This is a genomic window from Propioniciclava sp. MC1683 (assembly GCF_014164675.1).
Taxonomy (GTDB): Bacteria; Actinomycetota; Actinomycetes; order Propionibacteriales; family Propionibacteriaceae; genus Propioniciclava.
The window spans coordinates 1-41,584 of record NZ_JACJFX010000025.1; the positions used below are offsets into that span (position 1 = coordinate 1).

Annotated in this window: 50 protein-coding genes; 27 read left to right on the plus strand and 23 right to left on the minus strand. The window is 70.7% G+C overall.

The genetic code is table 11. The features are described from left to right. Nucleotides 1-92: 92 nt before the first annotated feature. From H5397_RS13045 to H5397_RS13060, 4 genes are all read right to left on the minus strand, one after another. A complete protein-coding gene (locus H5397_RS13045; protein ID WP_182817954.1) occupies nucleotides 93-614 on the minus strand; it encodes a hypothetical protein in 522 nt (173 codons plus the stop codon). Nucleotides 615-681: 67 nt separating this feature from the next. Further along, nucleotides 682-1,287, minus strand: a complete 606-nt coding sequence (locus H5397_RS13050) for an ATP-binding cassette domain-containing protein (protein WP_182817956.1) — start codon at nucleotides 1,285-1,287, stop codon at nucleotides 682-684. Continuing rightward, nucleotides 1,284-2,159 carry a hypothetical protein gene (locus H5397_RS13055; protein WP_182817958.1) on the minus strand — a complete coding sequence of 292 codons (876 nt, stop codon included), beginning with the start codon at nucleotides 2,157-2,159 and terminating at the stop codon, nucleotides 1,284-1,286. Before H5397_RS13055 ends, H5397_RS13050 begins: the two co-directional genes overlap by 4 nt. Before the next feature lie 17 nt (nucleotides 2,160-2,176). Further along, nucleotides 2,177-2,353 carry a hypothetical protein gene (locus tag H5397_RS13060; protein WP_220492270.1) on the minus strand — a complete coding sequence of 59 codons (177 nt, stop codon included), beginning with the start codon at nucleotides 2,351-2,353 and terminating at the stop codon, nucleotides 2,177-2,179. Nucleotides 2,354-2,852: 499 nt separating this feature from the next. On the opposite strand from H5397_RS13060, the gene H5397_RS13065 reads away from it, so the two are divergent. After that, nucleotides 2,853-3,686: a substrate-binding domain-containing protein gene (locus tag H5397_RS13065; RefSeq protein ID WP_182817960.1), complete on the plus strand. Its 834-nt coding sequence runs from the start codon at nucleotides 2,853-2,855 to the stop codon at nucleotides 3,684-3,686. 48 nt (nucleotides 3,687-3,734) lie between these two features. Here H5397_RS13065 and H5397_RS13070 read toward each other — a convergent pair whose 3' ends face one another. Both H5397_RS13070 and H5397_RS13075 read right to left on the minus strand, forming a co-directional pair. Beyond that, nucleotides 3,735-4,541 (minus strand): deoxyribonuclease IV, encoded by an 807-nt coding sequence (locus H5397_RS13070; protein WP_182817961.1) that lies wholly within the window; start codon nucleotides 4,539-4,541, stop codon nucleotides 3,735-3,737. After that, nucleotides 4,538-4,921 (minus strand): ACT domain-containing protein, encoded by a 384-nt coding sequence (locus H5397_RS13075; RefSeq protein WP_182817962.1) that lies wholly within the window; start codon nucleotides 4,919-4,921, stop codon nucleotides 4,538-4,540. The genes H5397_RS13070 and H5397_RS13075 overlap by 4 nt, the downstream gene beginning before the upstream one ends. Before the next feature lie 111 nt (nucleotides 4,922-5,032). Here H5397_RS13075 and H5397_RS13080 point away from each other — a divergent pair, with 111 nt between their 5' ends. From H5397_RS13080 to H5397_RS13090, 3 genes are all read left to right on the plus strand, one after another. After that, complete coding sequence (locus tag H5397_RS13080) at nucleotides 5,033-6,844, plus strand: long-chain fatty acid--CoA ligase (RefSeq protein WP_182817963.1); 1,812 nt, start codon at nucleotides 5,033-5,035, stop codon at nucleotides 6,842-6,844. 65 nt (nucleotides 6,845-6,909) lie between these two features. Beyond that, nucleotides 6,910-7,416: a sigma-70 family RNA polymerase sigma factor gene (locus H5397_RS13085; RefSeq protein WP_309224368.1), complete on the plus strand. Its 507-nt coding sequence runs from the start codon at nucleotides 6,910-6,912 to the stop codon at nucleotides 7,414-7,416. Next, complete coding sequence (locus tag H5397_RS13090) at nucleotides 7,413-8,582, plus strand: hypothetical protein (protein ID WP_182817964.1); 1,170 nt, start codon at nucleotides 7,413-7,415, stop codon at nucleotides 8,580-8,582. Before H5397_RS13085 ends, H5397_RS13090 begins: the two co-directional genes overlap by 4 nt. A 3-nt stretch (nucleotides 8,583-8,585) precedes the next feature. Here the strand turns inward: H5397_RS13090 and H5397_RS13095 are convergent, their stop codons facing one another. Together H5397_RS13095 and H5397_RS13100 are read right to left on the minus strand one after the other, a co-directional pair. Next, entirely contained in the window at nucleotides 8,586-8,984 is a 399-nt protein-coding gene (locus H5397_RS13095) for a globin (RefSeq protein WP_220492271.1), read from the minus strand. 9 nt (nucleotides 8,985-8,993) lie between these two features. After that, the gene (locus H5397_RS13100; RefSeq protein ID WP_182817965.1) at nucleotides 8,994-10,205 is read right to left on the minus strand and encodes an amidohydrolase; all 1,212 of its coding nucleotides are present in this window, start codon (nucleotides 10,203-10,205) and stop codon (nucleotides 8,994-8,996) included. Nucleotides 10,206-10,339: 134 nt separating this feature from the next. Between H5397_RS13100 and rpsF the strand changes: the two genes are divergently transcribed. The 5 genes from rpsF to H5397_RS13125 all read left to right on the plus strand — a co-directional run bounded on the left by rpsF (nucleotide 10,340) and on the right by H5397_RS13125 (nucleotide 13,095). Next, a complete protein-coding gene (rpsF, locus tag H5397_RS13105) occupies nucleotides 10,340-10,633 on the plus strand; it encodes a 30S ribosomal protein S6 (protein WP_182817966.1) in 294 nt (97 codons plus the stop codon). Between the two features lie 100 nt (nucleotides 10,634-10,733). Next, the gene (locus H5397_RS13110) at nucleotides 10,734-11,276 is read left to right on the plus strand and encodes a single-stranded DNA-binding protein (protein ID WP_182817968.1); all 543 of its coding nucleotides are present in this window, start codon (nucleotides 10,734-10,736) and stop codon (nucleotides 11,274-11,276) included. A 61-nt stretch (nucleotides 11,277-11,337) separates the two neighbouring features. Beyond that, entirely contained in the window at nucleotides 11,338-11,574 is a 237-nt protein-coding gene (rpsR, locus tag H5397_RS13115) for a 30S ribosomal protein S18 (protein ID WP_182817969.1), read from the plus strand. A gap of 17 nt (nucleotides 11,575-11,591) precedes the next feature. Next, nucleotides 11,592-12,038 (plus strand): 50S ribosomal protein L9, encoded by a 447-nt coding sequence (gene rplI, locus H5397_RS13120; RefSeq protein ID WP_182817971.1) that lies wholly within the window; start codon nucleotides 11,592-11,594, stop codon nucleotides 12,036-12,038. A gap of 118 nt (nucleotides 12,039-12,156) precedes the next feature. Next, nucleotides 12,157-13,095 (plus strand): DUF4349 domain-containing protein, encoded by a 939-nt coding sequence (locus H5397_RS13125; protein ID WP_182817972.1) that lies wholly within the window; start codon nucleotides 12,157-12,159, stop codon nucleotides 13,093-13,095. A 37-nt stretch (nucleotides 13,096-13,132) separates the two neighbouring features. On the opposite strand, the gene H5397_RS13130 is transcribed toward H5397_RS13125, so the two are convergent. The 5 genes from H5397_RS13130 to H5397_RS13150 all read right to left on the minus strand — a co-directional run bounded on the left by H5397_RS13130 (nucleotide 13,133) and on the right by H5397_RS13150 (nucleotide 16,753). Beyond that, nucleotides 13,133-13,471 carry a type II toxin-antitoxin system PemK/MazF family toxin gene (locus tag H5397_RS13130; protein WP_182817974.1) on the minus strand — a complete coding sequence of 113 codons (339 nt, stop codon included), beginning with the start codon at nucleotides 13,469-13,471 and terminating at the stop codon, nucleotides 13,133-13,135. Next, on the minus strand, nucleotides 13,455-13,652 hold the full coding sequence (locus H5397_RS13135; protein WP_182817975.1) for a hypothetical protein: 198 nt from the start codon (nucleotides 13,650-13,652) through the stop codon (nucleotides 13,455-13,457). Before H5397_RS13135 ends, H5397_RS13130 begins: the two co-directional genes overlap by 17 nt. 63 nt (nucleotides 13,653-13,715) lie before the next feature. Beyond that, nucleotides 13,716-15,152, minus strand: coding sequence for a sodium:proton antiporter (locus H5397_RS13140; protein WP_182817976.1), 1,437 nt, complete (start codon nucleotides 15,150-15,152; stop codon nucleotides 13,716-13,718). 12 nt (nucleotides 15,153-15,164) lie between these two features. Continuing rightward, nucleotides 15,165-15,395 carry a hypothetical protein gene (locus H5397_RS13145; protein WP_182817978.1) on the minus strand — a complete coding sequence of 77 codons (231 nt, stop codon included), beginning with the start codon at nucleotides 15,393-15,395 and terminating at the stop codon, nucleotides 15,165-15,167. A 35-nt stretch (nucleotides 15,396-15,430) separates the two neighbouring features. Beyond that, on the minus strand, nucleotides 15,431-16,753 hold the full coding sequence (locus H5397_RS13150) for a M23 family metallopeptidase (protein ID WP_182817979.1): 1,323 nt from the start codon (nucleotides 16,751-16,753) through the stop codon (nucleotides 15,431-15,433). Nucleotides 16,754-17,110: 357 nt separating this feature from the next. Here H5397_RS13150 and H5397_RS13155 point away from each other — a divergent pair, with 357 nt between their 5' ends. Next, on the plus strand, nucleotides 17,111-17,314 hold the full coding sequence (locus H5397_RS13155; protein ID WP_182817980.1) for a cold-shock protein: 204 nt from the start codon (nucleotides 17,111-17,113) through the stop codon (nucleotides 17,312-17,314). A gap of 76 nt (nucleotides 17,315-17,390) precedes the next feature. After that, a complete protein-coding gene (locus H5397_RS13160) occupies nucleotides 17,391-17,873 on the plus strand; it encodes a 2'-5' RNA ligase family protein (RefSeq protein WP_309224369.1) in 483 nt (160 codons plus the stop codon). Between the two features lie 430 nt (nucleotides 17,874-18,303). Here H5397_RS13160 and H5397_RS18425 read toward each other — a convergent pair whose 3' ends face one another. Next, nucleotides 18,304-18,435: a hypothetical protein gene (locus H5397_RS18425; RefSeq protein ID WP_255438911.1), complete on the minus strand. Its 132-nt coding sequence runs from the start codon at nucleotides 18,433-18,435 to the stop codon at nucleotides 18,304-18,306. 58 nt (nucleotides 18,436-18,493) lie between these two features. On the opposite strand from H5397_RS18425, the gene H5397_RS13165 reads away from it, so the two are divergent. After that, a complete protein-coding gene (locus H5397_RS13165) occupies nucleotides 18,494-19,060 on the plus strand; it encodes a hypothetical protein (RefSeq protein ID WP_182817982.1) in 567 nt (188 codons plus the stop codon). A gap of 159 nt (nucleotides 19,061-19,219) precedes the next feature. Here the strand turns inward: H5397_RS13165 and H5397_RS13170 are convergent, their stop codons facing one another. Genes H5397_RS13170 through H5397_RS13185 form a run of 4 tightly spaced genes read right to left on the minus strand, consistent with a single transcriptional unit; the run spans nucleotide 19,220 to nucleotide 22,223 of the window. Then, nucleotides 19,220-20,668 (minus strand): HAMP domain-containing sensor histidine kinase, encoded by a 1,449-nt coding sequence (locus tag H5397_RS13170; protein WP_309224370.1) that lies wholly within the window; start codon nucleotides 20,666-20,668, stop codon nucleotides 19,220-19,222. Beyond that, nucleotides 20,665-21,363: a response regulator transcription factor gene (locus H5397_RS13175; protein ID WP_182817983.1), complete on the minus strand. Its 699-nt coding sequence runs from the start codon at nucleotides 21,361-21,363 to the stop codon at nucleotides 20,665-20,667. Before H5397_RS13175 ends, H5397_RS13170 begins: the two co-directional genes overlap by 4 nt. Before the next feature lie 9 nt (nucleotides 21,364-21,372). Continuing rightward, entirely contained in the window at nucleotides 21,373-21,840 is a 468-nt protein-coding gene (locus H5397_RS13180; RefSeq protein ID WP_182817985.1) for a low molecular weight protein-tyrosine-phosphatase, read from the minus strand. Next, a complete protein-coding gene (locus H5397_RS13185) occupies nucleotides 21,840-22,223 on the minus strand; it encodes a phage holin family protein (protein ID WP_309224371.1) in 384 nt (127 codons plus the stop codon). The genes H5397_RS13180 and H5397_RS13185 overlap by 1 nt, the downstream gene beginning before the upstream one ends. 89 nt (nucleotides 22,224-22,312) lie before the next feature. Here H5397_RS13185 and argF point away from each other — a divergent pair, with 89 nt between their 5' ends. Next, complete coding sequence (gene argF, locus H5397_RS13190) at nucleotides 22,313-23,302, plus strand: ornithine carbamoyltransferase (protein WP_208091064.1); 990 nt, start codon at nucleotides 22,313-22,315, stop codon at nucleotides 23,300-23,302. Nucleotides 23,303-23,483: 181 nt separating this feature from the next. Here argF and H5397_RS13195 read toward each other — a convergent pair whose 3' ends face one another. Beyond that, on the minus strand, nucleotides 23,484-24,398 hold the full coding sequence (locus tag H5397_RS13195) for a hypothetical protein (RefSeq protein ID WP_182817988.1): 915 nt from the start codon (nucleotides 24,396-24,398) through the stop codon (nucleotides 23,484-23,486). A gap of 188 nt (nucleotides 24,399-24,586) precedes the next feature. Between H5397_RS13195 and H5397_RS13200 the strand changes: the two genes are divergently transcribed. Then, nucleotides 24,587-24,733, plus strand: a complete 147-nt coding sequence (locus H5397_RS13200) for a hypothetical protein (RefSeq protein ID WP_182817989.1) — start codon at nucleotides 24,587-24,589, stop codon at nucleotides 24,731-24,733. 163 nt (nucleotides 24,734-24,896) lie between these two features. Here the strand turns inward: H5397_RS13200 and H5397_RS13205 are convergent, their stop codons facing one another. Together H5397_RS13205 and H5397_RS13210 are read right to left on the minus strand one after the other, a co-directional pair. Then, nucleotides 24,897-25,505 carry an HAD-IA family hydrolase gene (locus H5397_RS13205; RefSeq protein WP_182817990.1) on the minus strand — a complete coding sequence of 203 codons (609 nt, stop codon included), beginning with the start codon at nucleotides 25,503-25,505 and terminating at the stop codon, nucleotides 24,897-24,899. Continuing rightward, a complete protein-coding gene (locus tag H5397_RS13210; protein WP_309224372.1) occupies nucleotides 25,502-26,884 on the minus strand; it encodes an MFS transporter in 1,383 nt (460 codons plus the stop codon). The genes H5397_RS13205 and H5397_RS13210 overlap by 4 nt, the downstream gene beginning before the upstream one ends. A 107-nt stretch (nucleotides 26,885-26,991) precedes the next feature. On the opposite strand from H5397_RS13210, the gene pdhA reads away from it, so the two are divergent. From pdhA to H5397_RS13250, 8 genes are all read left to right on the plus strand, one after another. Continuing rightward, a complete protein-coding gene (pdhA, locus tag H5397_RS13215; protein WP_220492272.1) occupies nucleotides 26,992-28,155 on the plus strand; it encodes a pyruvate dehydrogenase (acetyl-transferring) E1 component subunit alpha in 1,164 nt (387 codons plus the stop codon). Then, nucleotides 28,152-29,129, plus strand: a complete 978-nt coding sequence (locus H5397_RS13220; protein ID WP_182817993.1) for an alpha-ketoacid dehydrogenase subunit beta — start codon at nucleotides 28,152-28,154, stop codon at nucleotides 29,127-29,129. Before pdhA ends, H5397_RS13220 begins: the two co-directional genes overlap by 4 nt. A 7-nt stretch (nucleotides 29,130-29,136) precedes the next feature. Next, entirely contained in the window at nucleotides 29,137-30,588 is a 1,452-nt protein-coding gene (locus H5397_RS13225) for a dihydrolipoamide acetyltransferase family protein (RefSeq protein WP_182817994.1), read from the plus strand. Between the two features lie 253 nt (nucleotides 30,589-30,841). Then, complete coding sequence (locus tag H5397_RS13230; RefSeq protein ID WP_182817995.1) at nucleotides 30,842-31,573, plus strand: DUF4282 domain-containing protein; 732 nt, start codon at nucleotides 30,842-30,844, stop codon at nucleotides 31,571-31,573. Nucleotides 31,574-31,598: 25 nt separating this feature from the next. Then, nucleotides 31,599-32,717, plus strand: a complete 1,119-nt coding sequence (gene alr / locus H5397_RS13235) for an alanine racemase (RefSeq protein WP_182817996.1) — start codon at nucleotides 31,599-31,601, stop codon at nucleotides 32,715-32,717. Nucleotides 32,718-32,851: 134 nt separating this feature from the next. Continuing rightward, nucleotides 32,852-33,328, plus strand: a complete 477-nt coding sequence (locus H5397_RS13240; RefSeq protein WP_182817997.1) for a hypothetical protein — start codon at nucleotides 32,852-32,854, stop codon at nucleotides 33,326-33,328. 38 nt (nucleotides 33,329-33,366) lie between these two features. Further along, nucleotides 33,367-34,002, plus strand: a complete 636-nt coding sequence (locus H5397_RS13245) for a metalloregulator ArsR/SmtB family transcription factor (protein WP_220492273.1) — start codon at nucleotides 33,367-33,369, stop codon at nucleotides 34,000-34,002. Further along, the gene (locus tag H5397_RS13250; protein ID WP_182817998.1) at nucleotides 34,002-34,613 is read left to right on the plus strand and encodes a flavin reductase family protein; all 612 of its coding nucleotides are present in this window, start codon (nucleotides 34,002-34,004) and stop codon (nucleotides 34,611-34,613) included. Before H5397_RS13245 ends, H5397_RS13250 begins: the two co-directional genes overlap by 1 nt. On the opposite strand, the gene H5397_RS13255 is transcribed toward H5397_RS13250, so the two are convergent. Continuing rightward, nucleotides 34,614-35,291, minus strand: coding sequence for an EcsC family protein (locus tag H5397_RS13255; protein ID WP_182818000.1), 678 nt, complete (start codon nucleotides 35,289-35,291; stop codon nucleotides 34,614-34,616). A 105-nt stretch (nucleotides 35,292-35,396) separates the two neighbouring features. Between H5397_RS13255 and aat the strand changes: the two genes are divergently transcribed. Next, nucleotides 35,397-36,080, plus strand: coding sequence for a leucyl/phenylalanyl-tRNA--protein transferase (aat, locus tag H5397_RS13260; RefSeq protein ID WP_182818001.1), 684 nt, complete (start codon nucleotides 35,397-35,399; stop codon nucleotides 36,078-36,080). A gap of 7 nt (nucleotides 36,081-36,087) precedes the next feature. Here the strand turns inward: aat and H5397_RS13265 are convergent, their stop codons facing one another. Then, complete coding sequence (locus H5397_RS13265) at nucleotides 36,088-36,699, minus strand: DUF1707 domain-containing protein (RefSeq protein WP_182818002.1); 612 nt, start codon at nucleotides 36,697-36,699, stop codon at nucleotides 36,088-36,090. A 22-nt stretch (nucleotides 36,700-36,721) separates the two neighbouring features. Here H5397_RS13265 and H5397_RS13270 point away from each other — a divergent pair, with 22 nt between their 5' ends. The 4 genes from H5397_RS13270 to pheA all read left to right on the plus strand — a co-directional run bounded on the left by H5397_RS13270 (nucleotide 36,722) and on the right by pheA (nucleotide 41,303). Continuing rightward, nucleotides 36,722-37,594, plus strand: coding sequence for an Fpg/Nei family DNA glycosylase (locus H5397_RS13270; protein WP_182818004.1), 873 nt, complete (start codon nucleotides 36,722-36,724; stop codon nucleotides 37,592-37,594). A gap of 141 nt (nucleotides 37,595-37,735) precedes the next feature. Continuing rightward, nucleotides 37,736-38,617 (plus strand): DUF559 domain-containing protein, encoded by an 882-nt coding sequence (locus tag H5397_RS13275; RefSeq protein ID WP_182818005.1) that lies wholly within the window; start codon nucleotides 37,736-37,738, stop codon nucleotides 38,615-38,617. Nucleotides 38,618-38,695: 78 nt separating this feature from the next. Beyond that, a complete protein-coding gene (locus H5397_RS13280) occupies nucleotides 38,696-40,366 on the plus strand; it encodes a hypothetical protein (protein WP_182818006.1) in 1,671 nt (556 codons plus the stop codon). Between the two features lie 10 nt (nucleotides 40,367-40,376). Further along, nucleotides 40,377-41,303, plus strand: coding sequence for a prephenate dehydratase (gene pheA / locus H5397_RS13285; protein WP_182818008.1), 927 nt, complete (start codon nucleotides 40,377-40,379; stop codon nucleotides 41,301-41,303). Nucleotides 41,304-41,584 lie beyond the last annotated feature (281 nt).

The window sequence follows — 41,584 nt, forward strand, 5'->3', positions numbered from 1 at the left end:
GTGTGGCAGACTCGCACTACGAGTGCTCCTGTCAAGCAGCTGGAACGGAACCTAAGCAGTCCTATCCTTGCTTGTCACAGGAGCATTCGCCATCAGACCCGCCCTACAGCATCGGCGGATCGAGGCTCAGTGTGTCCGCCCAGAAGGTAGGTTGCCGCATCTGGGTTGGGGACGGCCTCCAAAGTGAGCCCGATGGTGCGGGAGTCGTGAGCCGTGTAGCCATCGTCGCCCACCTCCACCACGGGGATGCGCAGAGAGGTTGCCCCCGTGGAGCCGTCAAGGGCGAAGGCGACCGTGGCCGGGGTGTCCGGGAGGCCGAAGAGGCGTGAGCCATCGTCGTCGACTCCCAGCACGTGGCGGACCCGGCCGCGCTCGTCCTCCACGCCTCCACCCAGTTCGAACTGGACGGCCGTGAACCCGGGAACCTGGGTTCCAACGGCAGCAACTGTCTCAATGGACTGCACGGCGGCGCGGTTGAGGGGCTGCAATCCATCAGTCCCGAAGGACTGTGTCACCGTCATCACGCGGGCCAGAATGTTGTCAGTGAAGTCCGACCGAACTCGCTGGAGGCTGTGTTGGGCCACTGAGAGAACAGATACCAAGGTGATGGTCACGCCGACCAGGAGAAGGGTCGCGGTCGTGAGGTAGCGACGCGAGCGAGTCACCGCGATTGTCAAAGGGCTACGAGACACGGAGACGTCCATCCTCGAGATCCAGTCGCGTCCAATCAGGGGAGGGCCACGGGATCTCGGCATCGTGGGTGGCCACCACCAGGATTCGGCCCGGGTGCATGTTCCAGAGACCTTCGTACACGCGGCGCCGGTTGTCCACGTCCAAGTTCGCAGTGGGTTCATCCACCAGGATGAGTTCGGGTTCGGAGAGGCGGAGCGCGGCCAGTTCCACGCGTCGTCGTTCACCGCCGGACAGGGTCGCGACCTTCGTGTCGACGAGCGAACCCACGTGGAGTTCATCGAGGTGGGCCAGGCCCTGTGACCGTGTCAACACCTGGTTCAACTTCGCCCACGCGATGATGGCCAAGTTCTCGAAGGCTGTCAGCTCGCTGAAGAGAAGGTCTTCCTGGATGAGGTAGGCACGTGAGGCGGGTGCGGTCACTTTCCCGGAGTTGACGGGCACGTAGCCGGCTAGAACGTTGAGGAGGGTGGTCTTGCCGGCTCCGGAGGGGCCGCGCAGGACATACGGTCTCCCCGGAGTGAACTCCTGGTTGAGGTCCTGCAGAACGTTGCGCCCTCCAAAAGTAACGCTGACTCCTTCAAGACGTGCAGTCACCCTTCGACCTCTTTCGTGGAGCCGTCGAGGTAGACGGTGGTGGTTGTGTCGTCCCACGTGAAGTCGATGATTGATCCCCGCGCAAGCTCGCGCGACGCACTCGTCGAGGGGTTGACGCTGGTCAGGGTCAGATCGCCTTGGGAGTTGGGAGCCAACGCGAGGACATCCCCCCGGTCTTCGCGGAACGTGCAGTGGTAGTCACAAGGCAAGGGCGCGGCGCTTCCGGGGACGGTGTCCTCGACCACGAGACTCCCGCGCCAGGTGGCCAACCGCGGAGTCTGGAGACCGCGCTGCTCGACGGCTAGATCCCCCCCGCCGAGCGAGGTGCTGGCCAGAAGGTAGCTGCTGTCGTCCACGGGGTCAGGCATGGTGACGAAGATTCGGTCACCCAGAATGGCCCCTCTGACCGCGCTGGCGGGTAGCTCGGTCAGCGTCGTCAACTGTGTGCCGCTCCATGACATCAGTACGGCGCTGGTCGGGGCTCCACGTTCATCGTGGCCGACCCGCTGAAAAATGTGATTCACGTCGGACGAGACGACGGGAAACAATGCTTCACGGGGTCCGAGTTCCAACAGGGTCGTCAATGACTCATTGGTTCGATCGATCAGCTTGAACCCGAATTTCTCACTGTCACCGCTGGTCAGAAGTCGGCCGCCGTTTGGGAACTGATACTGAAAGGTCTGGGGTGGTTGGTCCCCGTTTTTCACTTCAGTGCCATCCCCCATGTTGTAGAGAATGACGCGGTTGGTTGAGTGCCTGAACAGAAAAACATGGTGGGCGGGCGCTTGACCTGGAAGCCCCTGAATCGGAGCAGCCGGTGCCGAAGTGCATGCGGTCAGCAGCGTGGTGGTCACCATCATGGCGACCACCACGCGACGGAAGTTGATCACTAGGCTGAAGCGATGATCTGCCAGTTCCGCGCGTCCCCGCGGAACTTCACGTACGCAGTGTTCTGGATCCAAACGGTGTTGGACCGGTAGTCCTGCTGCGGAGCCACCACCATGTTCGAGCGGTAGGAGGCGCTCCGTGCGCCATTGGTGTTGAACCAGTACTTGGTCTGGGTCACCGACTGCCAAGAAGAGCTGGCGCTGGCGCCCACGGAGGAACCGACAGTGAGGCTCAGCGATGCGGAGTTTCGCAGGGATGCCCCTGCGGTCCAGGCTCATGTGGTTGAGTCTCCTGTATCCATAATTGGGGGCTCCTAGACGGTAGAGGATGGCATCGCGCACTGGCATCCGTCGAAGGTGTCAAGTTGAAGCATCAATCTAGTACTTAAGGACGACACGATCGACGCCTCGGGGTCGGGTCTTTCCTCGACGCCTGCCATGCATGCACCTCGGGCATTGACCCGTCGGGGGTCGTCGGCAAGGTCAAGGGCACCATCGGCCGCCGGGTGGACCCCGAGTCCCGGTCGAGGTCATTGGGCCTGTGGTCCCAGGCCTGGGTGGAGGTATCCCTCCGACGCCGAAGATCCCGAAGTCGTTCACGCCGTGTTTGCGCAACTTGCCCCCTGACGTCACCCGTCATGCCCATACTGAGTGTGAACGCGCTTTCATTTAGACGGGGTGTCCGGGCTGCTGCTGCGCGACCCGCGCAACCCCACCTACGGGCTCCTGCACAGCCGCCTGCAGCAGGAGACGACCGACGCCGAACTGCAACTGGTGACCGTCGTGCCGTCGGTGGCCCAGCGCGCCGAGTTCGAAGCCAGCAGCCTGCAACGCCTGCTCGGGCTGCGCGTGGGAGGCCTGTTCGTGGCCACCGGTGTGCTGCAGTCCGACCTGCTCACGCCGTTCCTGTCCGCGGTGCCCGTCGTGTCGGTCGGACGCGTGGAACTGGACCCGCGCATCCACGCCGTCTCCTACGACGAGGACGCCCACGGCGCCCTGCTCGCCGACCGGGTGGTGGCCCACGGCCATCGGCGCGTGGCCGTGCTCGTGACCGGCCCCGAGGTGTCGACGGCCGAGAACCGACGCTCGCTCGCGATCGTCACGCGGTTGCAGGAACGGGGCGCCGAGGTGCTGGAGTTCGAGGCCCACCAGTTCGGCGTCTCGGGCGAGCGCGACGACGAGATCATCCGGGTGGCCCGGGAAGGTGGCGTCACCGCCGCCATGTTCCCGAGCGACTGGCGGGCCATCCACTTCCTCGAGATCGCGGTGAAGGCTGGCGTCCGCGTGCCCGACGACCTGTCGGTCACCGGCTGTGACGGCATCGCGCCCGGCCTGCCGTTGTTGGGGTTGGCGACGATTCGCGTGCCCGTCGAGACGGTGGCCCGCCGCGGCGTCGAGGTCATGCGTCAACTCATGGACGCCCCCGAGCCGGTCCGGGCCCGCCACGAGTTGCACCGCGGTTACCTCATCGACGGGACGACCCTGTCGGTGCCGCCGCTGGCCGGCGCCTGAAAGGTGACGGACGGCTTGGTGAGCGCCGACCGACAGAAATCGCCTGCCTCAGAGGAGCTCGCGCAACCACTCCACCTGGGCGGCATGGGAGGCCGCGTCACCGGGGGTCTCCAGGATCGTCGCGGTGTTCGCCTCGCGCACGACCTCGACGAGGAACTCCGGGTCGACCTGGCCCAGCCCCAGCACCTCGTGGCGGTCGGCACCTGAGCCCGCGGCGTCCCGGGAGTCGTTGAGGTGCACCAGGTCGATGCGCCCGGTGATGCCCTTGATCGTGTCGACCAGCCCCGACGGGTCGAGCCCGCCGGCGTGCGCGTGGCAGGTGTCGAGGCAGAAACCGACGTTCTCGAAGCCCTCGGCGCCGGAGATGGCGTCCCACAGCTGGGCGATGCGGTCGAGGTGGCGGGCCATCGCGTTGGCCCCGCCGGCGGTGTTCTCGATGAGGATCGGCACCTCGAGGTCGAGCCCCTCGATCGCCTTGCGCCAGTTGTCGAAGCCGACCGCGGGGTCGTCGTTGGCCGACACGTGCCCGCCGTGCACGATGACGCCGCGGGCGCCGACCTCGGCGGCCAGCTTCACCTGGCGGGCCAGGATCTGGCGGCTCGGGATGCGGATGCGGTTGTTCGTGGTCGCCACGTTGATCACGTAGGGCGCGTGGATGTAGAGGCCCACGCCGGCCGTGGCGGCGTCCTGCTTGAGGCCCTCGGCGCCGCCCGGGTGGTCGACCGCGTGGCCCTTCCAGGCCTGCGGGTCGCCGATGAAGGTCTGCATGATCGAGAAGCCGCCGGCGGCGGCGTGGGCGAGCGGGTCGGCGTCCGCGTGGGCGCCGACGTGGAAGCCCTGCTGGGTGGGGGTCACGACTCGAGACCGCCCAGCACGTCGATGGCCTCGTCGACCGACTCGGCCGGCACGAGGAGGTGGTCGTGGTAGTAGCCGGCGAGCACGTTGCAGGAGATGCCGACCCGCGCCAGCGCCGTCGAGACCGCCGCGGTGATGCCCACCGAGGTCAGCGACGTGTGCACCTGCAGCGTGATCCACGCGAAGACGCCCTCGTACTCCCAGCCGTGCTCGTCGGCGGTGGACTGGTCGACGACGAGCGTGATGCCCTCGTCCTCGACGATGCGGGCGTACGCCTCCACCTCCGGCGGCGTGGGCAGCGTGACGTAGACGAAGGAGCCCTGGCGCACGCTCGGGCGCAGCGCGCCGAGGATCTCGTGCAGGTTGGTGAGTCCGGCCATGGCAGCAGTGTAGGGAGGTGGGAGTCGCCGCGAGTGGCCCCTGATCCGTGCGCCGGACGCCGTGGGCGTGGGAGGGTGGACCCACTCCACGATGACAAGGACGTACTCGCCATGCACACCTCGCACCTCGCCGTTCGTTTCGCCGAGACCGCGCGCACGCACGCGTCGCGCCCGGCCACCCGCATCAAGTCCGGCGACGGGTGGCGGGTGCAGAGCTACCGCGAGCTGGCGATCCGGGTGAACGCGCTGGCCGCACACCTGGTGGCCCAGGGCGTCGAGGCGGGCGACCGGGTGCTGCTGCTGAGCAACAACCGCCCCGAGTGGAGCATCGCCGACCTGGCGCTGCTGACGATCCGGGCGGTGCCGGTGCCGATCTACTCGACGAGCACCCCCGAGCAGGTGCGGCACATCGCCGGCGACTCCGGGGCCGTCTTCGGCTTCGTCGAGACCGCCGCGCTGCTGGGCCGCCTCACCGAGGTGTGGGACCAGCTCGACGGCCTCCGCGGGGTGTGGACGTTCGAACCCACGGCGTCCGGGGACGACCGGGTGCGCACGCTGGCCGACGTCCTGGCCCAGCCGGCCGGCGACGACGCGGTCGCGGCCGTGCAGGCGCGGCTGGCCGAGGCGTCCGCGGACGAGCTGGCCTCGATCATCTACACCTCGGGCACCACGGGTGAGCCGCGCGGGGCCGCGCTGACCCACCGCGGCTTCACCTTCGAGCTCGACGCGCTCGACGCCTTCTTCGACATGACGCCCGAGGACAGCTCGCTGGCGTTCCTGCCGCTGTCGCACGCGCTCGAGCGCGCCTGGACCTACAAGGTGCTCACCGGCGGCTGCCTCAACACCTACGTCGCCGACGCCCGCACCGTCGCCGAGGCGTTGGTCGAGGCCCGGCCCACGATGTTCGTGTCGGTGCCGCGGCTGTACGAGAAGGTCTTCCTCACCGTGCACGAGCGGGTGGCGGCCTCGCCGGCGAAGAAGAAGATCTTCGAGTGGGCCATGGGCGTCGGCGCGCAGAGCCAGCACGCCTACCGCAAGGGACGCCAGCCCTCGGCCTGGCTGAAGGCCCAGCTGCCGATCGCGGACAAGCTGGTGTTCTCGTCGATCCGGGACGCCCTCGGCGGTCCCAAGACCGTGATGGCGTGCGGCGGCGCCCCGCTGCGGAAGGAGATCGAGGAGTTCTTCTCGGCCGCCGGCATCCTGGTCTCGCAGGGCTACGGCCTGACCGAGGCGTCGCCGCTGGTGTCGTTCAACTCCCCGGGTGCGTTCAAGTTCGGCACGGTCGGGCGCGTGGTCGTGGGCGGCGAGGTGAAGATCGCCGACGAGGGCGAGATCTGGTACCGCGGTCCCAACGTGATGCAGGGCTACTGGAACCAGCCCGAGGCCACCGCCGCCGCGGTCGACGACGAGGGCTGGCTGCACACCGGTGACGTCGGCTACGTCGACACTGACGGCTACCTGGTCATCACCGACCGGATCAAGGACATCATCGTCACCTCCGGCGGCAAGAACATCGCCCCGGCGCCGATCGAGGGCATGATCCTGGCCGACCCGCTGTTCGAGCACGCGGTCGTGCTGGGTAACAACCGCCCCTTCGTGACGCTGCTCGTGCGCCCGTCGCTGCCCCACCTCGAGGAGCTCGCCGAGCGCCTGCAGGTGCGCTTCTCCGACGCCGCGGAGCTGGTGAACTCGCCCGAGGTCACCGAGGAGATCCGCCGCCGGGTCGCCGCGCTCACCGAGCGGCTGCCCAGCCAGGAGCAGATCAAGGACCTCCGCGTCGCGCTGGAGGAGTTCACCATGGAGAACGGGCTGCTCACGCCGACGCTCAAGGTGCGCCGCCGCCAGGTCGAGGAGCGCTTCTCGGCGCTCATCGAGGACATGTACGCCAAGGTTCAGGAGCGAAGGGCCCGCCGCGGGCACTAGTTCTCTGCAACGCTGGGGCCATCCGCTGCGTGGATGGGGGTGTGACCCTGGTGGAGGAGAGGCCCGTGACGCTGCAGGGCGAGGGGGCGCGCACGTTCGAGGAGTACGTGCGCGAGCGCTCCGTCGCGCTCCAGCGGTTCGCGTACCTCGTCACCCGCCACCCCGAGGACGCCCGCGACGCCGTCCAGGACGCCCTCATCGGGCTGTGGCCCCGCTTCGACGAGGTGCGCGCACGGGGTGACGTGGACGCCTACGTCCACCGCTCGATCGTGAACGCCTCCGTCTCGCGCTGGCGCCGCACGCGCCGCTCCACCCCCGTCGAGGCGCCCGAGGACCTGCCGCAGGCCGCGGCGTCCGGCTTCGAGGACGAGGTCGCCGACGCGGACGCCGCCTGGCGTCTGTGCGAGACCCTCGGTCCCGACCAGCGCGCGGCCGTCGTGCTGCGGTACTGGTCGGGCCTGACCTTCGCCGAGATCGCCGACGTGCTCGGCTGCGCGGAGGCCACCGCGCGCAGCCACGTGCACCGCGCGCTGACCCGGCTCCGCACGCAGTTGCTGGAGGACCCGCGATGACCGACCACGACCGCGCCGAACGCGCCCTCGCCCGGGCGCTGCGCGAGCACGACCGCGACCACGACTTCGCCCCGCTCGACCCCGAGGGACTCAAGCACGGGACGGCGGTTGCCGACCCCCCGCGCCGTCGGGGACCCTGGATGGGGCTCGTCGCGGCGGCCCTGGTGCTGGTGCTGGCGGTGCCGTTCGGGGCGTCGCTGTTGTCCTCGATGTTCAACGCCGGGTCGTCGGCGCCGAGCTTCGAGGCCCGCCCGGCCAACGCTCCCGCGGCGGGTGGCGCGGCCCCGATCGACCAGGCGGCCGGCGGTCCCGAGGCAGCTGGGAAGCCGGCCTCCGCGGACGACCGGCCCGCCCCCAGGCCCGGTTGGCGCTGGGAGTCGATGTTGGACGCCGCCGTGCAGGTCCCCGTCGATTGGGGCCACGACTTCGCGCCCGGGTCCGACTGGTGCGCCGAGCCCGGCTACCAGCGGCCGTCCGCGCCGTTCGTCGACCGCAACCCGCTCGGGCGGGCGACCCGGAACATCCTGTGCGACGCGACGGTGCCCAACGAGCTGCGCCAGACCCACCTCACGTGGCGACGCGTCCAGCCGGGCGACACCGACAACGCCGTGGAGGCGGACCCCGCCGGCGAGTGGCTCCGCGTGAACCGGGTGGTCGGCTCGGCGTACCTCACGGTCGAGGTCCCCGCTGAGCAGATCGACCTCGCCGACGAGATCCTCGGCAGCGCGGAGTTGTTCGCGTACGACCCGCGGGGGTGCCGCACGTTCAGTCCCACCGGGTTGCCCGACCTGGGCGCGGTCGCGGACCTCGCCACGGCGTCCGAGGTCGTGGTCTGCCAGTACGGCGGGCCCGAACGGCCGAACCTCGTCGGGTCGTACGCCCTCACCGGCGAGCAGGCCCAGGGCGTCCTGGACGCCGTGCTCGCGGCCCCCGAGGCCACCGACCCGCCGCACCCGACCTGCGCCGACACCGGGAACTGGCTGGTGCTGCGGTTCGACGGCACCCGCGAGGTGCGGCTGAACATGGACGCCTGCAGCGCTTTCGTCCTCGACGACGGGGTCACCCGCCGGACGCCCACCCGCGCCACCTGCGGCGACCTCCTCGTCGGCCCGCTCTGGCTGGCGACCCTCGACGAGGCGACCGACGTCTGCCGCCCGGTGCGCTGAGGGTCAGGCCTCCGGGTCGTCGAAGGTGTTCACCATGAACTGCGCCGCCCGGACGAGGTACTCGCGCAGCTCCGCGTCCTCGGCCTCGGGCAGCGCCAGCGTGTCGACGGCTGCCAGCATGTGGTGCAGCCAGCGGTCGCGCTGGGTGGGGGTCACGATGAAGGGCGCGTGCCGCATGCGCAGGCGCGGGTGCCCGCGGGTCTCGCCGTAGGTCTTGGGCCCGCCCCAGTACTGCTCGAGGAACATCCGCAGCCGGTCGTTCGCGGGGCCGAGGTCCTCCTCGGGGTACATCGCCCGCAGGGGCGGGTCGTTCGCGACGCCCTCGTAGAAGCGGTCCACCAGGGCCTTGAAGGTCGGCGCGCCGCCCACGCGGTCGTAGAAGCTCGTCGTCACGTCGGCCATCGTGCCACCTCAGCCGAACAGCGCCGGCACGTCGACCAAGCCCCCGGACGCCTCGAAGTCGGCCCGCACCGCTGCCGCCAGCGCGTCATCGCGCAGGTACTCCAGTGCCACGGCGGCCAGCCCGTAGGCGCCGTCGGCGACGGCGTCCATCGCGGCCGAGGAGCCGGCCGCGTCGGCGAACGTGCGGGTGTGCAGGGCGACCCCGGCCGGGGCGATCGCCAGCAGGGGGTGGATCCCCGGCACGCGGACGCTCACGTTCCCGAAGTCGGTCGAGGCGGCGGTCGAGGCCGGGACGCTGCCCAACGGGAGCGCGCGGCGTCCGCGATCGGCCTGGGCCGCGACCCAGCGCTCGGTGAGCGGGCCGTTGGTGCGCACGGGCAGCGAGGCGGGGTGGGCGTCCCAGGCGAGGTCGACCTCGACGCCGGCCATGAGCGCGGCGCCGCGGGCGATGTCCTCGACGCGGGCCGACAGGGCACCCAGCCCGTCGATCCCGGGGGAGCGCACGTACAGGTCGAGGGCGGCCGCCTCGGGGATGATCGAGGCGCGGGTCCCGCCGTCGGCGACGATCGCGTGCACCCGGTCTCCGGGGGTCATCTGCTGCCGGAACAACCCGATCCCCGTGTAGAACAACGTCGCGGCGTCCAAGGCGTTGCGGCCCTTCTCGGGCTCCGACGACGCGTGCGCCGCCACCCCCGAGAACGTCACCCGCGCCGTGCGCCGGCCGAGCCACACGTGGTCGGCGAGGTCGTGGGCGTAGGGGTGCAGCATGATCGCGGCGTCGAGGCCGTCGAAGGCGCCCTCCCGGGCCATGTACTCCTTGCCCGTGTGGCCCTCCTCGGCGGGCGTGCCGAGCAGGACGACCCGGCCGGGGACGGCGTCCGGGTCTGAGGCGGCGAGGCGGGCCAGCGCGAGGAACGCGCCCACTCCGGTCGCCGCGATGACGTTGTGGCCACACGCGTGCCCGATGCCGGGCAGGGCGTCGTACTCGGCCAGGATCGCGATCGTGCGCCCGGTGTCGCTCCCGACCTCCGCCCGCACGGCGGTGTCGAGGCCGTGGACGCCGACGCGCGGCTCCACCCCTTCCGCGGCCAGGAGGGTCGCGATCCGCCCCGCGGCGCGGACCTCCTCGAAGGCGGTCTCGGGGTCGGCGTGCAGCTCACGGGCCAGCGTGGTGAGGGCGGGCTGGAGGTCGGCGACGGCGTCCGCGAGGGGTTGGCGCATGGAAGTGACCCTAGTCCCGGCGTCCGGTAGAGTGAGCCGTCGGTGCGCCCGCTCGGGTGCACCGATGCATGAGAACCCTCCTGCCCCGGGAGATACCCGTGGCCGTCAAGACCAGAGGAGGTGGGGATACTCACATGCGCAACTACGAGATCATGGTGATCGTGAGCCCCGACGTGGACGACCGTCAGGTCCAGGGCGTCGTGGAGAAGCCGTTCGAGGCGTTCAAGGCCGCCGGTGGCACCGTCGACAACGTCGACACCTGGGGCCGTCGTCGTCTCGCGTACGACATCCAGAAGAAGTCCGAGGGCATCTACGTGGTGCTCAACGTGACCGCTGAGCCGGCTGTCGTCAAGGAGCTCGACCGCCAGTACACGCTGAACGAGCAGATCATGCGGACGAAGGTCATCCGCCCCGACCTGCACCACTGATTCTTTTCCCCAGTCTGGACGCCGACTCCTTCCGTTTCGTCGGAGGCGGCTGACAGAGTGGGAACCGAATCGACACACGTCCGAGAATCGGAGACATCACATGGCAGGCGAGACCATCATCACGCTCGTGGGCAACCTGACGGCTGACCCCGAGCTTCGTTTCACTCCCTCCGGGGCGCCCGTGGCGAACTTCACCGTCGCCTCGACGCCGCGCACCTTCGACCGCACCACCAGTGAGTGGAAGGACGGGGAGGCCATGTTCATCAACTGCTCGGTGTGGCGTCGGGCCGCGGAGAACGTGGCCGAGTCGCTCACCAAGGGCATGCGCGTCATCGTGCAGGGCCGGCTGAAGAGCCGCTCCTACGAGACGCGCGAGGGCGAGCGCCGCACGGTGTTCGAGATCGATGTCGACGAGGTCGGTCCCTCCCTGCAGTTCGCGACCGCGAAGGTCACCCGCTCGGGTGGCGGCGGCGGTGGCGGCGGCAACTGGGGTGGTCCCCAGCAGCAGGGCGGCTCCGGTGGTGGCGACCAGTGGTCGTCCAACCAGGGCCAGGGTGGGGGCTACGGCGGCGGAGGCCGTCCGCAGCAGCAGCCGGTGAGCGACCCCTGGGCCAGCGCCCAGAGCGACGAACCCCCGTTCTGATCCACCCTTTTCCACACACGTCATTCCGGCATGAGCCGGGCTCACGAGAGAGAGCACCACAATGGCCCCACAGCGCAAGCCTGTGAACAAGAAGAAGATCGCTCCGGCGAAGTCCATCAAGATCGGTCACATCGACTACAAGGACACCGCGACCCTGCGGAAGTTCATCTCCGAGCGCGGGAAGATCCGCGCCCGGCGTGTGACCGGCCTGTCCGTCCAGGAGCAGCGCAAGGTCGCGATCGCGATCAAGAACGCCCGCGAGGTCGCGCTGCTGCCCTACGCGTCCACCGCTCGCTGAGAAAGGAAGACGAACAGATGAAGCTCATTCTCACTGCCGCCGTCGACCACCTCGGCATCGCCGGTGACGTCGTCGAGGTCAAGGACGGCTACGGCCGCAACTACCTCCTGCCCCGCGGTTACGCCATCAAGTGGACCCGCGGTGCGGAGAAGCAGATCGAGGGCATCAACCGCGCCCGCGAGGCCCGCACGGTCCGCGACAACGAGCACGCCGTCCAGCTGCGCACGCAACTGGAGGAGCTCGCGGTCGAGGTCCCCGCGCGCGCCGGTGGCGAGGGTCGCCTGTTCGGTGCCGTCACGGCCGCCGACATCGCGTCCGCGATCAAGAAGGCCGGCGGCCCCGCCGTCGACAAGCGCTCGGTCCAGATCGGCAAGCCGATCAAGACCGTCGGCGAGCACAAGGTCGGCGTGAAGCTGACTGACGCCGTCGTCGCGCACCTGCCCGTGAAGGTCGTCGCCGCCTGAGCGGCGCCCCACCCAGGCACTGACCGGCCGGTCCCCTCGGGGCCGGCCGGTTTCCTTGTCCGTGGAGGTGGGTGCCACCCCGGCGCAACGAACCGGACGCCCCGGGCGTGGAACGGGCATGAGCACCACGACCCGCCTCCTGGCCGCCCTCGCCGCCAGCGCCATCCTGCTCACCGGCTGCGGCACCGCGGAGAGCCCCTCGATGGTCGAACCCGCCGGCGCCCCCGCCCCCGGGCAGCCCGCGGGTGGAGTTGCCGACGGCCCCGTTCGCGGCGAGTCCAAGCCCGCCGACCAGGCCGAGCCCTACCAGACCGGCGTCCAGCGCCAGATCGCACGGTCGGCGTCCCTCACGCTGGTGGTCGACGACGTACAGGCCTCAGCCGAACGCGTGCGCGCGCTCGCGGCCGCATTGGACGGCTGGGTGTCGGAGGAGTCGCTGGCCCTGACGGGCGCCGACGGCATCCGCGGCCCGGTCGCCGGCTCGTGGATCACCCTGTCGGTGCCGGCGTCCCGGCTCGACGACGCGATCGCGCGGGTGGGGGAGTTGGGCACGGTCCGCGACCGGCAGGCCAGCGCCCAGGACGTCACCGACGTCGTCGTCGACCTGGATGCCCGCATCACCAGCCTCGAGGCGTCCGTGAAGCGCCTGCAGGAGCTGGTCGGCCGCTCCGGCAGCGTCGCCGACATCGCCGCGGTCGAGCGCGAGCTCGCCACCCGGCAGGCCGACCTCGAGGCCATGAAGTCCCAGCGACTGTACTACGCGGGCATCGTCGAGCGGTCCAGCCTGACGATCACGCTGATCACGCCGACGCAGTCGAGCTCCACCAACCCGATCCAGACCGGGTGGTCGCGCGGGTGGGCCGCGTTCCTGGAGTCGGTCTCCATCCTGATCACCGTCGTCGCGGCGATCCTCCCGTTCGCGCTGTTCGCGGCCCTCGTCCTCGTGCCGCTCCTGCTGTGGCGCCGCGCCCGTCGTGCCAAGGCCGCAGACGTGCCCCCCAGGACCGGCGACGCCCCCGACCCTCGCGAGGAGGGGGCGGCGGCGTCACGCGAGTGAACCTGCGCTGCAGAGCCCTACTGCGCAGCCTCTCCTCCTAGAGGTCCAGAAGGAGTCCGAGCACCTCACGGATCTCACCGAGCACCACAGGACCGACGTTCCCCGTGTTCGCATGGATGCGGGCCGTCGCGATCGAACGGACATGCTGGCACTGCGCCGATGACACGGCTGCCAGACCGTTGGTGTCGTCGGGCTCGAGGGCCACCTCGGCGCTGCTCCGTCGGATCGTTCGGGTCAGGGGGACGACCTGTACGACGTTCGGGACGTCTCGCAGGATCCTGCCAGCCGTCACCACGACCGCAGGACGCCTCAGGCCGGCCTCGCTCCCGATCGGTGTGCCCAGGTCGATCTCGACCACGTCACCCGGCGTCAGCATCCAGCCACGCCGCTTCGTCGCCCCTCAGGTCGGCGCCGAGGTCACGCGCCATGGCGTCCTGCCTCAGCGCCCGGATCGCCTTGCTCACGGTCACATCGATCGTCTCGTGGCGCTCAGCCGCAAGCCGGGTCACGCTCGCATGGGTCTCCCGACTGATGCGGATCGTCGTCGTTTCGGCCATGGTCACCATCCTAAGACGTGTAGACGAATCAGTCTACCGCACGGGACTCCGCCGCGGCCTCGCCTAGCGGTCGGCTCCCGCGCCGACCCGCTCGGTGGGGTGGACGTGGGACCGCGCGAGCCAGACCGCGCGGGCGAGCATCCCGACGGCCAGGCCGACCCCGAGCACCGTCCACAGCCACCCCTCGGCGAGGAAGATCAGCACCATCGCGACGAGGGTGGGCACGAGGTACATGAACGTCCACACCACGTAGCCGCCGAAGGTCGGCATCTTGACCCCCGCCGCGTCGGCGACGGCCTTCGTCATGAAGTTGGGCCCGTTGCCGATGTAGGTGATCGCGCCGCAGAACACCGATCCGAGCGAGATCGCGACCAGGTAGCCCTCGGGCACACCGGGCATGCCGAGCGCGGGGTTGGCGGCGATGCGTGGGTCGCCGGGCAGTTGGGCGGCCATCTCGAAGAACGTCACGTAGGTGGGGGCGTTGTCGAGCACCGCCGACAGCCCGCCCGAGAACACGAAGAACGTGATCTTGTTCAGCGGCAGCGACGGGGCCACCTGGGCGAGGTACTTCAGCGCGGGCATCATCGTGAGGAAGATGCCGATGAACAGGGCGGCGACCTCGAGGATCGGCGTCCACGTGAACTGGTTGAGGTGGAACCGCACCTCCTTGTTGCCCAGGAGGAACGACAGCGCGGCGGCCGTCGCGAACGCCAGCTCCCGCCACGGGACGAACTGGTACCACGCCGCGTGCCCGCCCTCGATGGCGTGCAGGTCGATCGACGGCACGAACGCCACCGCGAGGATCACCATGGCGAAGAAGACGAAGTTGATCTTCCCGGCGATGCCGAGCGGGGTCTGCTGGGTGTCGTCGAGCGTGATGGCGGCGGCGTCCTCGCGGGCGTACGCGCGGCGGTCGAGCCCGTAGTAGGTGGCCAGCAGCATCGCGTTGACGAACAGCCACTCGGGGAACAGGTTGAACGTCCACTCGAACGGCACCCCGCGCAGGAACCCCAGGAACAACGGGGGGTCGCCCAGCGGCGTCAGCAGTCCGCCGCAGTTGGCCACGATGAGGATCGTGAACACCACCGTGTGGACGCGGTGCTTGCGTTCGCGGTTCGTGTTGAGCAGCGGCCGGATCAGCAGCATCGCCGCGCCCGTCGTGCCGATGAACGAGGCGATCAGGCCCCCGACGGCGAGGAAGATCGTGTTGTTGCGCGGCGTCGCCCGGATGTCACCGGTCAGGAAGATGCCGCCTGACACCACGAAGAGCGCCAGCAGTAGCATGATGAACTGGAAGTACTCCACCAGCGCGTGCACCACGCTCGACCCGGCCCCCGACGCCAGGAACCAGATCGCCACCGGCACGCCCAGCACCAGCGCGACCGCGAGCTTGGTCGAGTTCCTCTCCCAGGTGTGCTCGACGGCCGGCACGAGCGGCAGCACGGCGATCGAGGCGAGCATCACCACGAACGGGATGATGCTCCACCACTCGACGACCATCGTCGGCCCGCCTCAGCCCTCGCGCGGGCGGGTCTGGCCGAACGTGAAGCCGGCGATCGTGCTGGAGGGCGACACGAACGTCACCGTGGGCTTCTCGGACGCCTCGGGCTCGGCCTCGCCTGCTGCCGCGGGTTCGGGGCGCGGCCCGGGCTCGGTCGGACGGACGGGGTCACCGAGGGCGGCGCGGAGGGCCTTGTCGAGTTCGTCGCGCACCTCGACGCGGTGCTTGCGGGTCTCGGCCATGGCGGCATCCTAGCCTCGCCCGGCTTCCTCGCAGGTCACTCCCCGTCGGCGTCGACGGTGGGCTCGGCCGTGGCGGTGGCTGTGGGGGCGGCTGTGGCTGTGGCTGTGGGGGCGGCGGTCTCGACCGGGGTGGCCGTCAGGGTCGGTAGCGGCGCCGAGGGTGGGGGAGCGGGGGTGGACGGTGCGGGCGACGGAGCCGGTGCGGGTTCCGGGCTCGGCTCAGGGCTGGGCTCGGGGGTCGGGGTCGAGGGCGGGGCAGCCGGTGGCGGCGTCGACGGGTCGGCGGTCGGCGTCGTACCGGGGTCGACCGGGTCGGGCGAGGGTGTGGTGCCCGGGTCGCTGGGGTCGGGTGTTGGGGTGGCGCTGGGGTCGGGTGTCGGGGTGGCGCTGGGGTCGGGTGTCGGGGTGGCGCTCGGGTCTGGTGTCGGGGTGGCGCTCGGGTCTGGTGTCGGGGTGGCGCTCGGGTCTGGTGTCGGGGTGGCGCTCGGGTCGGCCGGGACCAGCGGGACCTCGTCCAGGTCGGGAAGCGGGCCGGACTCGCCCGGCGGGGCCTTCGGGATCGTGCCCTTGGGCTTGTCCTTCTGGGCGCCCGGCGTCCACGGCACCATCGGGGTGTTCAGCCGCAGGAACGGCGCCCCGGACAGGACCGCGCGCGGGTCGACGAACGCGCCGTTGACGAGCACCTCGAAGTGCAGGTGGCACCCGGTCGACAGGCCCGTCGTGCCCGCCAGGCCGATCTGCTGGCCCTTGCTGACCTTCTGGCCGACCGTCACGCCCAGCACCGACAGGTGCGCGTAGCGGCTGCTCATCCGGTCCTCGTCGATGGTGCCGTGGTCGATCTCGACCAGCAGGCCGTAACCGCCGGCGTTGCCGGAGCGGGTGACGGTGCCGTCGGTCATCGCGACGATCGGGGTGCCGCAGGCGGCCGTCATGTCGACGCCGTTGTGGTTGCGGACGTAGTTCAGGATCGGGTGGAACCGCGGGCCGTAGGGCGAGGTGATCGGGCCGGGCACCGGCGACACGTACGGCGTCGCGAACAGGGCGGCCGCGTCGCCGAGTGGCGTGCCCGCGACCAGCGGCAGGTTCAGGTTCGTCAGCGGGATGCCGCCGGGCGCGGTGGGGACCCGCACCGCCGGCGCGAGCACGTCGGAGAAGCCCAGGGGAGTCGCGGCGCGGGAACGGGCGCGGGACGCGAGCGCGTCGGCGTCGGACCACATCGCGGCGCTCGTCGACCGCAGCTCCACCACGTCGTCATGCGTGTCGGCGATGACGGCGGGCGTGGCGGTGACGGTGGCCTGCACGGGCAGCACCCCGGCGAAGGGGACCGTCAGGCACGCGGAGGTCGAGAGGGCAGCCAACAGTACGGACGGACGCCGACGACGTCGTCGAGAGAATGGCGTGGGGCCGCCATGTGCGCTCTGCATCAATTTCCTCGTGGTCACCCGGGTGGGGAAGTCCCCGGTGGCGAGTGATCCTCTCAAGCCTATGCCTGTTTCCGCCGTTGTCCAGAGGCGATTGGAGAACTGTGGGTGACGATTCGGAGACGTCTGGGCTTCTCAGGCCGAACGGATGGACGCCGGGGGGGTGGGTACGTGTAGGGTTCATGTCGGTTGAGGTTGGTAGTTCTTGCGTGCGGCACCCCGTTGGCAGAAGTTCGAGCGTCACCCACATGCCTCCGATCCCGGGGGTAGCACCACATCACGAAAGCAGGAAACATGGCCACCGGAACCGTCAAGTGGTTCAACGCCGACAAGGGCTACGGCTTCATCTCCCCCGACGACGGCTCGGCTGACGTCTTCGCCCACTACTCCGCCATCAACTCGCGCGGCTTCCGCTCGCTGAACGAGGGCGACAAGGTCGAGTTCGAGACCGAGCAGGGCCCCAAGGGCCTCCAGGCGACCAACATCACCCCGGTCTGATCTGAACAGCACCACACCGGACGCCGCGACCCCCGGGTCGCGGCGTCCGTCGTTCCCGGGTCACGCGGTCCTGCTCGTGGGCGTCCCCCCGCTCGAGGCGTGGGTGCGCGAGCGGACGGCGCACTACGACGAGGGCTTCGTCTCCGCCGACCCGGCCTTCGCCCACGCGCACGTGACGGTGCTGGCCCCGTTCCCGGTCGGTGCCACCGATCGGGCCGCGGCGGCGGCGTCCGAGGTCAGGGCCTTCGACTACACGCTTCGCCGAGTGGCGACCTTCCCCGACGGGGTGGTCCACCTCGTGCCCGAGCCCGACCGCGGGTTCCGCGCACTGACGGACGCCGCCCGCCGCCTGGTGCCCGAGGTCGCGCCCTACTGGGGCCGGTTCGAGCCGGTGCCCCACGTGACGCTGGACCGGCTCGGCCCGGGCGTCACCGAGTCCTCGACCCGGGACGCCGTCGCCCACCTCCTGCCCTGCCGGGCACGGGCGTCCGAGCTGCTGCTGACGTGGTGGGAGGACGGCGGCTGCCGGGTGCTCGGGCGGTTCCCGCTCAGCTCGTGAGCCCGAGGAACGCCGCGACCAGCAGCGCCAAGACGAACGAGTTGAACACCATCGCCGCGATCGCCAGCGTCGTGATCGCCCGCCGTCCGGCCGTGGACGTCACCGTGACGTCGGAGGTCGCGAACGTCGTCAGCGAGCGGGTCCTTCCGGGTCTCCGCCTCGAGCAGCGTGTACGCCACCACGACCAGGGACGTGCCGACGCTGCCCAGCACCCAGCTGGTGGCGTCCATGCCCGAGAGCCGGTCGAAGCGGCGGACGTGCGCGCTGTTGGAGGCGCGGATCGCGTCGCGCAGCCGGTGCGGGTCGAGGCGTCCGAACACCCACCACGTGAGCCCGAGGTAGGCCGCATAGAAGAACACCAGCATCAGGGTGAAGCCCAACACCTGGGCGCGCTCGGCATCCGCCCCCGCCGTCATGTTGGCCCACAGGGTCACCGCGAGCTGGGGAATGAGGGCGACCACGACCGAGACCCAGCCGCGGCGCCCGTCGGGGCCAGCCAGGCGCCCTTCGCGCGCGGGGCCGGTGCCTCGACGGGCGGCTGCTCGGGGGTGGCGTCGTCCATGGGACCACTCTCCCACGGCTCTCATGTTGTCCTCACGGCTGCCCGGCAGGATGGAAACATGACGAAGAAGCTCCTCGCCCTGACCGTCCTCGCCGTGGCACTGGCCGCCTGCACCACCTCGGCGCCGTCCGCCCCCCGCCCGGGCGTCACCGTGTCGCCGGCGCCCGCCACGAGCGCGGCCGCACCCGCGGCGTCCCCCACGGCCGGCGGCAGCACGGACGCCGCGGCCTGCGTGGCCGGCAGTGGCGATCTCGTCGTGGCGGCGGGGACGACCTGCGAGCTGACCGGCGGCGCCGTCGGCGGCAACGTCGAGGTGCGTCAGGGGGCGACGTTCATCGCCACGGACCTGCGTGTCGACGGGAACATCCAGGGCGAGGGCCACGCCGCGGTCCGGGTGAGCGGCGGCTCGGTGGACGGCAACATCCAGCTCGAGCGGGGCGGCGAGGCGGTGGTCTCGGGGGTCGCGATCGACGGCGACCTGCAAGCCGAGGGCAACAGCGGCGCGCAGGAGTTCAGCGGCAACACCATCGACGGGAACCTCCAGTGCGAGGGCAACGACCCGGCACCGACAGGGTCGGGCAACACGGTCTCCGGTGACAAGGAAGGACAGTGCGCCGGCCTCTGATTCCCAGTCCCACTGTGGGGACAACCTGTGGACAGTGACGAGGGCGCACAACCCCGGGGAGGCTGCCCCGGGGGTATCGCTACCATCTGAATCCGCTTGTCAGGGGATCTTTGACTCGTTCACTGGGAGTTGTGCCCAGCCTTGTCCACAGGAGACGGGTCAGTCGGTGTAGGGGCCGAGGTCGAAGTCGTCCTCGTCGTCGAGTGCCTCGTGCTCCTCGGGCGGGACCGGCGACCCCGGCAGGCGCGTGATGAACTCGGCGCCGCCGCTGGGGGAGCGGCCCGCCTTCACCCAGCCGCCGTGGGCCTGGATGGTCTGCGCGACGATCGAGAGGCCCAGCCCGGAGCCCGGCGTGGTGCGCGCGTGCTCGGAGCGGTAGAAGCGCTCGAACACGTGGGGCAGGTCGTCCTCGGCGATGCCGGGGCCCTCGTCGGCCACACGGAAGCGGTCGCCGATCAGCTCGACGGTGATCGTGCCGCCCGGCGGGGAGAACTTCACGGCGTTGTCGAGCAGGTTGGTGAAGGCGCGCTCGAGCGCATCGGGCTCGCCGGTGAGGTAGAGCGGCTCGAGGGTGACGTCCCAGGTGATGCCGGGGCCGCGCCGCTTCACGCGGTCGAGGGCGCTGTTGATGATGTCGCGCAGGTCGACCGGCTCGGGCGCCGGCTGGACGCCCTCCTCGCGGCTCAGCTGCACCAGGTCGCCCACGAGCTGGGTGAACTCGCCCAGCTGCGCGGCGACGTCGCGCAGGATCTCGGAGCGGGCCCCCTCTGGCAGCATGTGCTGGCGCTCGTCAGCGACGAGCAGTTCGACGTTGGTGCGCATCGAGGTGAGCGGGGTGCGCAGCTCGTGGCCGGCGTCGGCGATGAGGCGCTTCTGGCGCTCGCGCGAGCTCTCCAGCGCGGTGAGCATCCGGTTGAAGGAGCGGCCCAGGTCGGCGACCTCGTCGTCACCCTTGACGTCGATGGGGGTCAGCTTGTTGGTCTCGGTGATGGCCAGCACGGCGTCCGAGAGGTGCCGGATGGGGCCCATGCCGGACTTCGCGATGAAGTAGCCCATCGCGGCGGCGACCGCTGCTCCGATGCCACCGAACAGCAACAGGGCCAGGCCGGTGGTCTGCAGGATGGCCTGCTGGGTGGCCAGCGGCCGCCCGATCACGAGCGCGTAGTAGGAGTCGCCGTCGACCAGCGGCACCGCCACGATGCGCGTCGGGACCCCGTTCGAGTCGACGCCCGTACGCGCCGAGAAGCCCTGCGCGGTGCGGGCGATGGCGACCTCGTCGGCGCCCCACACCAGCGTGGTGTTGCGGCCGGGCTGGTTGATCGGGTGGGCGTCGGAGCGGACCAGCATGACGATCACGTTCGCCGCCCGCCAGGCGGAAGTGTCGATGCCGCCCATGTTCTCGAGGTCCTCCGAGAGGGCGCCCGAGGTGATGTTCGCCACCTCGACCAGCTCGTTGTCGAACTGGTCGTAGACGGTGAGGAGGGTCATCGCGTACGCCGCGATGCCGGTGACCGCGACGGCGGCGGCCACCGCGGAGGCGATCAGGATCGCCAGGCGGTCCTGGAGCGGGCGGTTGGCCGCGAAGAGGAAGTTGCGCAGTCGGCTCACGGGGCCGTCTCGCGCAGCACGTACCCGATGCCGCGCACGGTGTGGATGAGGCGGGAGCCGCCCTCACCCTCGGTCTTGCGGCGCAGGTAGCCGATGTAGACCTCCAGCGAGTTCGCCGTCGTCGGGAACTCGAACCCCCACACCTCGTTCAGCAGCCACGAGCGCTCGAGCACCTTGCGGGGGTGCTCCATGAACGTCTGCAGCAGGGCGAACTCGGTGCGGGTGAGGGAGATGCGGTTGCCGGCGCGGGTGACCTCGCGGGTGTTGAGGTCGACGCGCAGGTCCTCGAAGGCGAGCACCTGGCCCTCGGTGGGGGCGGAGTCCTCGGTCTCGGGGCGCGAGCGCCGGGTGAGGGCGCGCAGGCGGGCCATCAGCTCGTCGAGCGCGAAGGGCTTGGCCATGTAGTCGTCGGCGCCGGCGTCCAGCCCGTCGACACGATCGCCGACGGCGTCGCGCGCGGTGAGGACGAGGATCGGCACGTCGTTGCCCTGGCCGCGCAGCATGCGGGTGGTCTCGAGCCCGTCGAGGCGGGGCATCATGACGTCCATGATCACGGCGTCCACCTTGTGGGAGGACAGGTGGGCGAGGGCCTCGATGCCGTCGTTGGCGGATGCCACCTCGTAGCCGCTGTACTGCAGCGACCGCTTCAGCGAGTCACGGACGGCCTGGTCGTCGTCCACCACGAGGATGTGCATGGGGCCATCCTAACGGCGTTGCAACTCCCTCACCCGGGCCAGCACGCCGGGCATGGCCGCCTCGATGGAGGCGAGGGTGTCGTCGAATCCGGCCGCGTCGCCGTACCACGGGTCGTCGATTCCCGATCCCGGCTCGGCGGCGGGGTCGAAGTCGGTGAGCAGGTGCAGCTCGGCGTCGGGGGCCAGGCGGCGCATGCGGTCGAGGTGGTACGGCTCCAGGCCGATCACCAGGTCGGCGTCGGCGATGTCGGACGCCGTGATGCGCCGGGCGCGGTGGTTGCCGGAGGCGTAGCCGTGGCGGTCGAGGACCGCGCGGGCGCGCCGGTCGATGGGGTTGCCGGTCTCCTCGGAGCTGACCCCGAAGGAGACGAACTCGACGTCGGTGAGGCCTTCGCGCTCGGCGTGCCCGCGGGCGACGCGCTCGGCCATGGGGGAGCGGCAGATGTTGCCCAGGCAGACGAAGGCGACGCGCACCATCAGTTGTGGACCTCCCCGCGGCGGCCGACGAACGAGTTCAGGACGAAGCTGACCACCGACACCATGAGGGCGCCCCAGAAGGCGCTCCAGAAGCCGTCGACCCCCCACGGGACGCCGAGTTGGGCACACACCCACGACGTGAGCATGAGCAGGGCGGCGTTGATGATGAGCAGGAACAGGCCCAGGGTGACGAGCAGCAGCGGCGAGGTGACGAAGACGAACAGCGGCTTGATGAGCGCGTTCACCAGGCCGAAGATCGCGGCCACGATGAGCATGGTGATGGCCGCCCCTGCGGGCTCGCCGGCGTAGTCGAGCTTGATGCCGGGCAGGATCCACGTCGCGAGACCGAGCGACAGGGCACTGACCAAGAAGCGAATGATCACGGCGTCCATCCTGTCACGTGCGCAAGAATGGCGTCCCCGGGAGGCCCCTGCACTGGCCCTGAACCCGGGTGACGCGAAAGGCTGCGACGGTGGGCGAACTGACCGGACGGGACTTCCTCAAGGAGGTGGACTTCACCCCCGAGGAGTGGATGCACCTCATCGACCTCTCGGGCGAGCTGAAGGCCGCCCGGCGGGAAGGCCGCGAGGAGCGACGCCTGAGCGGGAAGTCGATCGCGCTGATCTTCGAGAAGGGCTCCACCCGGACGCGCGCCGCCTTCGAGGTGGCCGCCTGGCACCAAGGCGCCTTCACCACCTACCTCGACCCGTCGGGCTCGCACATCGGCTCGAAGGAGTCGCCCGCCGACACCGCCCGTGTGCTGGAGCGCATGTACGACGGCATCGAATTCCGGGGTGCGCGGCAGGACACGGTCGAGACGCTGGCCGAGTACTCCTCGGTGCCGGTGTGGAACGGCCTCACCGACGACTGGCACCCCACCCAGTCGCTGTGTGACGCGTTCACGATGCTCGAGGCCTCGCCGAAGCCGGCCGGGGAGATCGCCTTCTCGTACCTGGGCGACTGCCGGTTCAACATGGGCAACTCGCTGCTGACCATGGGCGCGATGATGGGGATGGACGTCCGCCTGGTCTCGCCCCGCTCGTTCGCGCCGTCGGCCGATCTGGTCGACGCCGCCCGCGAGATCGCCGAGTTCACCGGCGCGCGCATCACCATCACCGACGACATCGAGGCCGTTCGTGGGTCGGACTTCGTGCACACCGACGTCTGGGTGTCGATGGGCGAGCCCAAGGGCGTGTGGGCCGAGCGCGTGCGCGTGCTGGCGCCGTACCGGGTGACCCCCGCCGTGATGCGGCTCGCCGGGCCGGACGCCAAGTTCATGCACTGCCTCCCCGCGTTCCACGACCTGGAGACCACCACCGCCCGCCTGGTGCACGACCTGACCGGCATGCGCGAGCTCGAGGTCTCCCACGAGGTCTTCGAGTCCGAGGCGTCCATCGTGTTCGAGCAGGCCGAGAACCGCCTGCACACCATCAAGGCCGTGATGGTGGCGACCCTGGCCTAGGGGGTTGGCGGCGCCCTCACACCACAGATGCGCCGCATACCTTCAGTTGCGCCGGATAGTGTCGCCCTCAGATCACAGATGCGCCGGATACCGTCAGAGACGCCGGCTGCACCCGGCGCACCTGACGGTATCCGGCGCGTTTGTTCAGGGGCGGGCGCGCTCGGGGTTCAGCGCCCATCGTTCAGCGGGTGAAGCCCAGGGCGGACTCGAACGCCCCGCGGATGCGGTCGCCCAGTCCTTGGACGTCCCAGGCCAGGCTCCAGCCCCAGTGGGTGGGCCACCACCTGCACTGGCGGATGAGCTCGTCGCGGTCCTGCTGCTCCCGCACCACCTTGCCGGCCGAGGACCCTCGCGCGACCCGCTCGTCGTACTTGCCTTCCCCGTCGACCTCGCCGACGACCCCGCGGTCGGGCCAACCGAAGTCGCAGTCGGCGATCCAGCCCGAGGGGTTCGACACGCGGAACTGCAGCGTCGGTGCCGGCAGGCCGGCGCGGTCCATCGTCACGCGGCTCGCCGACTCGGCCGCCGACTGGGAGCGCCCGTCGGCGAATGCGACCACTCTCCGCAGGGTCTCGACCCCGGACCGCCGGGCCGCCGCCTCGACGAGTCGGTCCAGTTCCGTGCGGGTCACCCCGCGGCGCAGGGCGTGGTCCATCGCGATGACCCCCCATGCGAACTGGACGCCCCGCGCCAGGTCCGCAGCCGTGCGGGCCAGGGACGTCACCCGGACGCCACCCACCTCGGTCACGTCCTCCTCGGTCAGGGGCGCGACGTGGACGTGGTACCCCGACCGCTTGCGCCCCCGCGCGGGAGGGGGCACGGTGAGGTGGACATCGCCCGGGTCGTTGTCGGAGACGGACAGCCCGTGCACGATCGCTGCTGTCACGTGGGACAGCGCCACCGACGTCCCCTGGCGCATCAGGATGCCGCGCGCCCGGGCCAGGTGGGCGTCCTTGCCCGACAGCTCGCGGGGCTCGCCGTAGATGCTCCGCACCGGGCGGGCGAGTTCACCGTTGGCGATGGCCGCGCGCAGCCGTCGGTCGCTCCAGCCCTCCTCGCGAAGCTTGGCGATCGGGCGCAGCAGGTAGTCGTCCATCGGGCCAGCCCACCAGACGCTGCTCCGCGTTGGGGCGCCTTCCCCAGCCGGACAACAAACGGACAACACCGTCTCAGGTTCTTCTTGGGTGCATTCACCCGCTGGGGTGAGGCGCCCCCCTGCCGTGAAACGGGACGGTGGTGGTAACGACAAGCCGCTGAGTCAGCGGCATGAAAGGGGAGAACATCATGGTTACCCTCGGCATCATCCTGCTGATCATCGGCCTGCTGGTGAACACCGGTCTTCCGCTGACCTACATCGGACTCGCACTGATCGTCATCGGCCTGATCCTGAACCTCGTCCCGATGGGCGGCAAGCGCATCAGGGTCTGGTAAACGACCGTCGATCCGGGGGGCCTGAGAAGACCTGCCAGACACTCCCCCGAAAAAGAAGCGCCGTTCCCAGTCGGACGCGCCGGATGCAGCCGGCGCTCCTGACGGGGAGCGGCGCTTCTCTGTGCCTGTGCTCGGGCCGGGCCCGCGCGGGGTTCGGCAGGGGTCAGGACGCCGGGGCGAGTACCCCGAGCGAGGCCAGCCAGGCGCGGGCGTCGTCGGCGGACGTCCACTGGTGGGCGCGCCAGCCGTAGCGCTCGGCGGCCTCGACGTTGTGGTCCTTGTCGTCGAGGAATGCGATCTCGCCCGGGGCGAGCTCGAGCACCTCGGTCACCCGGTGGAACGCCGCCTTCTCAGGCTTGGCCACGCCCATCGAGGCCGAGACGAACCAGTAGTCGGCCTCGTCGGCGAAGTCGGTCTCGATCAGGCCCATGTCGAGGTTGAAGGGCGCGTTGCTGAGCACGGCCGTGGTCATCCCGGCGGCCCGTAGGTCAGCCAGCAACTGCCGGGGCTCCGGCAGGAGGCGGAGCCAGAGGTCGGCGTCCAGCTTCGCGAGCTGCTGCACGGTCTCGACGGCAGCCGGCTTGCCGAGCGCCTCGAGCAGCGGGCCCCAGTAGGCGGAGTCGGGCAGGCCGAGGTCGTAGTCGGTGCGGCCCTCCCAGTAGAGGCGGGCGAACTCCTCCTCGGGGACGCCGAGGAGGGCTGCGGGTTCGGCGGTGACCCCCTCGCCGGAGGCCAGCACCCCTCCCAGGTCGAGGACGACGGCGCGGATCATGACCCCACGGTAGTGGTCGGTGGCAGCGGGTCGCCCGGCGCCGGCGCGGCCGGGGTGGGGGAGGCTGTGGCGTAGGCGTCCGAGAGGGTGCGGTAGGGGCGCGACGCGAGGGCGCCGATGGTGACGACCAGGCCCACGATCGAGCTGAGCACGAACACCAGCGCGATGCCGCGGGCGTCGCCGTCGCCGAGCAACCAGCCCCACGCGGCCCGGCCCTCGGGGCTCTCCATGTAGGGGATGAGGCCGAACTGGGCGATCGGCCCGATCAGGAACGAGCTGATCGGGGCAGCCGCGACCTCGATGCTCTGGGCGAAGCCGAACACGCGTCCCTGCTTGGTGACCGGCACCACGCGCTGGAGGACGGTCTGCTCGGCCGCCTCGGCGAACGGGATGAGCGCCATGTAGACGAAGATGCCGACCGCGAGCAGCACGATCGACTCGCGGATCGCGAAGGTGCCGCCGATGATCCACATGATCACGTTGACGACCAGCAGCGTGCGCAGCGGCTTGGGGCCGAGGCCCTTCTTGCTGATGAAGGCACCGCCGGCGAGGAAGCCGAGGCCGAGGATGCCGAAGAGGATTCCCCAGGTCTCGACCGACACCAGCGACAGGCCGTAGGGGTCGAGCAGGGCCATGTAGACGCCGCCGATGAGGTTGTTGAAGGTGCTGAAGATGATCAGCCAGATCAGCGACGGGACCTCGCGGATGGCCCGCCAGGCTCCGGCGAAGTCGACCGGCTTGGGGGCGCCGTCGGCGTGCACGATCTCGGCCTCGGGGATCGCGACGGTGAGCATATGCGCGAAGGAGGCGAGGGTGAGGGCCAGCGCGATGACGAGCGAGGTGGTCATGCCGAGCTGGCCGATCGCGAGCCCGGCGATGACCGACGTGACCATGAAGCTGAGCCCGTTGACGATGCCGACCAGGCCGTTCGCGCGGTCGCGCTCGCCGTCGGGGATGAGCAGCGTGACGACGGTCGAGAGGGCGATGCCGCGGGCGGACTCCATGATCCCACCGGCCAGCAGCATGAGCACGAACGCGACGAACGGGGCGCTGCCGATCGTGAGCAGGACCTCGCGCGGGGTGAGGAAGTAGATCGCGGCCGCGAGGGCGAAGAAGACCGCCGTGACGCCCTGCGCGATGAGCATGACGCTGCGCTTGCGGGTGCGGTCGATCCACGAGCCGAACGGGACGCCGAAGATCGCGAAGCCGAGCATGTACGCCCCGCCGAGGATGGCGGTGATCATGACGTTGCGTGTCTCGAGGAACATCCAGAACACGACGCACTGCCACAGGAAGCTGGTGGTCAGGTTCGCGATGAACGTGTTGACCAGGACCTGCGTGAAGCTGCGCTGTGCCTCAGGGGCGGGTGGTTTCGGCACGGGGAAAGCGTACGGGACGCCGCCGACAGCCTGCCTTCCGTGCGCCCACAGCCTGGGCAACGCGGCAACCCTCTTCATAGCTACGGTTACGTAACTGTATGGTGGTGATGGTGACCACGAGTACGAACCCGGACGCGTCCGAGACGGTGGTGACTCCCGGCGGTACGCGGATCGAGCGGAGCGAGGAGTTCATCCAGTTGCTCACCCCCGACGGTGAGCGCGTCGACGACGAGACCTTCGCCTACGCCCACGACGACGCGACCATCGCGGCCAACCTGCGCCACATGGTGCTGGGCCGCCGCTTCGACACCGAGGCCACGGCGCTGCAGCGCAAGGGAGAGCTCGGCCTGTGGCCGCCGTCGCTCGGGCAGGAGGCCGCCCAGGTCGGCTCGGGGGCCGCCCTCGGACGCCTCGACGAGGTGTTCCCCTCCTACCGCGAGCACTCCGTCGCCCTCATGTGCGGGGTGGACCCGCTCGACATGCTCCAGACGTTCCGGGGCACGAGCATGATCGACTGGGATTCGAGGCGAGCAAGGTTCCACCTCTACTCCTTCGTCATCGGCACCCAGGCGCTGCACGCCACGGGCTACGCGATGGGGCTGCAGCGCGACGGCCTCGTCGGCAACGACGACCCCGACGACAACGGCGCCGTGCTGGTCTACTTCGGCGACGGGGCGACCAGCCAGGGCGACGTGAGCGAGGCGCTCGTCTTCGCGGCCAGCTACCAGGCGCCGGTCGTGTTCTTCGTGCAGAACAACCAGTGGGCGATCTCGGAGCCCATCGAGGTGCAGTCTCGCATCCCGCTGTACCGGCGCGCGGCGGGCTTCGGCATCCCGGGCCTGCGGGTCGACGGCAACGACGTGCTGGCCGTGCAGGCCGTCACCGAGTGGGCGCTCGATCGTGCCCGGCGCGGCGAGGGCCCGGCCCTGATCGAGGCGTTCACCTACCGCATGGGCGCGCACACGACCTCCGACGACCCGACCAAGTACCGCCGCCGCGAGGAGGAGGCAGCCTGGCGCGCCAAGGACCCGATCGAGCGCGTCACGACGTACCTCCTCGGACGCGGCGCGATCGACCAGGCCTGGCTCGACTCCCTGGCCGAGGAAAGTGAAGCCCTCGGCGTCCGGATTCGTGAAGGTGTGGGGCAGCTGCCCGAACCCCGCCTGGAGGACTTCTGGGCGCTCACCTACGCGTCCCTGCCACCCGGCCTGGCCCAACAACGCGACGAGTACCTCGCCTACGAGGCCAGCTTCGACGAGGAGCCGGCATGACCCAGACCATGACCATGGCCAAGGCGCTCAACGCCGGCCTGCGCCGCGCGCTGGAGGCCGACCCCAAGGTGCTGCTGGCGGGGGAGGACATCGGCAAGCTGGGCGGCGTCTTCCGGATCACCGAGCACCTGCAGCGCGACTTCGGCCCCGAGCGGGTGGTCGACTCGCCGCTGGCCGAGTCGGGCATCGTCGGCACGAGCCTGGGGCTGGCGTTGCGCGGCTACCGGCCGGTGGTGGAGATCCAGTTCGACGGGTTCGTGTACCCGGCCTTCGACCAGATCGTGTCGCAGGTGTCGCGGATGCGGTTCCGGTCGATGGGGCAGCTGTCCGTGCCGATGGTGATCCGCATCCCGTACGGCGGCGGCATCGGTGCGATCGAGCACCACTCCGAGTCGCCCGAGGCGTACTTCGCGCACACCCCGGGCCTCGTGGTGGTGAGCCCGTCGACCCCGCTCGACGCGTACTGGATGATCCAGCAGGCGATCGCCTCCGACGACCCGGTGATCTTCCTCGAGCCCAAGCGGCGCTACCACGAGAAGGGCGAGGTCGACCTCGCCGAGCCGCCGCTGGCCCTGGACGCCGCGCGCGTCGTGCTGCAGGGCACCGACGCCACGCTGCTCACCTACGGACCCATGGTGAAGACCTGCGTCGAGGCAGCCATCGCCGCCCAGGCCGAGGGACGCTCCCTCGAGGTCGTCGACCTGCGCTCGCTCTCGCCGCTCGACGACGCGGCGATCAGGGCGTCGGTCGAGAAGACCGGCCGCGCGATCGTCGTGCACGAGGCCGTCCGCTCGGGCGGGTTGGGGGCCGAGATCGCCGCGCGCATCCAGGAGACGAGCTTCTACTCCCTCGAGGCGCCCGTCCTGCGCGTGGCCGCTTACGACATGCCCTACCCGCCCAGCCGCGTCGAGATGGCCTACCTGCCCGACCTCGACCGCATCCTGGATGCCGTCGACCGATCGCTGTCCCACTAGGAGTCCCATGTTCGAGATGAAGCTGCCCGACCCCGGCGAGGGCCTGCTCGAGGCCGAGATCACCCAGTGGCTCGTCGCGCCCGGCGACACCGTCGAGGTCAACCAGGTCGTCGTCGAGGTCGAGACCGCCAAGTCGCTGGTGGAGCTGCCCGCCGCGGTGGCGGGGGTGGTGGCCGAGCTGCGCTGTGCCGAGGGCGACGTCGTGCCGGTCGGGTCGGTGATCCTCACCATCGACGACGGACGCCCCGCCGGGCCGGGCGAACCGGTCCAGGAGGGCGGAACCCAAGCCCTGGACGCCGAAAACCCAAGCCCTGGGCGCGAACAAGTGGAGCCGTCGGCGGAACCCGCTGCCTCGGGCGCGGTGCTGGTCGGGTACGGCACGACCGATGCGCCCGTCACGCGGCGGGCCCGCAAGGGCGTGGTCGCCGCGCCCGCTCCCGCGACCGACCAGGTGCACGAGAGCTACGGCCTCGACGACAGCCCGGGCCACCGGACCGAGGAGGTGCACCCCACCGGCAAGGTGGACGCAGAGGCGCACGAACCCGCCCTGCCGCGGCCCGAGGCCGGCCGGTCCGGTGACCGGGCGATCGCGGTGACGGACCCGGTGGGGCGTCCGCTGGCCAAGCCCGCGGTGCGCCGGCTCGCGCGCGACCTGGGCATCGACCTCGCCACGATCGCCGGCACCGGACCCAACGGCGCGATCACCCCGACCGACGTCGCCCAAGCGGCGGCGGGTGAGGCCTCCGGCCGCAGGGGCCCCACCCGCATCCCCCTGCGGGGGGTGCGCCGCCAGATGCTGCAGTCGATGCAGGCGTCCCTGCAGGTGCCGCAGGCGTCGGTCTGGATGGACGTCGACGTCACCAACACCGTCGAGCTCATCGAGCAGCTCAAGGGACGCCGCGAGTTCGCCGGCCTGCGCATCTCGCCGATCATCGTGCTCGCCAAGGCCGTCTGCCTGGCGATGGCCCGCCACCCCGAGGTGAACTCCAGCCTCGACCTCGACCGCCAGGAGATCGTGGTCAGCCCCGACGTGAACCTCGGCATCGCCGCGGCCACGCAACGGGGGCTGGTGGTCCCCAACATCAAGAGCGCTCAGGACATGAACCTGCTCGAACTCGCCCAGGCGCTCAACGACCTCGTCACCAAGGTGCGCGAGGGCCGGATCACCCCGGCCGACGCCGCCCACGGCACCTTCACCATCACCAACGTGGGGGTGTTCGGGGTGGAGGGCGGCACGCCGATCCTCAACCCGAACGAGTCGGCGATCCTGCTGCTGGGCACGTTCAACCGGCGCCCGTGGGTGGTCGGGTCGGGTGAGGACGAGCGCCTCGAGATCCGCACGATCGCCAAGCTCACCCTGACCATCGACCACCGTGTGCTCGACGGTGAGCAGGCCTCGCGGTTCCTGGCCGACGTGGCCACGATCCTGGCCGACCCGGGGCTGTCGTTGCTGTTCTGACAAGCGGGAACACGGTGGGGGCCCACGTCCCCGTGGGGGGACTGTCCCGGTGCCCCGGTCGGTTCCTAGTGTTGCGCGGGGCGCCGATTCGGTGGCGCGCACCTGACCCTGTGTGTGCGATGCGCCGGGCTGCCCCGTCGACCAGACCGTCCCCCCGGTCGGTCGGACGGAGCCCCGGCCTCCCCCGGCCGGGGCTCCGCTGACGGGTGGAAGCCGCCGGGGCCTGTCGGGGGCGTCTGCTTGGATGGGCGCCATGGCAGACAACTACCCAGGCAACCCTCAGAGCCAGCCCTCGCCCGAACCCGACCCGTGGGCCACCATGCCGCGGCAGAACCTGACGCCGCCCGGCGACGAGTCCCCGTTCGCCCGCCCGGCCGCCAATCCCTGGCAGCCGCCCGAGCCGGTCGAGCAGGCCGAGCCGACCGCCGTCCAGCCGCCGGTGGAGCCGGCCCAGCCCGAGAACCCCTACGACACCTCCCCGTGGGGCAGCGAGCCCATCTCGCAGCTGCCGCCCTTCCCGGGCAGCACGCCTCCCCCGCCCCCGCCGGCGGCGCCGTACGCGGCGAGCTCCCCCAGCGCCCCCGCCCCCGAGGCGCAGCAGTACCCGGCGCCCTACGCGGCGAGCGGCCCGGCGTGGGCCCCCGGGTCGGCCGGGCCCGGCGTGCCCCAGCACCGGGACGCCAACCCGCTCATGGCGCTGTTCGACTTCAGCTTCACCAAGTTCGCCACGCCCGGCCTGGTCAAGATCGTCTACATCCTCCAGGTCGTCGGCGCGGTCGGCGCGTGGCTGCTGTGGCTGCTCGCGGCGTTCGGCGCCAGCCGCTTCGACGGCGGTGCGGCGGTCGGCCTGCTCGTGCTGCTCGTCGGGTGGATCCCGGTGCTGCTCTCGATCGCGTTCACGCGCTTCGTGCTCGAGGGCATCGTGGCGCTGATCCGCATCCACGACCGCGTCACCGAGATGGCCGAGCGCGACAAGGCGAGCTGACGGCGAGGGGGCCAGAATGGTCCCCATGCTGTACGCGACCACGGCCACCACGCGCCTGGACCACATCCGCGCCAACCTCGACGCCATCCGCGCGCGGGTCGGTGGGCGGCTCGTGCTGGTTGCGGTCAAGGCCGACGCCTACGGCCATGGGGCCGTGCCAGTGTCGCGCATGCTCGAGGCCACCGGTGCGGCTGACTGGCTCGGCGTCGCGACCGTCGACGAGGCGGTCGCGATCCGCGACGCCGGCGTGCGCCTGCCCATCCTCAAGCTCAGCCACGCGCTGGGTGACGACGAGGTCGCGGCGTGCGTCGAGCGAGATGTCGACCTCGCCGTCGTGTCGGCTGAGTCCATCGACCAGGTGGGACGGGTGGCCGCCGGGCTGGGGCGCACGGCGTCCGTGCACCTGAAGGTGGACACCGGCATGCGCCGCATCGGCTGCCCACCCGAGGCTGCGCCCGACCTGGCCCGTCGTGCGGACGCCGCGGGCCTGCGCCTGCGCGGCCTCTTCAGCCACCTCCCGGTGTCCGACACCGAGGGGGGCCGGGAGTTCACTGAGGCCCAGGTCGCGCTGATCGCCGACGTGCTGGACGCCGTGACCGCGGCCCGCGGGCGGGTTGAGATCGCGCACCTGGCCAACTCGGGGGGCGTGCTGATGCACCCCGACTCGTGGTTCGACATGGTGCGCCCCGGGATCATGGTCTACGGCTCGCTGCCCGACCCGACGACCCCCGCCACCGTGCCCCTGCTGCCGGGGCTGGAGTGGACGACCCGGGTCACGTTCACCAAGCCCGTCGCGGCGGGGGAGAGCGTCGGCTACGGCCGCACGTGGGTGGCTCCGCTCGACACGACGATCGCGACGATCCCGGTGGGGTACGGCGACGGGTACAGCCGCCTGCTCTCCAACCGCGGGCGGGTGCTCATCGGTGGGTCCTCGTACCCCATCGTGGGGCGCGTCTGCATGGACCAGACGATGGTCGACCTCGGGCCCGATTCGACTGTGGCTACGGGTGACGAGGTCGCCCTGGTCGGTCGCCAAGGCGACGAGGAGATCACCGTGCAGGACGTCGCCGACCTCATGGGGACCATCCCGTACGAGGTCACCTGCCTCATCAACGCCCGCGTCGCGCGGGCTGTCGTCGGCTGAGGTTCGAGGCCCCGGGCAGGGGCATCTCTCCTCCTGTCGGGGGCGGTCCTACGCGGCGTAGCATCGAGGCATCGCCAGGCCCGGATCGACCGGGTCGCGTTCCCCGGACGGGGGTGGGAACGATGTCGGTGTTGGTGAGGTCCAAGCTCAACCTGGCGGCTGTCGCGGCCGGAGTTCTCGCGGTGGTGATGCTCATCGCCGTCCTGTTCGTGCGTCCGATGGAGGCCGCCGCCTGGGTCTACACGGCCGCGTTCTTCGTCGGTCTGGTCGGGGTGGCGCTCGCAGCCGCCGACAGCCTGCACGAACGCCACCAGCGGTTGGTGTTCCTGCCCCAGACCCGGCTCGGCTGGTGGTCGCTCGGCGTCGCGATCGCGGGCGTGGCGCTGTTCGTGGTCGGCGCGTTCGTCCTGACGTCGAACCGTCCGGAGGGCCCGGGCGTCCCGATGTTCCTGGTCCGCGTGTCGGCGTTCGGCGGGCTGATCGCGGCGGGCATCATCGCGGTGGTCGCGTGGTTCCGCCGGCAGGAGCGCTCGCTGCTCGTGCTGCTGACGGTGCTGCCGTCGCTGTTCGCGATCTACTTCGTGATCGGGGAGTTCGTCTTCCCGCACTGAGTTGACCCCTTGTTCGACGCTGATCTAACGTTCGATGCATGTCGAACGAGCTGGATGATCGCGTCCACCTGCTGAAGACCATCGCGGACGCCACCCGCCTGCGCATCCTCGGCCTGCTCGCGGATCGGCCCCACAGCGGCCGCGAGCTCGCCGACGCACTGGGCCTCAGCGCCGCCACGGTGAGCCACCACATGCACCGGCTCGAGGGGGTCGGCATCGTCACCGCCACCCCCGACGCCACGCGGCGCGTCTACACGCTCAACGACGGGCTGCTGAGCCACGTGCGTGGGTCGTCGCCGGCCGCGGCCCTGTCGGGAATCGAGGACGCCGACCACCAGCGCACGGTGCGGATCTTCTTCGACGGGCCGCGGCTTCGGCAGATCCCGGCCAAGCGCAAGGCGCGGGTTTCGGTGCTGCTCGAGCTGCTGCGCCGCTTCGAGGCCGGCCGCGACTACAGCGAGCCCGAGGTGAACGCGATCCTGCGCGAGGCGCACGACGACGTCGCCACCCTGCGCCGCGAGCTCATCGATTACCGCTACCTGACCCGCTCCGAGGGCACCTACCGCGTCGCCGACGCCCCACCCGAGCGGCACCCGAACGAGGCGCAGGAGGCGCCGGCGGGGGAGTCCGCCTGGCTCGGTGCCCTCATCCGCGGCGCCGTGCAGGGTGCGTGATGGGCGTCCACACCTATCGCCCCGCCGAGGGGCACGGGCTGGCCCACAACCCGTTCAACGCGATCGTCGGGCCGCGCCCGATCGGCTGGATCGGCACCCTTGCCGCCGACGGACGCCGTAACCTCGCTCCCTACTCGTTCTTCAACGCGTTCAACTACACCCCGCCGCTGGTGGGGTTCTCGAGCACGGCGTGGAAGCACACGGCCCAGAACTGCGCCGACACGGGCGAGTTCACCTGGAACCTCGTCTCCCGTGACCTGCTGGTGCCGATGAACGAGACGGCGACGCTCTCCGACGTCGACGAGTTCGTGCGCGCTGGGCTGACGCCCGAGGCGTCCGAGGTCATCGCCGCGCCCCGCGTGGGTGAGGCGCGGGTCACGTTCGAGTGCCGGGTGACGCAGCAGATCGAGCTGACCGACGTGGCCGGACGCCCCAGCGGGGCCGTGCTGACGGTCGGGGAGGTCGTGATGGTGCACATCGACGACGACCTGCTGGTCGACGGGATCTTCGACACCGTGCGCGCCGAGCCGCTGCTGCGCGGGGGCGGTCCTACGGCCTACTTCGGGATCGCGGACGGCAGCCGGCTCGACCTGGCGCGCCCGCGGGACTGATCAGTCGCGGGTCAGCCGGCGGCGGTTGACGAAGACCTCGCGGGCGTAGCCGCCGATCTCGATGGTGGAGAAGCCGTCCATGGTGGCGCCGATGCCGCCGCCCAGCAGCGGCACGCGGCGGACCAGGATGAGGGACGCCCGACGGCCGCCGAGGCGGGACACGAGTTCGCCCAGCACCTTCTCGCTGACGGACTGGTCGAGCGTGGAGTCGAACACCGGGGCGGTCGCGATGGCCAGGGGGGTGGTGGGCAGGACGCCGTCGTCGACGAGCTTCTGCGTGCCGTCGCGGCCCATCAGGCACAGGATCATCGCCGTGCGGACCTGCCGGGAGTCGATGTCGTAGCCGCGCAGGTGGGCGATCGAGGCGATCATGCGGATCTGCACGATCGCGAGGCCCGCGATGTTGGCGGGGAGGGTGACGGCGAGGGTGGGGAGGCCGCCGAGGCTGGTCAGGAACCCCTGCGCCCCGGCGAGCCCGACGTGGGTCAGGACGAGGGACTCGATCACCTCCTCGACGGTCTCGCGCTTGACGAGGTGCTTGGCTGCCGTCGTCTTCGCGCCCGGCAGGTTCGCCGTGCCGTTGATCGCGACCTCGAGGAGGTTCCGGAGCAGGTTGCCGCCGACCTCGGGTGCGCGCGTGACGAAGTTCTTGCTCACGTCGCGGGATTGCTCGGCCATGGGCCAAGGCTAGGCGCCCGCGTGCGTGCGGCGAAGCGGGTCGCCCCGGATCGGTCCCTGAGGGGCTTGCGCTGAACCGTGGCCCGTGCGTGGTAAGACTGCCCCATGCAGCTGTCGGGGGTGTTCGGGCCGGAGGGGGAGTGGCCCGACCAGGACCTGATCGCGCTGTCGCTGGAGTTCGACGCCGGCCTCGTCGAGGCCGCCTACCGCTCGGGCGTGTTCCCGATGCCGCTGCCCGAGTCGGGCTGGCCCGACGCGATGGGCTGGTGGTCGCCCCTCCACCGCGGGATCCTGCCACTGGACGACCTCCGCATCACCCGTTCGTTGCGCAAGTCGGCCGGCCGCTACGAGGTGACGGCCGACCGTGCGTTCGCCGAGGTGATCGCCCGCTGCGCCGACCCGCGGCGTCCGTCGGGGTGGATCGACGGGCGCATCGTCGAGGTCTACACCGAACTGCACCGGCACGGGCTCGCCCACTCGGTCGAGGCGTGGACGCCCTCCGGCGACCTGGCCGGTGGCCTCTACGGGGTCGCGCTCGGGGGACTGTTCGCGGGGGAGTCGATGTTCCACGACCCGGCACTGGGCCGGGATGCCTCGAAGGTCGCCCTGCTCGGGCTCGCGCGCGTGCTGGACGACGGCGTCGAGGGCCGGCTGCTCGACGTGCAGTGGGTCACCGACCACCTCGAGTCACTGGGCGCGGTCGAGGTGGACCGCGTCGACTACCTGCGCCTGCTGTCGGAGGCGCTGGACCTGCCGGCGCCGGACTGGTCCGTGCTGACGGCCGGCTGAGTCGGGGTCAGGGCCGCTTGTCGAGCTTGACCGTGTGCCCGCCCATGAGCAGGACGCCCCGGATGACCAGCGTGCCGTTGCTGCCGTCGCCCTGGGCCGAGCGGCGGATGGAGTTGCCGCCCATGATCCCCTGGGACTCCTCGACCACGCGGACGCCCTCGGGCACGTACAGGTTGTGGCCGCCCATCACGCACGGCAGGTCGAGCGTCAGCACGACGCCCGGGCCCAGCGCGTCGCGCAGGTAGACGTCGTCGCCGCCCATCATCGCGAAGTTGCGGTACGTCTGGCCCGGCGCGAGGTCGACCCGGCGGCCGGACATGATGGTGACGGTCCAGTTGCCGTCGCCGGCCGTGGGCACGGGGGCCGACGACGACCACGGCTGCGGTGCCGGCACGGGTGCGCCGCCCCAGCCGCGCACCAGCTGGGCGCCCTCGGGGCAGTCCTCGACCAGCTCGGGGAGCTCGTCGATGTAGCGGGCCGCCAGGGCGGCTTCCTGGCGGTCGGCCAGGTCGGTGGGGGTGAGGCGTCCGGCCGCGAAGGCGGCGTGCAGCACCTCGAGCACGGCGTCGCGATCGGTGTCGCCCGCGCGCAGTCGCTTGCGTCGCTCGATGTTGGACATGCCGCCAGTCTAGGCTCGCCCCATGCCGGAGATGCCCGAGGTCGAGGCCCTGCGCGACTTCCTCGCCCAGCGCGTGCTGGGCCGCACCGTCGTGCGCGCCGACCTGGCCGCCTTCTCGGCGCTCAAGACGTACGAGGTCCCGCTCAGCGCGCTGCACGGGTTGGAGGTCACCGCGGTCGAGCGGCACGGCAAGTTCCTGTGCCTGAATGTGGACGGCACGTGGCTCGCGTTCCACCTCGCCCGGGCCGGGTGGCTGACGTGGCACGACCCGGTGCCGGCGACCCCGGTGCGCCCGGGCAAGGGACCCCTCGCGCTGCGGGTGGTGTTCGAGGGCGACGACGGTGAGGTGGGGTTCAGCCTCACCGAGGCGGGGACGCAGAAGCACCTGGCCGTGTACGTCGTCGGTGACCTCGCCGAGGTGCCCGGCATCGCCCGGCTCGGGCCCGACCCGCTCGCCGACGACTTCACGCGGGACGACTTCGCGGCCGTCCTCGCCGCGCACGCCCGCACCCAAGTGAAGGGCCTGCTCAAGGACCAGTCGGTGCTCGCCGGCATCGGCAACGCCTACTCCGACGAGATCCTGCAGGCCGCCCGGTTGAGCCCCTTCAAGCTGGCCGGCTCGCTGACCGAGGACGAGGTCACCGCCCTGTACGCGGCGGTGCGCGACGACCTGGGGGCCGCCATTGACCGGGCCGTGGGCAACAAGCCTGCCGACCTCAAGGACGGCAAGCGGACCCACCTGCGCGTCCACGGCAAGAAGGGCGAACCGTGCGCCACCTGCGGCACGCCCATCGCCGAGGTGAGCTTCGCCGACACCTTCCTCAACTACTGTCCGGGCTGCCAGACGGGCGGCAAACTGCTGGCCGACCGGCGGCTGTCGAAGCTGTTGAAGTAGGTCTCCCAGCCCTGTTGATCGGATCGTCCCCCGACTGAAATCTGCGGTTCTTGGGGCACGCTCAGCCGGAGGTGGGGGTATTCCGGCTGGGGGTCGATCCGATCAGAGGCCGCGTGACACGGCCTGCCGATACCTAAGGGCATGCATCGAGACCTGATCGACGAGCTCTCCCAGCCTCCCCACCTGATCCTCGTGCGCGGGCGAGAGCGCATCCAGTGCCTCGCTCAACGTGCCTACGAGCGCGGTGAGCTGGTCCGGCCGTTGGCCGGTGTCTACGCGGCGGCCGACACGGCCGGGCTCGACGCACTCGCCGTCGTCGTCGGCACAGTGCACCCCGACGCGGTGATCTCCGGCCGGGCCGCCGCCGCGTTGACATGGTGGCCCGAGCTGGAGGCCTCTGGGCTGACGGCTGTCGCGCGCCACCGGCTCGCGGGCGGTGATGGCATCTCCTTCGCGAAGGGAGTCGTTCCCCCCGAGCTGATCGTGGAGAGCAACGGCATCCGGCTCACCCATCCCTCCCTGACCGTGCTCGACCTCGTCCCCGAACTGGGCGGGGAGGCCATCGACGAGGCCCTCCGACGTGGGGTCGTCACGCTCGACCAGCTCTGGGAGGCGCTCGCCCTCACCCCCCAGCGTGCGGGCAACAAGCAGCGGCGCTGGCTGCTCGAAGACTCGCGCGATGTTCCCTGGTCGCCGGCCGAGCGGGACCTCCACCGGATCTATCGCGGTCTCGACCTGTCCAGACGCCACCGCACCAACCACCGGGTCGACCTCCCGACGCGGGCTGCGTACATCGACCTCGCGCTGCCCGAGTTGCGGCTCGGGTTCGAGGTCGATGGGTACGACCACCACTCCGGGCCGGTCGAGTTCCGGCGCGACCGCACGCGTGACCCCGAGCTGGCCGAACTCGGCTGGATGGTCGTGCGGTTCGATGCCATCGATGTCTCCGACAACGCGGACTGGGTCCGTGACCGGCTGCACGGCATCATCGCCGGCCGCGCGATCGACCTCGGTCTCACCTGATGTAACAGGGCTGCCCCGTGTGCTGGGAGGCCTGCGGCGCCAGTAGCCTTGGATCCACCCGTCCCCACTGGAGGTCCCGTGACTGCGCTTGTCGAGCGGCTGAGCCGCTTCGGCGACCAACCGTGGACCAAGAACGGACGCCTCGGGTTCCGCCTCATCGTCATCAGCTGCCTGGTCACGATCGTCGTGGCGTTCCTGGGTCCCTCGACGGTCACCCTGAACCCCGGTCCGGCGAACGGCAGCCTGCTGCCGCCGTACTTCATCCCGGTCGAGTGGGGCCAGCGGTTCGGCCTGCCCCTGTCGGAGTGGATCGTCGTCCCCGCGCTGTGGATCGGCATCACCGTCGGGGCGATTGGGCTGGTCATCGCGTGGCGCGCGGTGACCGACGGCTGGCGTCCGCGGATCCACCTCATGTTCTACCTCGGCGTGGCGCTCAACATGCTCACCGCGATCGTGCCGCCTCTCACCAGCGCCGACGTGCTGATGTACGCCGCCTACGGACGCCTCCAGCGGCTGGGCATGAACCCCTACGACATCACCCCCGCCGAGATCTTCCGGCAGGCCTACGACCCCGTCCTGGTCTGGACCGAGCGTCCCTGGCAGGACACGCCCAGCGTGTACGGGCCCATCGCGTCGTGGTCGCAGTGGCTGGCCAACGTGCTCGGGGGCGAGTCGATGCACGACATCGTGTTCTGGCTGCAGATGATGGCGGTGATCCCCTTCATCGTGATCTGCACGGTGATGATCAAGCTCGCCCATGGCGACGCCGCGCTGCAGACCCGGTCGGTGCTCTTCACGATCCTCAACCCGCTGCTGATCTGGGCCGTCGTCGCCGGCGCCCACAACGAGGCGCTCACCCTGGTGTTCGCGATCATCGCGCTCTGGTTCGTGCGCAAGTCGCCGTTCGTCACGGGCATCTTCATCGGCCTGGCCGGCGCGGTGAAGGTGTCGCTGGTCTTCTACGGGCTCGCGCTGGTCTGGGGATACCGCCACGACTGGCGCAAGGTGCTGCAGCTCGGCATCGGCGCGCTCATCCCGATCGGCATCCTCTACGGCGTCTTCGCGCCGCAGGCCCTGTTCGCCGCCAGCCGCAACACCGGCTACGTGTCGGGCGGCTCGTGGGCGCCGTGGATGCGCTCGGCCCTGGCCTGGGTGCTGCCCGACGCCGCCCACGGCATCACCGCCGCCCTCGGCTGGATCGGCCTCTTCGTCATCGGCTGGATGCTCTCCCGCGTGCTGCCCTGGCGCGCGGTCCCCGGCGCGCAGCTGCCCGCCGAGCGCGACCCGCTGACCATCGCGGTGCGCACAGCGGTGATCCTCTGCACCGCCTGGATCGTCACCTCGCCCTACACCCTGAGCTGGTACGACCTCATCGTCTGGGCGCCCCTGGCCCTGCTCGTGCCGACCCGCCTCGACTGGCTGATGGCCCTGCGCGGCGTCGCGCTGTCGGTCGCCTACGTGACCGGGCGCACGGTCGGGTTCTCCGACGTGATGGTGAACGTGGTCGCCTTCACGATCCGCGACGTCATCTCCAGCGGCGTGCAGTGGTTCGTCCTGATCGCGATCATCCACTGGTTCTGGACCACGAACCGGCAGTGGCCCACGGCGGCCTTCATCAGGAACGGGTTCGGGCAGCTGCTGGTGACCGCCGACCGGCCGCAACCGAAGCGCTCGCCGCTGCGGCCCTGGCGCCGGCCGGGGGTGGCCGACCCGCGAGAGCCCGGCTCCCGCACGCCCGCCCAGCCCTAGACTCGCGAGGGTGATCGGCTACTTCGGCCCTGCAGGCACCTTCACCCACCAGGCCCTGCGCACCGTCTCCGGTGAGGAGGCCGTGCCGTACAGCACCGTGGCCGCGGTTCTGGACGCCGTGCGCGCCGGCGAGGTCGAGGCCGGTCTGGTGCCGATCGAGAACTCCGTCGAGGGCGGCGTGACCGCGACGCTGGACAACCTCGCCCTGGGCGGCGACCCGCTGGTCATCGTGCGCGAGGTGCTGCTGCCGGTGTCGTTCGTGCTCGCGGTGCGCCCGGGCTACGAGCTGGCCGACGTGCAGCGCATCCTCACCCACCCGCACGCGTACGCGCAGACCCGCGACTGGGTGCGCATGCACGTGCCCCACGCGACCGTCACCGAGGGCGGCTCCACCGCCGCCGCGGCCGCCGAGGTCGCCGACCCGGCCTCGAAGTACGACGGCGCCATCTGCGCCCGCGTGGCCGCCGACCTCTACGAGCTCGACTGCGCGGCCACCGACATCGCCGACAACCCGGACGCCGTCACGCGCTTCGTGCTCGTGCGCCGGCCCGGCGACATCCCGGCCCCGACCGGGGCCGACAAGACCACGCTGGTGGCCTACATGCACGCCGACCACTCCGGTGCGCTGCTGGAGATCCTCGAGCAGTTCGCCATGCGCGGGGTCAACCTGACCCGCATCGAGAGCCGCCCCACCAAGAAGGCCTTCGGCGAGTACTGCTTCTCGATCGACGCCGAGGGCCACGTCGGCGAGCCGCGCATGCGCGGCACCCTCAAGGGCCTGCACCGGATCTGCCGCGAGGTGACCTTCCTCGGGTCCTACCCGCGCGCCGACCAGGTGCGCCCCAAGATCGCACGCGGATTCACCGCCGACGAGTACGAGGCCGCCGAGGTCTGGATGGATTCCTTGCTGGGGCGATCGGCGTCCGAGCGTCGGTGAGGGTCGGGTCGGCAAGCCTCTGCTCGCAGAATGTGCTCCTTGTGTCTGGTGCACGTGGCGCGCGCTTCAGGGGGCACGTTCTGCGACCGGACGGGCGACCCCGGGTCTAGGGCGTGTCGCGTAACTGATTTGGGTGGTGGGGGTCAGGGTTGTCTTTGTGACCAGGAGTCCTCAGTTCAGTGACGAGATGTGGGCGCGGATTGAGCCGTTGATGCCGCGTGGGGGCGCGAAGGGCGGCCGTCCGTGGAATGACCACCGGCGGACGGTGGAGGGCATCTGTT

Excerpts from the sequence above, each read along its gene's own strand:
- H5397_RS13130 (WP_182817974.1), bottom strand. The coding sequence starts at position 13,471 with ATGCTGACGCCGGGTGACGTGGTCGAGATCGACCTGGGCACACCGATC.
- H5397_RS13095 (WP_220492271.1), bottom strand. The coding sequence starts at position 8,984 with ATGGCCGACGTGACGACGAGCTTCTACGACCGCGTGGGCGGCGCGCCG.
- alr (WP_182817996.1), top strand. The coding sequence starts at position 31,599 with ATGCTGTACGCGACCACGGCCACCACGCGCCTGGACCACATCCGCGCC.
- rpsR (WP_182817969.1), top strand. The coding sequence starts at position 11,338 with ATGGCCCCACAGCGCAAGCCTGTGAACAAGAAGAAGATCGCTCCGGCG.
- H5397_RS13230 (WP_182817995.1), top strand. The coding sequence starts at position 30,842 with ATGGCAGACAACTACCCAGGCAACCCTCAGAGCCAGCCCTCGCCCGAA.
- H5397_RS13155 (WP_182817980.1), top strand. The coding sequence starts at position 17,111 with ATGGCCACCGGAACCGTCAAGTGGTTCAACGCCGACAAGGGCTACGGC.
- H5397_RS13180 (WP_182817985.1), bottom strand. The coding sequence starts at position 21,840 with ATGGTGCGCGTCGCCTTCGTCTGCCTGGGCAACATCTGCCGCTCCCCC.
- H5397_RS13110 (WP_182817968.1), top strand. The coding sequence starts at position 10,734 with ATGGCAGGCGAGACCATCATCACGCTCGTGGGCAACCTGACGGCTGAC.
- H5397_RS13140 (WP_182817976.1), bottom strand. The coding sequence starts at position 15,152 with ATGGTCGTCGAGTGGTGGAGCATCATCCCGTTCGTGGTGATGCTCGCC.
- H5397_RS13090 (WP_182817964.1), top strand. The coding sequence starts at position 7,413 with ATGACCGACCACGACCGCGCCGAACGCGCCCTCGCCCGGGCGCTGCGC.
- H5397_RS18425 (WP_255438911.1), bottom strand. The coding sequence starts at position 18,435 with ATGGACGACGCCACCCCCGAGCAGCCGCCCGTCGAGGCACCGGCCCCG.
- H5397_RS13250 (WP_182817998.1), top strand. The coding sequence starts at position 34,002 with ATGGGCGTCCACACCTATCGCCCCGCCGAGGGGCACGGGCTGGCCCAC.
- H5397_RS13100 (WP_182817965.1), bottom strand. The coding sequence starts at position 10,205 with ATGCGCCAACCCCTCGCGGACGCCGTCGCCGACCTCCAGCCCGCCCTC.
- H5397_RS13195 (WP_182817988.1), bottom strand. The coding sequence starts at position 24,398 with ATGGACGACTACCTGCTGCGCCCGATCGCCAAGCTTCGCGAGGAGGGC.
- rpsF (WP_182817966.1), top strand. The coding sequence starts at position 10,340 with ATGCGCAACTACGAGATCATGGTGATCGTGAGCCCCGACGTGGACGAC.
- H5397_RS13245 (WP_220492273.1), top strand. The coding sequence starts at position 33,367 with ATGTCGAACGAGCTGGATGATCGCGTCCACCTGCTGAAGACCATCGCG.
- H5397_RS13205 (WP_182817990.1), bottom strand. The coding sequence starts at position 25,505 with ATGATCCGCGCCGTCGTCCTCGACCTGGGAGGGGTGCTGGCCTCCGGC.
- H5397_RS13255 (WP_182818000.1), bottom strand. The coding sequence starts at position 35,291 with ATGGCCGAGCAATCCCGCGACGTGAGCAAGAACTTCGTCACGCGCGCA.
- rplI (WP_182817971.1), top strand. The coding sequence starts at position 11,592 with ATGAAGCTCATTCTCACTGCCGCCGTCGACCACCTCGGCATCGCCGGT.
- aat (WP_182818001.1), top strand. The coding sequence starts at position 35,397 with ATGCAGCTGTCGGGGGTGTTCGGGCCGGAGGGGGAGTGGCCCGACCAG.
- H5397_RS13145 (WP_182817978.1), bottom strand. The coding sequence starts at position 15,395 with ATGGCCGAGACCCGCAAGCACCGCGTCGAGGTGCGCGACGAACTCGAC.
- H5397_RS13265 (WP_182818002.1), bottom strand. The coding sequence starts at position 36,699 with ATGTCCAACATCGAGCGACGCAAGCGACTGCGCGCGGGCGACACCGAT.
- H5397_RS13165 (WP_182817982.1), top strand. The coding sequence starts at position 18,494 with ATGACGAAGAAGCTCCTCGCCCTGACCGTCCTCGCCGTGGCACTGGCC.
- H5397_RS13175 (WP_182817983.1), bottom strand. The coding sequence starts at position 21,363 with ATGCACATCCTCGTGGTGGACGACGACCAGGCCGTCCGTGACTCGCTG.
- H5397_RS13275 (WP_182818005.1), top strand. The coding sequence starts at position 37,736 with ATGCATCGAGACCTGATCGACGAGCTCTCCCAGCCTCCCCACCTGATC.
- H5397_RS13220 (WP_182817993.1), top strand. The coding sequence starts at position 28,152 with ATGACCCAGACCATGACCATGGCCAAGGCGCTCAACGCCGGCCTGCGC.
- H5397_RS13270 (WP_182818004.1), top strand. The coding sequence starts at position 36,722 with ATGCCGGAGATGCCCGAGGTCGAGGCCCTGCGCGACTTCCTCGCCCAG.
- H5397_RS13225 (WP_182817994.1), top strand. The coding sequence starts at position 29,137 with ATGTTCGAGATGAAGCTGCCCGACCCCGGCGAGGGCCTGCTCGAGGCC.
- pdhA (WP_220492272.1), top strand. The coding sequence starts at position 26,992 with ATGGTGACCACGAGTACGAACCCGGACGCGTCCGAGACGGTGGTGACT.
- H5397_RS13075 (WP_182817962.1), bottom strand. The coding sequence starts at position 4,921 with ATGGCCGGACTCACCAACCTGCACGAGATCCTCGGCGCGCTGCGCCCG.
- H5397_RS13200 (WP_182817989.1), top strand. The coding sequence starts at position 24,587 with ATGGTTACCCTCGGCATCATCCTGCTGATCATCGGCCTGCTGGTGAAC.
- H5397_RS13125 (WP_182817972.1), top strand. The coding sequence starts at position 12,157 with ATGAGCACCACGACCCGCCTCCTGGCCGCCCTCGCCGCCAGCGCCATC.
- H5397_RS13135 (WP_182817975.1), bottom strand. The coding sequence starts at position 13,652 with ATGGCCGAAACGACGACGATCCGCATCAGTCGGGAGACCCATGCGAGC.
- H5397_RS13080 (WP_182817963.1), top strand. The coding sequence starts at position 5,033 with ATGCACACCTCGCACCTCGCCGTTCGTTTCGCCGAGACCGCGCGCACG.